Here is a 57,671-nt window from a genome sequence, read left to right on the forward strand (position 1 = left end):
TCCCTCATTGACGCGCAAAACAATATAATATGAGATTTGGCCTCAACTCTAGCAAGAAAGCATCTAGCTTATCGCATTTGATCCGCCATCAATAACTATTTCTTCCCCGTTAATGTAGCTAGACTCATCAGACGCTAAAAACAGCACCAAGTTGGAAACTTCTATTGGTTCCGCGCCACGTTTTAAAGGTGTTCCTTCTCTTAATGCTTTTAAGTCATTTGCGACACTCTCGTATTGCTCTGCAGCAGCTTTAACCATCTGTGTTTCAATCACACCTGGATGAACGGAATTTGCTCTAATGTTGAACTCTCCTAATTCAGCAGCAGCTACTTTGGTCATACCTCGAACAGCGAACTTCGTCCCAGTATAGGCAAGTCCACCTTTTTGACCAACAATCCCAGCTAAAGAAGAAATATTTACAATTGATCCAGCATCTGATTTTTTCATTGATGGAATCGCATATTTCATACCATAGTACACAGATTTTTGATTTATACCGTATACTTTTTCATAATCTTCTTCAGTAAATTCATCAATTGGGACCATCGCACCACTAATACCTGCATTATTTACGAGCACATTTACAGGGCCAAATTTTTCCTCAGTTTTTTTAACTACTTCTTCCCACTGACTAGCGTTGGCAACATCGTGCTCTAAGAACAAAGCGTTTTCTCCCAATTCTTCTTCTATCTTCTTTCCTAAATCTACCTGGATATCTGTAAAAACTACTTTTGCACCTTCTTTTACAAACAGTCGCGTATGAGATTCACCCATACCACTCGCACCGCCTGTAATAATTGCAACTTTACCATCAAGTCGTGCCATGTATAATTCCTCCTTATAATTTTAAAATCTTTTCGGCAAGTAACATGCCATCTACTCTTATTGTATTAATAGAAAACGCTTTCTTCAAACTTTATGATTATACAGTATGGCGTATAATAGTAATTCTTTCTTAGAAGGATAAAACAACACATAAATCTTTTTTTATTTCCCACAACTTCCTATTTGAAATCATCAAACGATTTTTATATACTACTTATTAGTACCAACTACTAAGACCAAGCACACAATTTTAAATGTGAGTATATAACAAAGCAATCATTTTCAAATATTACTAACAGGAGGCAAATATGGGTAAATATAAAAAGAGTACGAGGCAAGCTTTGCTTGTTGATAAGCTATCGACAAACCCGTTTATGACGGATGATCAACTTGCCCAGTATTTTGATGTGAGTATTCAGACGATACGGCTTGATCGTCTTGCACTTAATATTCCTGAGCTTCGCGAACGCATCAAGTCCGTTGCAAAGGAAGAAAAAAATAAAATTCGCAGTTTATCCCTACAAGAAGTGACTGGGGATATCACCGAGGTAGAGATGAACAAACGTGCAACGAGTGTGTTTGAAGTGGAAGAATCCCATACGTTTTTAAAGTATAATGTCGCACGCGGACAGTATTTGTTCGCTCAAGCCAATTCACTTTGTGTTGCGGTTATTGACCAGCCGGTTGTTCTGACGAAATCAGCGAAGATTAACTTTGTCCATCAAGTGAAGGTTCAAGACAAAGTTGTATCGAATGCGACGGTGCAATCGATGACATCAAAAATCGCGATTATAGATGTCGTTTCAAAAGTCGGTGATATTGTCGTATTCGACGGACTATTTGAGATGTATTTTAAAAAAGAGGATGATTGAGATGGTAAAAATAGCAATTGATTTAAATGGTGGTGACAATGCACCACAGTCTGTCATCGATGGTGTGAAACTTGCACTTGATGAGCATGATGATATTGAAATCGAGTTATATGGGACAAAGGGGTCTTATAACGAAAATCTAGACAGAGTCACATTTACCGAAGTTGCAGAGAAGATTGAATCGACGGACGATCCAGTTCGTGCAGTCAGACGTAAAAAGGATAGCGGTATGGTTCAAGCGTGTGTGGCTGTTAAAGAAGGTCGTGCAGATGCTTGTTTTTCAGCAGGTAATACGGGTGCGCTCATGAGTGCTGGTTTGTTTAATGTCGGACGCATTAAAGGAATTGATCGTCCCGCAATTGCATCGATGATTCCAAGCACGGACGGTAAAGGTATGCTGCTTTTAGATATGGGTGCGAATGTGGATAACAGAGCGAATCATCTATATCAGTTCGCAGTGATGGCAGATATTTATATGGAAGACATTTTGGATCGTAAGAACCCAAAAATTGGTCTTGTGAATATCGGTAGTGAAGATAATAAGGGTAGTGAACTGACGAAAGCAACGCATAAGTTGTTGAAAGAAAGTCATTTAAACTTCCAAGGTAACTTTGAAACACGCGATATTTTAAGCGGTGTTGTCGACGTTGCAGTAACCGACGGTTTTACTGGAAATATTATCCTTAAAACGATTGAAGGTACTGCGATGGGCATGATGGGTGAGATTAAAAAAGCATTGACAAGTTCTTTTAAGAATAAAGTCGGTGCGGTGCTCGTTAAGTCGGGATTACAAAACATTAAAGACTTACTTGATTATCGTCAGTACGGTGGCGCGCCACTTTTAGGTTTGAATGGACACGTGTTAAAAGCGCACGGTTCGAGTGATGCAGTTGCTATTGCTTCAGCAGTGAGACAAGCGAAACGTATGGCAATGAGTGATTCAATCGAAAAAATTTCTAACAAGGTAGGTTCTATCGATGAGTAAAGTCATTATGTTCCCGGGTCAAGGTTCTCAGTATCCAGGTATGGCACGAGATTTATATGAACAAAACGATAAAGCACGCGAAGTGCTTGATCAGATTTTTAATGCTGTTGATTTTGATTTAAAATCAATTATGTTTGAAGAAAATGAGCAATTGAACCAGACAGAATATACGCAACCCGCATTATTTGCACACGCGCTTGCAGCACATGCAGCGCTCGGTGTTGAAGCGGATTATTATATCGGTCACTCACTCGGTGAGTTGCCAGCACTTGTTGCTGCTGGTGTTTTATCGCTTGAAGATGGGCTGAAGGTTGTTGTGAAACGCGGTGAGTTGATGAGCCAAGCGAGTGAGGGTGGTATGGCTGCTGTCATCGGCATGGATATTGAAACGCTAACGAACCTTTGTGCTGAGTTTTCTACAGACGATAAACGAATCGCACCAGCGAATTTAAACGCACCGGATCAAGTGGTGATCTCTGGTGATTTAGAGTTGATTGAGCGCTTTAAAGAAGAAGGTAAGACACATGGCGCACGCCGTGTAATGCCACTCAATGTGTCGGGTGCGTTTCACTCACACTTAATGGCACCCGCTAAAGAAAAGTTTGCTGAGTTTTTAGATGATGTTGAATTCAATCATGCGACAACACCTGTCGTGCAAAATTTCAGTGCAAAAGACGAAGAGAGAATTTTGATTATTAAACAAAATTTAATCGAGCAACTTGTCTCTCCAGTCAGATTTGTTGAAAGTATCGAACACTTGAAAAAGCTCGGTGCGACAGAGTTTATTGAAGTTGGTCCGAAAAAAGTGTTGAGTGGTTTAATCAGAAAAATCGATCGTGATTTAGTGACGAAAAACGTAGATACATTAAGTGATTTGGAGGGGGTTGTTCATGAGTAAAGTTGCATTAGTTACTGGTGCATCGCGCGGAATTGGTGCGAGCATAGCACAAGCGCTAGGGAAAGATGGTTATCATGTTATCGTGAACTATTCAGGTTCACAAGATAAAGCCGAAGCCGTTGCTGCATCAATTAAAGAAGCTGGCGGCAGTGCTGAAGTTTATCAGTGTCATGTGCAAGATTTTGAAGCAGTGAAAGAAATGATTAAGCATATCACATCGACACATGATTCACTAGATCTTGTCGTTAACAATGCAGGTGTGACAAAAGATGGCTTGTTAATGCGCATGAAACCTGAAGATTTCGATAAGGTGATTGACATTAACTTAAAAGGTGCATTTAATGTCATTCAAAATGTGTCGCGTCCAATGTTGCGTCAAAAGCATGGTCGCATCATTAACATTTCTAGTATTGTCGGCAGTATCGGTAATGCGGGTCAAGCAAACTATGTTGCATCTAAAGCGGGAATCGATGGATTGACGCGTTCAGTGGCACGTGAACTGGCACCAAAAGGTGTGACAGTAAATGCAATTGCACCAGGTTTCATCGAAAGTGACATGACAGATGTGTTAAGCGATGAGATTAAAGATGCCATGCTGCAGCAAATTCCACTCGGACATTTCGGTGAAGTGAATGACATTTCAGAAGCTGTGAAGTATTTAGCTTCTGACAGTGCAAAATTCATCACTGGACAAACACTTCATGTCAACGGTGGTATGTACATGGGGTAGTGGAATATGTTAATATTAAAAGGAGGTGAAGTGTAATGGCAAACATTGATAAAGTAAAAGCAATCATCGTTGATAAATTAGGCATTGACGAAGATAAAGTAACAACAGACGCATCGTTCAAAGATGATTTAGGTGCAGACTCATTAGACATTGCGGAATTAGTTATGGAACTTGAAGACGAGTTCGATATGGAGATTCCAGATGAAGAGGCTGAGAAAATCGTTACAGTTGGAGATGCACTTGATTACATCGAAAAGCTTGAAAAAGCATAAAAACTAGAGTAAATCCACTTGTTGCAAGTGGATTTCTTTTTCTTTAAGGTGAGATAATTATGGAACGATTGAAAACGACAATTCGTGAACATCGTGTTGCGAATCAAAAACTATCACAGTTTTGGCAAGGATTCGATGTACTTGCAGAACAAATTCATTTAAAACCGAAAAACAAGTGGCTCTACGCACAAAGTTTTATGCACAGTTCATATATCAATGATTTGAGCTTAGATCGTATATATAACAATGAGCGGTTGGAGTTTCTCGGTGATGCTGTACTAGAATTGAATGTCTCAGATTACTTGTATCAACGCTACGTTGAATTGCCGGAAGGAGAATTAACAAAGCTCCGTGCAAATATAGTATGTGAACCTTCACTTGTAGTATTCAGTGAACATTTGAATATGTCCCGATTAATCATGTTGGGTAAAGGCGAGGAGAAAACTGGTGGTCGGGAGCGTCCATCGATTATATCCGATGCCTTTGAAGCATTTATCGGCGCGATGTATCTCGATCTTGGTAATGATGCAGTCATACAATTTTTAAAAGAGTATGTCTATATTCATTTAACAGATAAAAATTATACACAGCAAAAGGATTTCAAAACTGAATTGCAAGAACGCATTCATCAACTTAAACGCGGTCAAGTGACATATGAAATGCTAGATGAGTCAGGTCCGAGCCACAACAAAACGTTCACCTCAGGTGTTTACGTCGGAGAGCAATTAATTGCCAGTGGCACTGGTTCGTCTAAAAAAGTGGCAGAGCAACATGCTGCAGAAGCGGCACTTGAGATTATTACAAATTAGGTGAAGATAAATGGTTTATTTAAAAACAATTGAATCACATGGATTTAAATCTTTTGCCGATAAAGTAACGATTCAATTTGATCGTGGGGTGACAGGTGTTGTTGGACCAAATGGTAGTGGTAAGAGTAACATTACGGACGCAATCAGATGGGTGCTCGGTGAGCAATCAGCAAAAACGATACGTGGGACGACGATGCAAGACGTCATCTTTAGTGGGACTGATACGAGAAAACCGCTGAATTCAGCATATGTAAAATTAATTTTAAGCAATGAATCACGTGACTTAAAAGTGGACAAGGACGAAGTTCATATTTTAAGGAAACTCTATCGAAGTGGTGAGAGTGAGTATTATTTAAATAATGAGAAATGCAGATTAAAAGAGATTGCTGAACTGTTCATGGACTCGGGTCTCGGGAAAAATGCGTATAACATCATCTCTCAAGGTGAAGTGGATCAAGTATTAAAAGCAAAGCCAGAAGATCGCCGTCATTTAATTGAAGAGGCGGCCGGTGTGATGAAATACAAATCCCGCAAAAAAGAATCAGAGAAAAAGCTTGATGATACGATTGAAAATTTATCTCGTGTGAATGACATTATTAAGGAATTGTCTTCCCGTGTTGAACAACTGTCTCATGAGAGTGCTGTTGCAAAAGAATACAAAGCATTGTATGACGAAATGAAAGAGAGCGATATTGCAGTAACGGTATTCGATGTTGAATCGATTAATCAAAAGGTAAAAGACATTCAAGCAGAAATTGAATCAAGTGAATCTGAAGTTTCACGTACACAAGATAAAATCCTACAACACAATACAGAGATGCAACGACTCGAAGAAAATGAAATGCGTTTAAGTGAAGATCGTCGTGATGCACAGCAAGCATTGCTACAAGCGACACGACAATCTGAACAGTTGAGCGGTAATATCAGGCTGTATAAAGAACGAAAAGAAAATCAGTCAAAAGCTGCATCAGAGCTGCATGACGACAAAGAAAAACTAGTAAATAATATCAATAAATCTAAAGAAACGATTGCGTCGCTTGAAGACGAAATTAAAGCGTTAAAACAATCGATACAAGTGGACAGAAAAGAAAAGAAAAATTTAGGAAACACACTCGAATCGTACTTAGAAGATGATGCGTCTGAGACAGAGTCTTTGAGAGATGAATTCTTTGAACTGTCTGTTAAAAAGACGACTGCTGAAAATAAAGAAAAATCACGCATTGAAGCGTTAGAGCGCAGAGACTCGTTTATGAGTGCCCAGCGTGAAAAATTGAATCATGAAGAGCGAGAATTTGAATCGATTATAGATAATATTCAATCACTTGAAGAAGTGCTTGAAAAAGAATCTTCAACAATCGAAGCACTGAGTAATCAATTAATACAATCTGAAAAAGAACAAGAAGAAAAGAACTTAGCAATGACAGAAGCGAAAGATAAGGTCGAAGCTGCTGTGAGCTACATGGCGAAGCAACGTGACAGACTAGAAATGCTTGAGAACATTGCTGATTCATACCAAGGATTTTATCCGGGTGTGCGTGCTGTCTTATCTAAAAAAGATCAATTAAACGGTGTCACAGGTGCTGTGAGTGAATTATTTAGCGTAGCGAAACAGTATGTAACGGCACTGGATACAGCACTCGGTGCATCGGCGCAAAACATCGTTATGGATAGTGAAGAAGATGCGAAACAGGCAATACAATACTTGCGCAATGCAAGACAAGGATTTGCAACGTTTCTACCACTGAATACGATTAAGCCGCGCTTTTTATCTCAAGACATTGAACGCGCGTTAGGCACTGCGCCGGTACAGTTTCATCGGTTAATTGATATCGTTACTTTCGACGATAAAAACCGAGCGGTTGCAGAACACTTGCTAGCGAATACGCTCGTGACAGAGACGATTGAAGATGCGACAAAGCTCGCTCGAGCACTTAAATATCGTGTGAAAATCGTCACGACGAATGGTGATACGCTCATGCCTGGTGGTGCGATGAGTGGTGGATCTAAAGCGAAGGGGACATCTGTACTCGAAACGAAAAACGAGATTGAAACGATTCAGAACAACTTAAAGCGTTACGAAGCGGAAACGGAAGCATTTAAAGCGGATTATCAAAAGAAAGAAGAAGATTACGCGACTACAACAGAGAAGAACAATGAATTAGAATCAAAGCTTTCAGAAGCACGTATGAACCATGATGAAAATCGTCAATCATTGATGGCGAAAACAATGCGTAGAGATACACTTCAGGATTCAATAGAATCGTTAAAAGGCACGGTTCAACCGATTGAAGAAGATAATGAGGCAAGTGAAGATATCGATGAAATTGAACGCCAATTAGAAGCGATACGTTCACGTCTTTCTATGCTGAATGCTTCGGATGAAGAGAAGCGTCAAACGATTGAGAAGATGAACGAACAAATTCGTACGCTCGAGCGAAATGTTGATTCGACGACAATTCATTTAAATCATAAAGAAGAAGATTTGAGTGAGGCACTGGAATTACTGGAAGATCATCAAGTTCGTTTAGAACGCATCGACATTCAAATCGAAGCGCTGAGTCAGGACTTATCATCGATTGACATCGATGCTTTAAAGGCTGAGCAGCATTCACAAGATAAAGCGATTGAAACACTTGAACTTGAACTCAGTGATATCGATGTTGCACTCTCTGATATTAAGCGTCAGTTAAAGTCGTATGAACAGAGTAAAGAGGAAGCATCTCAAAAGATAGATGCACTCAATCAAAAGTTAAGAAGTAATACAGGTCAATTTGAAAAGTTAAATACGCAGCTTGAGACGAAATTGTCTTACTTAGAATCTGAGTACAAAACAACGTATGAGAAAGAAAAAGAAACGTTTGAAGTACCTACGGATATCGATGAGAAACGCAAGCGCATCCGTCTGCATAAACAGGCAATTGAAGAACTCGGTCCTGTTAATTTAAATGCCATTGAAGAATTTGAAACGGTTAATACACGGTACGAGTTTTTACGTGAACAAGAGAGTGACTTGCTCGAAGCACACAGCACGCTGACAGCGATTATTAAAGATATGGATGAAGAAGTATCGCGACGATTTAAAGAAGTATACGACGAAGTAAACATGCACTTTAAAGAAGTGTTTACAGAAATGTTCGGTGGTGGACGCGCAGAGTTACGTTTAACTGAGCCTGAGAATTATCTAGAGTCAGGTATTGAAATACTTGCAGAACCACCGGGTAAACGTCTGAGTTCATTGTCATTATTGTCAGGTGGAGAACGTGCATTGACGACAATCAGCTTGCTATTTAGTATATTAAAAGTACGCGTCAGTCCTTTTATCATTTTGGATGAGGTTGAAGCGGCGCTCGATGAAGCAAATGTCATCCGCTATGCACGATACTTAAAAGAACTGTCAAAAGACTCACAATTTATTGTGATTACACACAGAAAAGGTACAATGGAGTATAGCGATAGATTATTTGGTTTAACGATGGCAGAGCGTGGTGTAACGACGACGATTAGCGTGGATTTAAACAATTATGAAGAAGTGATCGGAGAGTAATCAGATGAGTTTTTTAAATCGATTAAAAAAGCGTTTTAGTTCAAATAAATCTGAGCAAGAACTCGAAAAATCGGGAGAAGACCAACAGGAAAAATTAGATGATGGTTTACTCAGTCTCGAAGAATTCGAGGAATGGGAACAAGAACAGATTGGTTATAAGTTTAAACAAGGTTTAGAAAAATCACGCGAGAGATTCCAGACGGAAATCAATGCTTTGATGGCACAGTACCGTACGGTCGATGAAGATTTCTTCGAAGCTTTGGAAGAAATTTTAATCGGTGCCGATGTTGGATTTAATACGGTGATGGAACTGACGGATGAATTACGCCGTGAAGCTCAGTTAAAAAACATTACAGAAACGACTGAATTAAGAGAAACAATCATTGAAAAAATGGTTGAAATCTATAACCGCAATGATGCATTAGATGATGAGATGAATATGCAGGACGATGGATTAACGGTTATTTTAGTCGTTGGTGTAAATGGTGTCGGTAAGACGACAAGTATCGGTAAACTGGCACATCGCTATGTCTCAGAAGGTAAATCTGTCATGCTTGCTGCTGGTGACACGTTCCGTGCAGGTGCAATTAATCAGCTTCAAATTTGGGGAGATCGTGTCGGTGCTGAAGTGATTAGGCAAGGTGAAGGAAGCGATCCAGCTGCAGTGATCTTTGATGCAGTTAATGCAGCGAAAAAACGCGGTGTTGACGTGTTGCTATGTGATACGGCAGGGCGTCTTCAAAATAAAGGAAACCTCATGAATGAGCTCTCTAAAATTAACAAGGTCATCTCACGTGTTATTCCTGATGCACCACATGAAACGTTGTTGACACTCGATGCGACGACGGGACAGAATGCATTGTCACAAGCGAAATCATTTAAAGAAGTGACGAATGTCAGTGGGATTATTCTGTCGAAACTCGATGGTACTGCTAAAGGTGGTATCGTGCTCGCAATTAAAAATGAGCTTGGTATTCCTGTGAAGTTTGTTGGACTCGGTGAAAAGATGGATGACCTTCAAGAATTCCATGCAGAAAACTATGTATATGGTCTATTTGCTGATATGGTTGACGCGGCAGAAGAAGAGGCTGAAACAGATTAAGGAGAGAGCATATGCGTGATGAACTCGAACGCACGATGCGCATGAATTATCTGTATGATTTTTATCATGAATTATTAACAGATAAACAACGCAATTATATAAAACTCTATTATTTAGAAGATTACGCACTGAGTGAAATTGCTGAAACGCTTGATGTAACACGTCAAGCCGTCTATGATAATTTAAAGCGCTCAAGGGACTCGCTCGAACATTACGAAGAGAACTTGGGTATGTATGAAGCTTTTGAAGCACGTACAGAAATTATCGAGCAGTTAAAATCAAAAGTGCATGACGAAGAAGTATTAAAACTGATTGAACAGTTAGAGAAACTCGACTAGGAGGAAATGTAAATGGCATTTGAAGGTTTAGGTGAACGCCTCCAAGCGACGATGGATCGCATCAAAGGTAAAGGTAAGGTCACTGAAGCAGATATTAAAGTGATGATGCGAGAAGTGCGCTTAGCATTGCTTGAAGCAGACGTTAACTTTAAAGTCGTAAAGTCATTTGTAAACGACGTTAAAGAACGTGCACTCGGTCAAGATGTCATGACATCGTTAACACCGGGGCAACAGGTTATTAAAATTGTTAGAGATGAATTGACTGCATTGATGGGTGGAGAAAACTCGCGTATCAATCTATCAAATAAACCACCGACAGTCATCATGATGGTCGGTTTACAAGGTGCGGGTAAAACGACGACGAGTGGTAAGCTTGCACTGCATTTAAGAAAAAAGCATAACAAGAAGCCATTGCTAGTTGCCGGGGACATTTATCGTCCTGCGGCGATTGATCAGCTTCAAACAGTCGGCAAACAAATCGATATTCCAGTATTTGATATGGGTGACAAAGTGTCGCCACAGGAGATCGTAACGAACGCATTGCAACATGCACGAGATGAGCATTTGGATACGGTTATCATCGATACAGCGGGTCGTTTACATATCGATGAAACACTGATGAATGAGTTAAAAGAAGTTAAGGGAATTGCAAAACCAGATGAAATCATGCTCGTTGTCGATGCGATGACTGGGCAAGATGCGGTGAACGTTGCAGAAAGCTTTAACGACTTGCTCGATATTACGGGTGTGACATTAACGAAGCTTGATGGGGATACACGTGGTGGTGCTGCACTATCAATTAGAAGTGTGACTGAAAAACCGATTAAGTTTGCCGGTATGAGTGAGAAGGTGGATGGACTTGAGCCGTTCCACCCTGATCGTATGGCACAGAGAATTTTAGGTATGGGTGATGTTTTATCTATAATCGAAAAAGCTCAGGAAAATGTTGTACTTGAAGACCAAAAAGCATTACAGAAGAAAATTAAAGATCAATCATTTACATTAGAAGATTTCTTAAGCCAGATGGATCAAGTAAAGACGCTCGGGCCACTTGATGAACTGATCAAAATGATGCCTGGTGCGAACAAAATCAAAGGTTTAGATAAGATGAAGATGAGTGGTAAAGAAATCGACCACGTCCAAGCAATCATCCGTTCCATGACGATGGAAGAGCGTGAGAATCCTGAAAAATTAAATGCCAGTCGCAAGAAAAGAATTGCTGCTGGTAGTGGACGCTCATTACAAGAAATCAATCGACTGTTAAAACAGTTTACTGAAATGAAGAAGATGATGAAGCAGATGACAGGCGGAAAAGGGAAGAAGAAAAATCCATTCGGTGGTATGGGATTACCATTTTAAAAATAATTGAACTTTGTAAAGGTAAAAGACTTTACAGAGTTCTTTTTCTTTGCTATAGTATTAAAAGTGAAAAAGATTAGAGAGGAGTTTTTATAAATGGCAGTTAAAATGAGATTAACACGTATGGGTTCTAAACGTAATCCGTTCTACCGTATCGTAGTTGCTGATTCAAGAAGTCCACGTGATGGTCGTATTATCGAACAAGTGGGTACTTACAATCCTGTTTCTAAGGAAGAAGAGAACGTTAAACTTGATGAAGAAAAGGTATTCGATTGGCTGAAAAAAGGCGCGAAGCCAAGTGATACAGTACGTAACATTCTTAGCAAACGTGGCATTATGGAAAAATACCATAATGACAAATACAGCAAATAGTTATGAAAGAATTATTACAAACAATTCTTGAACCGATGCTGGATTATCCAGATGCGCTTGACATCGACGTTCATGAAACAAAGCATCATACGACGCTTAAAGTAAATGTACATGAAGATGATATGGGACGTGTAATTGGTAAACGTGGTCGTGTAATTAAAGCAGTTCGCACAGTAATGTCGAATGCAAATCTCACGAACATCAAGAAAGTGTTTGTTGAATTAGATTAAGGCATACCGTTTTCGGTGTGTCTTTTTTCGATAGCACAAGGAGTTGAATGCGCATGACAATAGTCATTGGTAAAGTTGTGAATTTCCACGGTGTAAAAGGTGAAGTGAAAATTCATAGCAGCTCAGATTTTATAGAAGATAGACTCGAAGTCGGAAACAAAATCTCGATAGATGAAACAGAATATACGATTAAATCGTATCGTCAGCATAAAGGCATACACTTGGTAACATTTGATGGTGTTTCAAACTTAAATCAGGTGGAGCATTTAAAAGGTCATGATGTGTATCAAGAAGGCGATGCGATTGAAATGGCACTTGAAGAAGGTGAATATCATTTCAAAGATATCATCGGACTGCGTGTATTTACGATGGATGATCGAGAAATCGGTATGATAAGTGATATATTACAAACCGGTGCAAAAGATGTTTGGGTCATCACTGGAGATAAGGAATATATGATTCCGTACGTCGATGAATTTGTGAAAGATATTGATTTAGAAGCTGGAACAGTTCGCATATCACCAATCGAAGGGATGATCGAATGAACATCCACTTCTTAACGCTGTTTCCAGAGATGTACACAGGTGTACTGGGCAGTTCAATCTTGGCTAGAGCGAAAGAAAAAGAAATTGTGGACTACAACCTAATTAATTTTAGAGATTACTCAGGCAACAAACACAATAAGGTGGATGATTACCCTTATGGTGGTGGTGCAGGTATGGTATTAAAACCAGAGCCAATCTTTAATGCGATGGATGCACTAGAATTAAGTGACGATGCACGCGTTATATTGCTCTGTCCACAAGGTGCCCCTTTCAATCAGAAGAAGGCAGAAGAACTGAGTAAAGAACAAGAAATTGTCTTTATCTGTGGTCATTATGAAGGTTATGATGAGCGCATTAGAACACTTGTGACCGATGAAATTTCTATTGGGGATTACGTTCTAACAGGTGGAGAAGTCGCGAGCATGGCAATGACTGACGCAATTGTCCGTTTAATTCCTGGTGTTTTGAGCCGTGAAGAAAGTCATATCGAGGATTCATTTTCAACAGGTATGCTCGAGCATCCACATTATACACGCCCGAGAGAATTCCGTGGAATGAAAGTGCCAGAAGTGTTGTTAAATGGTAATCATAAAGACATCGACGCATGGCGTTTAGAGGAGTCACTTAAGCGCACGAAAGAACGTCGTCCAGATTTATTAGAATAAAGTAAAATAATCGTTATAGACTGGTTGTTTTATGCGTGGTATTATGCTATTATATTTAAATGTGTGAATACACAAATCACAATCATCCGCTGCTGTAAAAATGTTTGGCAAGAAGATTGAATGGGAGAAGATTATATGTCACAAGAACTATTAAGAAACTTAACGAAAGATCAGTTAAAAACTGATTTACCAGATTTCAAACCTGGTGACACTGTACGTGTTCACGTAAGAATCAACGAGGGTACGCGTGAGCGTATTCAGGTGTTCGAAGGTGTTGTAATCAAACGTCGTGGTGGCGGGATTTCAGAAACATTTACAGTTCGTAAGATCTCTTACGGTGTAGGTGTTGAACGTACATTCCCTGTACACTCACCGAAGCTAGAAAAAATCGATGTAACACGTCGTGGACGCGTACGTCGTGCGAAACTTTACTACTTACGTAACCTACGTGGTAAAGCTGCGCGTATTAGAGAAATTCGCTAATTTAGCAATTACTCAACAGAAAGGCCGAAGAATCAGAAGATTCTTTGGCCTTTTTTATTTTGAATAAAATTGTGACGTAATGTCATCGAGTAGCTTTGTTGTCGTTTCAAATGCATGTTTCTTGTGAAGACGTTCCGTGTACTTATGCGGATCTTTTCCAAATGGACCGATATTAATAAATGGTGTATTCAATTTCTTCATATCTTCATACGGAATATGATACGTTTTATCATAAACGGGTGTATTTTTCTTATAATCTGTAAATGATGCATCATCATCCTTATAATCCACATAACTTAAATCAGAAATTCCATTGAAATAGTGCATCACTTTAACATCATCAACATGTGTTTTTGTTAATTTAATCAACTGTTCTATCAATGGATGATCTGTGTTATTCACGGCAGGATAGTACGGTGGTGCAAACATTGTTACGACTGCTGGAGTTAGTTCTTTCATACGTTGTAACAGATTAGTGACGATATCAAATGACTGCTGACGCATATCTTTTAATTGTATTGATTCATGAAGAATCTCTTCTACAGTTGTTCTGCCTAGTTTTTCATATGCATGATTTAACAATGCTTCGTACGTCAGTTTTTGGATATTTAACGAAGGATCTACACTAGATGCACGACAAGCCGCATTGTATTTCTCCATCATATCTTTTATTGCATCATCTACAACTTGATTAAAAAGCGAAAATACTTCATTTGCTGAGCGTTTCATCGTGAATACATTGTAAACGGATGCAACGTGATGTGTCACTTGTGTATTGTAATCCAGCTTTAAATCATCTGATCGTAACGTAATTGGCAGTGGCGTTTGTTCACCAAATACCTCTTCATTAAAGTCTGTTTGATACTCCATATGTGCATTTAGTGTACTTGCCATAAACAATGCATTGAGACCTTTTAGTGGCTCACCAACGTGTGTTTCAACACCGTAACTTAATGCGGCTGGCATAATCTTTCCGATGGAACCTGTATAAATGTAATAGTTAGGATCATTTGGTGTTTGCATAAAGCTCGGTTCACTATTTAAGATTAACGCATAGTTTAAATTTCTCTCTTTGCGAATTTTATTCAACACTGTAGTTGCTACTCGCATGCCTTTAGAATCAACTTCTTCATCTGGTACTGTTAGAAGTAAAATGTTAACTGGTAATTGTTCAACCGATGCCTTTTCAATCATGCGAATGTGCTGCCCTAATCCCATCTTCATATCCATCACACCACGACCAAACATATATTCATCTGAGTCGATGTCTTGCTGAACTTCTTCTGGGAAATCATTAAGAGTTTTATAAGTTTCAGTCAACGCATCAACGTCACGTGCGATGTGTTCATAAATGCCGAAGTCATTCGTATGTACCGTATCGTAGTGGGACATGATGACAAGTGTTTGTGCATTAGGGATGTCTGAATCATACAGCGCAGTTAAAACGCTTAAATCATCTCCGGCATCATGTAATTCTATATTTTTATCGTTTTCTTTAAAGTATTTCATTTGTAATAGTAAGTCTTTGATCTTGTGTGGAAACTGAATTTCTCCTTGGGTTCCACTGCGTGAATCAAGCGAGACAATGTACTTAATGAGCTGTTCTAATCCTTCAGGTGTTTGATATTTCATTACGACCTCCAAATTGTATGTTTGTTAGAGCATTCGTTATCATTATATATAAAATAACTGTATAATCATAAGTCTGAGAAAGCTAAAATGCTATAATTTATACATTAAGTAATTAAGGAGGAACTCTAATGAGTATCAATTGGTTCCCAGGACATATGGCGAAAGCACGTCGCCAAATTGAAGAAATTTTAAAGAAAATAGATGTGGTGCTCGAAATTTTAGATGCACGTATTCCAGCATCCAGTCATAATCCAATGCTCGATGAGGTTGTTAAAAATAAGCCGCGTATTATTTTACTCAACAAGAAGGATCTCGCTGACCCGGATGAGACAAACAAGTGGATTTCTTATTTTAAAAATGAAGGTCACCAAGTGTTGGCGCTAAACGGACGTGAGAGTAATCTGATTAAAAAAATCGAACCGCTTGCTGAAATTGCAACTCAAGAATATTTTGATAAGCAGGCGGCAAAAGGTATTAATAAACGTGCCATTCGCGCAATGATTTTAGGTATTCCTAATGTCGGAAAATCAACGATTATCAATAACATCGCAGGTAAGAAACAGGCGATCACAGGTAACACGCCAGGCGTGACAAAAAAGCAGCAGTGGATCAAGGCTGGTCGTGATATGGAATTGTTAGATACGCCGGGTATACTTTGGCCAAAGTTTGAAGATGAAGAAACGGGTCAGAAATTGAGCTTGACGGGTGCGATTAAAGATGCGGTTGTACCGCTTGATGAAGTTGCTATTTATACGCTTAAGTTTTTACAAGCAAATGATCTTGAACGATTGAATAAGTTCTATAATATCGATGTCGATAAAGAGAGTGATCCGATTGAAATTTTCGATGCAATTGGTGCATCTCGAGGGCTGAAAATGCGTGGTAATTTAATCGATTATGAACAGGTGACGAACCGAGTCATCTATGATGTTAGAAATGGTAAAGTCGGCACGTATACGTTTGATCAGGTGAAGTTTCATGCGAACGATTAAAGCGATTGAACAGGATATTATACTCTGTGAAACTGTTGAAGATATAGAGGCGTTGAATCTTGATCAAGATACGCGTAAAGGTGTCTTGAAACTTGTTGATAGACAGCATAAGGTCATTGTTAAGAAGGCATTGCTAAGAGAAAAATTTGAAGCGATGCAAAGCTATGAGAGACAAACCGGCGTTTTGCAAGTGGCCGGTATTGATGAAGCTGGTCGCGGACCTATTGCGGGTGATGTGGTGGCTGCTGCGGTCATATTGAATCCTGGATTTGAATTACTTGGGCTCAATGACTCCAAACAGTTATCTGAAGTAAAGCGTTTTGAGTATCGTGAATACATCATGGAGAATTCCGTCTATGGTATCGGCAAATGTAGTGCAGCGGAAATTGATTCGTTCAATATATACGAAGCGACGAAGATTGCGATGCAGCGAGCGGTATTTGCACTTTCTGTTACACCTGAACATCTGTTGATCGATGCCATGGAAATAGAGAGTGATGTACGTCAAACGAAAATTATAAAAGGGGATGCGAATTCTATATCTATTGCAGCAGCGTCAGTTTTAGCTAAAACTGAACGTGATTTGGATATGTTGAAGATGCATGAATTATATCCTATGTATGGATTTGATCAGCATAAAGGCTATGGTACAAAGGATCATATTGCAGCCCTGGAGATGTATGGTGCATCGCCAATTCATCGAAAAACGTTTGAACCTGTCGCATCCATTATAAATTAAAACGATTACATGAAATGAACGGTCATAGATTGTTTACAATCAATCCAACCTTACATATAATTGGAATGTAGGATATAAAAATCTAGGAGGATGAACATGAATATCCATGAGTATCAAGGAAAAGAAATTTTTCGCTCAATGGGCGTTGCTGTGCCAAATGGTGGCGTAGCGAGAACACCAGAAGAAGCTGTTGAAGTGGCGAAAGGTTTGGATACAGATGTGTACGTCGTTAAAGCACAGATCCATGCTGGTGGTCGCGGTAAAGCTGGTGGTGTCAAAATCGTTAAAACAATTGATGAGGTAAGAGAGGCAGCCAAAGAATTACTTGGTAAAGTACTTGTTACACATCAGACAGGTCCTGAAGGTAAAGAAGTTCAGCGCTTGTTAGTAGAAGAAGGTAGTGATATTCAATCTGAGTATTACCTAGGTTTCGTTATTGACCGTGCGACGGACAAAGTTGTTTTAATGGGTTCTGAAGAAGGTGGAACTGAAATCGAAGAGGTTGCAGCTTCTAATCCTGAGAAAATTTTCCGTGAAACAGTTGACCCAGTATTAGGGTTAATGCCATACCAAGCACGTCGCTTAGCATTCAACATCAACATTCCGAAAGAATCAGTTGGTAAAGCTGTTAAATTAATGCTTGGTTTATACAACGTGTTTATTGAAAAAGATTGTTCTACAATCGAAATCAACCCACTTGTTTCTACTGGTGACGGTGGAATCATGGCATTAGATGCGAAAATTAACTTCGATTCAAACTCTTTATTTAGACAAAAAGAAGTTGTTGAATTACGTGACTTATCTGAAGAAGATCCAAAAGAAATTGAAGCGTCTAAATATGACTTAGCTTATGTTGCATTAGAAGGTAACATTGGATGTATGGTTAATGGTGCTGGTCTTGCGATGGCAACGATGGACACGATCAACCACTTCGGCGGAAAGCCTGCGAACTTCCTTGACGTAGGGGGCGGAGCGACGGCTGAGAAAGTAACTGAAGCATTCAAAATCATCTTAGGTGATGAAGGTGTTGAAGGTATTTTCGTAAACATTTTCGGTGGTATTATGAAATGTGATGTTATTGCTGAAGGTGTTGTTGAGGCAGTTAAAAACGTTGGCTTAAGAATTCCATTAGTCGTGCGTTTAGAAGGTACAAACGTAGACAAAGGTAAAGAAATCTTAAACAACTCAGAATTCGATATTATTCCTGCAACAACGATGGCAGAAGGTGCACAAAAAATTATTGATGCGGTGAATCAAAAATAAATAATAACGGAGGATGCAACTGTGAGTGTATTTATTGATAAAAATACGAAAGTTTTAGTTCAAGGTATCACTGGTTCTACAGCGTTGTTCCACACGAAACAAATGCTTGAGTACGGTACTCAAATCGTCGCTGGTGTAACACCAGGTAAAGGTGGACAAGAAGTAGAAGGCGTTCCAGTATTTAATACAGTTCAAGAAGCGAAAGAAGCAACAGGTGCAACAGTATCTGTTATATACGTGCCAGCTCCATTTGCAGCAGACGCAATTGTAGAATGTGCGGATGCTGACTTGGATATGGCAATCTGTATCACTGAGCATATCCCAGTATTAGATATGGTTAAAGTTAAGCGTTACTTAGAAGATAAAAAGACACGTCTTGTTGGACCAAACTGTCCAGGTGTTATTACAGCAGATGAGTGTAAAATTGGTATCATGCCAGGTTACATCCACAAAAAAGGTCACGTTGGTGTAGTTAGCCGTTCTGGTACATTAACGTATGAAGCGGTTCACCAATTAACACAAGAAGGTATCGGTCAAACGACTGCTGTTGGTATCGGTGGAGACCCAGTTAACGGGACAAACTTCATTGATGTATTAAAAGCATTCAATGAAGACCCTGAAACTTATGCGGTTGTAATGATCGGTGAAATCGGTGGTACTGCTGAAGAAGAAGCAGCGGCATGGGTGAAAGAAAATATGACGAAACCAGTTGTTGGATTCATCGGTGGTGTGACTGCACCTCCAGGTAAGCGTATGGGTCACGCTGGTGCGATCGTTTCAGGTGGAGAAGGTACTGCAGAATCTAAGATCGAAGCATTAAATGATGCGGGTATCGAAACTGCACCAACACCATCTGAAATTGGTGAAACTTTAATTAAACGTATTAAGCAAGAAGACGGATTATACGAAAAATGCTTAACTGTAAAATAATTGTAATCTAATTCAACAAGTGATAACGAAAAGACAAGAAATCGTGAGATTTCTTGTCTTTTTTTCTGTTTTTATAAGAAATTTTGACATGTATTTTTAATTTTTTACGATTACTTTCTACTATATAATAGACCTATCAAACGATAAAAAGAGGGATCAACATCAACCTGCTCAAGCTATCCTTTTTAAAAATTACTGCGAAAGAATACATCACTTTAAAACATGCGAAAACTTCGAAATCTATTCAGAAAAAACTTCAAACATATGATGCGTTAGATACATCACAGTTAGAATATTTGTTGAGACGTCATGACGTGAAATATATAACAATCAATGACCTGAATTATCCACCGCTGTTAAAAGAAATTTATGATCCCCCTTATATTTTATATTACAGGGGCAACATCGATTTGTTAAAAATCCACGCGCTCAGCATCGTTGGTAGTAGAAATTGTACACAGTACACGCGCGCATCATTATCTTCACTTCTCAGTGAACTGAGTAATGTCGTCATCGTCTCTGGACTCGCTTTTGGTGCGGATGAATATGCACATAAAATTGCCATCGACAATCAGTTGCCAACAATCGGTATCCTCGCTTTTGGTCATTCCATCCATTATCCAAAAACAACACAGCATATGAGAGATGTGTTAGACTGTCATTATTTGACGCTGAGTGAGTATCCACCTGAAACTGGTATAGAGAAATGGCGCTTTGTTGCACGAAACCGAATTATTGCGGGTTTATCTAAAGGGGTGTTGGTGACAGAGGCTGAAGAAAAAAGTGGCAGCTTGGTCACGTTAGAGATGGCGATGGATGAAAATAGGAGTGCGATGTGCTTGCCTGGTAACATGACTTCAAAGTATTCAAAAGGGACAAATTTACGTATACAAGAGGGTGCAAAAATGGTCCTTTCGGCTCAAGATATTTTAGAAGAGTTGTAGTCACTCCAGAATTTAATGATTGACAATGTTTAACCTTTGTATGTATTATTTGGTACTGAATAGAAAGATGAAGGAGGTAAGGCTCGTGGCTAACAATTTAGTGATTGTTGAATCACCTGCAAAAGCAAAGACGATTGAGAAGTATTTAGGTAAGCGATATAAAGTACTTGCATCAAACGGTCACGTTCGTGACTTACCAAGAAGTCAGACGGGAATTGACGTTGAGAACAACTATGAACCGAAGTACATCACGATACGTGGAAAAGGTCCATTATTAAAAGAATTAAAGAAAGAAGCAAAGAAAGCAGATAAAATTTTTCTAGCAAGTGACCCGGACCGTGAGGGTGAAGCAATTGCCTGGCATTTGTCTCACGCGCTTGGAGAAGATAATGATTATTATCGCGTCGTATTTAATGAGATTACGAAAGATGCAGTAAAAGACAGCTTTAAAGCACCAAGTGAGATTAATCAGCAACTCGTCGATGCACAACAAGCACGACGCATATTAGACCGTCTCGTCGGTTACAACATTTCTCCAATATTATGGAAGAAAGTGAAAAAGGGATTGTCTGCAGGTCGCGTTCAATCTGTTGCATTAAAATTGATTATTGATCGCGAAGAAGAAATTAAAAAGTTTAAACCAGAAGAGTATTGGACAATTACCAATACATTTAAAAAAGGTCGTCAATCTTTCACCGGAAAATTCAATTCGGTGAAAGGTAAGAAAGTTGACTTAAAACAAGAATCAGATGTGAAAGAAGTACTTGCTCAAATTAAAGGCGATGACTTTGAAGTTGGTAAAGTTGTTAAACAAGAGAAAAGAAGATTCCCTGCAAATCCATTTACGACTTCATCACTGCAACAAGAAGCCGCACGTAAATTAAACTTCAAAGCACGTAAAACGATGATGATTGCGCAGCAGTTATACGAAGGTATTGCACTAGGACGCAGTGGAACGGTCGGTTTGATCACGTACATGAGAACTGACTCAACGCGGATATCTCCTGTTGCACAAGCTGAAGCAGCAACGTTTATTGAAGGTAAATACGGTAAAGAATATTTGAAAGCTGACAGCAATAAAAAAGCAACAGCAGGTCAAGATGCTCACGAAGCGGTGCGACCGACTTCAAGTGATCGTTCACCTGACAATGTGAAACAATATTTAAGTCGCGATCAATATCGTCTATATAAACTCATTTGGGATCGTTTCATTGCATCTCAAATGGCGCCGGCAGTACTTGATACTGTGCGTGTTGATCTTTGGAACAATGATGTCATGTTCAGAAGTAATGGACAGACGATCAAGTTTAAAGGGTTTATGACGATTTATATTGAAGGTAAAGACGATGAGGAAGAAGAGCTAGAAAACGCGCTGCCTGAATTAAATGAAGGTGAAGTTGTGAAAGCGGAGAAAATTGATCCGAAGCAACACTTCACACAACCGCCACCGCGCTATACAGAAGCACGTCTCGTTAAGACACTTGAAGAGCTTGGTATTGGACGTCCTTCAACTTATGCACCGACACTCGATACGATTCAAAAGCGTAACTACGTGAGAATGGACCAAAAACGATTTATGCCGACAGAACTCGGTGAAGTCGTCAATGATTCTGTGACAGAGTACTTCCCAGATATTATCGACGTTCAGTTCACGAATGAGATGGAACGTTCACTGGATGATATTGCGGACGGAGAAGCTAACTGGGTCAGTGTCATCGATAAGTTTTACAAAGGATTCTCACCGCAAGTTGAGCGTGCGGAAGAAGAGATGGAAAAGATTGAAATCAAAGATGAACCTGCAGGGGAAGACTGTGAGAAATGTGGTTCGCCGATGGTATATAAAATGGGTCGGTACGGTAAATTTATGGCGTGTTCTAATTTCCCAGATTGCCGCAACACGAAAGCCATCGTCAAATCGATTGGTGTGAAGTGCCCGAAGTGTAATGAGGGCGACGTTGTCGAGCGCAAATCAAAACGCAATAGAATTTTCTATGGCTGTGATCGTTTCCCAGAATGTGATTTCGTATCTTGGGATAAGCCAATCGGCAGAGATTGTCCGAAATGTGAAAATTATCTTGTAGAATCGAAAAAAGGTAAAAATGTCACAGTGAAATGTACAGAATGTGATTACAGTGAAAAAGCAAGTTAGTCAATAAATAGAGATTGTAAAGACAAGTGGTAAATTGCTGCTTGTCTTTATCTATGCATAAATAGTTGGAATTGTGGTAAAATTCAGAATTAGGAGGTCGGTTTGATGCATATGGAACAATTTAAAGATCAACTCCTATATCAACGCAATTTATCACAAAATACGGTGAATAGTTATATGAGAGACTTGGAAAGCTTCCAGTCTTTTTTAGAGCGTGAAACTTTAACTTTCGAAACATTTCAATACCGGGATGCACGAAATTTTTTACATACGCTGTACAAAGATGGATTGAAAAAGTCGACGATCGCACGAAAGATCTCGGCGATACGTGCGTTTTACGTCTTTTTAATTCAGCGCGATTATGTGACACATAATCCGTTTGATCATTTGCCATTACCGAAACAAGATAAATATTTACCAACATTTTTTTATGAGAATGAAATCGAACAACTGTTTAGTTCGATTGACCAAAACAGTAAGATGTACACGCGAGATATAGCAATATTAGAATTGTTATATGGGACGGGGATGCGTGCCTCAGAGTTACTTGGTATATCAAAGCGTAGCATTGATTTTACGGGTCAAGTCATTCGCGTACTTGGTAAAGGTAATAAGGAGCGCATCATTCCGTTTAATGATCGTGCGCACTTTGCACTCGAAGAATATTTAGAAACATTTCACAATAAAATACCAAATCAAGGCAGCATTTGGTTAAACTTTAAAGGTGACGTGCTGACTGATCGTGGACTGCGCTATATTTTAAATCAGTTGGTAAAGAAAAGTGCACTTAACTTTCACTTACATCCACACAAATTGAGACATACATTCGCAACACATTTATTAAATAATGGTGCAGATTTAAGGGCTGTGCAGGAACTACTTGGGCACGAATCTTTATCGACGACACAAAAGTATACGCATGTGTCGCGTGAAAATTTAAGGAAAACATATTTGGAGTTTCATCCAGGAAATAAGAGGTGACATGATGGTAATCAAAGGTACAACGATATTTGCGATTCATCATAACGGAGTCGCTGCGATGAGTGGTGACGGACAGATGACGATGGGGAACCAAATCGTAATGAAACATAAAGCAAGAAAGGTAAGGCGTCTGTATCAAGATAAAGTACTCGCAGGATTTGCGGGTTCGGTGGCAGATGCATTTACATTGTTCGAGAAATTCGAGGAAAAGTTGAACACATATAACGGTCAGCTGGACCGTGCAGCAGTCGAATTAGCAAAGGAATGGCGCGGCGATAAGATGCTCCGTCAATTAGAAGCGATGCTCATCGTCATGAACAAGGAGACGTTGCTCGTCGTATCGGGTTCAGGTGAAGTGATTGAGCCAGATGATGGCATGATTGCAATCGGCAGCGGTGGAAGCTATGCACTGAGTGCTGGTCGTGCGATGAAAAAGCACGGTGATAATCTCGATGCGAAAACAATCGCAAAAGATGCATTAGAGATTGCAGCAGACATCTGTGTATTTACGAATGATCAAATTATCGTAGAAACGATCGAATAAGGAGAGTTACAGTATTGAGTATTCAATTAACGCCAAGAGAAATTACAGCTAGTCTTGATGAGAATATCATCGGTCAATCAGAGGCGAAAAAGAAAGTCGCGATTGCAATGCGCAACAGATATCGCCGCATGAGACTGGAGGATGACATCAAAGACGAAGTCATTCCAAAAAATATTTTGATGATTGGGCCGACTGGTGTCGGTAAGACTGAGATTGCACGCCGCATGGCGAAACTAACGGGTGCACCATTTACGAAAGTAGAAGCGACGAAGTTTACCGAGGTCGGTTATGTGGGCCGTGACGTAGAGAGCATGGTTCGTGATCTCGTCGAAGCGAGCATTCGCATTGTCAAGGATGAACAATTTAAACTGGTAGAAGAGGACGCCGTCGCACTGGCGAATGAGCGATTGGTTGGCTTGCTTGCACCGGGTGTGAAACGTCAATCGAATGATCAACAAAATCCATTTCAAATGTTTATGAACATGAATCAAAACGCTGAACCAAGTGAAGAAGTAACAGAAGAAGTAAAGGTGAAGCGTTCGAATTTAAGGGAACGTTTACGCGATGGTTATCTCGAAGATTATGAAGTGAAGATTGAAGTCGAACAAGAGCCTGAGATGCCTGGTGGATTTGGTCCTGGCGTTGATATGTCAGGCATGCAAGACATGTTTAAAAACTTAATGCCAAAGAAAAAACAGAAGCGCACGCTAAAGGTAAAAGATGCGCGTGAAATCTTAAAGCGCGAAGAAGCAGAGAAACTCATGGATATAAGCGAAGTTAATGATGCTGCGATTCGACTTGCTGAGACGATGGGGATAATCTTTATCGATGAGATGGATAAGATCGCGAAAGGCTCAACCAATTCTGGAGATGTCTCACGTGAAGGTGTGCAACGCGATATTTTACCAATTGTTGAAGGCAGTGCTGTCAATACGAAATATGGAACAATTCATACAGACCACATTCTATTCATCGGCGCTGGTGCATTTCACATGGCGAAACCTAGCGATTTAATTCCAGAGTTACAAGGACGTTTCCCAATCCGTGTAGAATTATCAAAGTTGACGGCAGATGATTTTGAGCGCATATTAAAAGAACCTAAAAATTCATTACTTGCACAATATCAAGCACTGCTCGGCACGGAGGATGTGACAATATCATTTACTGACGAGGCGATAAGAAAACTTGCAGAAATCGCATATGAAGTGAATAATGAAACGGATGATATCGGTGCGAGACGCTTGCATACAATATTAGAGACATTGCTTGAAGAGCTGCTCTATGAAGCGAGCAACATGATGGGGGCACACGTGGAGATTACGACACAATATGTCGATTCAAAACTGTCGCACATTAAGTCAGACAAAAATTTAAGTAAATATATTCTATAGGACAAAAGAGGGGAAGCAACTATGTCATTATTAGATAAGACAAGAGAAATCAGCCGCTTGATCCAGTCGCATGACAGTGTGAATGTGGATTATAAGAAGCTTGCAAAAAAACTGGGGGATGTAATATCGAGCAATGTATTCATTCTTTCAGATAAAGGTCGACTCGTCGGCTATAGTTTGAATCAAGATGGTGTCAATGAACGTGTACATGATATGTTAAACGATGAGCAATTCCCAGATGAATATGTAGAGCGCTTATTTGTTGTCACAGAGACAGAATCGAACATTCCGTTTGAGAATGACTTAACTGTATTCCCAAAAGAAGACTCGTTTCAAGATTCAAGCACGTGTATCGTTCCGATTTCGGGCGCTGCACAACGACTTGGTACACTTGTACTCGGTCGTGTAACTGATTCATTTACTGAGCACGATCTCGTGCTTGCAGAATATGCGGCGACGGTTGTTGCGATGGAAATGCTCAGAGAACAACATGATGAGATCGAGCAAAAAGCACGTGATAAGGCGAGCATTACAATGGCGATCAACTCATTATCTTATTCAGAACGTGAAGCAATCACTCATATTTTTGATGAGCTTGACGGACCACAAGGTCTGCTCGTTGCATCGAAAATTGCAGATAGAGTTGGCATCACGCGTTCGGTTATCGTCAATGCGCTAAGAAAGTTAGAAAGTGCGGGTGTAATCGATTCAAGATCACTCGGGATGAAGGGAACATTTATTAAGGTTAAGAAAGAATCATTCCCTGAAGAATTGCGAAATTTAATTTAATCATTATTTTATGGTGACTACGACTTGATGCGTAGTCACTTTTGTGTTAATATGTTTGATGGCGCTAAAAAGTGCTAATACACACAGTTTGTCCGAAGTTTCAGTCGGTGCCGCATGCGGTAGCTGAAATAAGATGAGCTGGAGGTAAAACCAAGGAGGAAATATTTATGTCAGTAATTAGTATGAAACAATTGCTTGAAGCGGGTGTACATTTCGGACACCAAACACGTCGTTGGAACCCTAAGATGAAGCGTTACATTTTCACAGAAAGAAATGGTATCTATATCATTGATTTACAAAAAACTGTGAAGAAAGTAGCAGAAGCTTATGATTTCATCAAGAGTGTTTCTGAAGACGGTGGTAAGGTTTTATTCGTCGGTACGAAAAAACAAGCACAAGATTCAATTAAAGAAGAAGCAGAGCGCGCAGGACAGTTATACGTTAACCAAAGATGGTTAGGTGGGATCTTAACGAACTACCAAACAATCAAAGGTCGTATCAACCGTATTTCAGAAATCGAGCGCATGGAAGCGGACGGTACTTTCGAAGTACTTCCAAAGAAAGAAGTTGTCGAGCTTCGCAAAGAATATGAGCGTCTTGAGAAATTCTTAGGTGGTATTCGTGAGATGAAAGAAATGCCTAAAGCATTATTCATCGTAGATCCACGTAAAGAAAGAAACGCAATTATGGAAGCAAAAAGATTGCGTATTCCTATCGTTGCAATGGTAGATACGAACTGTGACCCAGATGAAATCGACTACGTAATTCCAGCGAATGACGATGCGATTCGTGCCGTTAAATTGATGACATCTAAAATGGCAGATGCGATTTTAGAAGGTCAGCGTGGAATCAGTGACGAAGATGTTGCTGCAGAGCAAAACATTGACATGACTGAAGAAGATTCAGTTGAAGAAACTGAAGAAAACAACACGGTTGAATCTACTGAAGAATAATTATAAAGTAAACATTAGCGGTGATAAGTAGTAATTCTCTTATCACCATTTTTAAAAAATAGGTCCAGGAGGATTATAAACACATGGCAATTTCAGCTAAATTAGTTAAAGAACTTCGCGAAAAAACTGGCGCAGGAATGATGGATTGTAAAAAAGCACTGACAGCGACTGATGGCGACTTAGACAAAGCAATCGACTACTTAAGAGAAAAAGGGATTGCGAGTGCTGCTAAAAAAGCAGATCGTATTGCAGCAGAAGGTGCAGTTCACGTTGCATCTAAAGGAAATACTGGTGTAATCGTTGAAATTAACGCCGAAACAGACTTCGTTGCGCGCAACGAAATGTTCCAAGAATTAGTTTCAAACATTGCAAACCATATTTTAGAAGTGAAGCCTGCAGATTTAGATGAATTAAACAATTCAGAATTGGATGGTAAGCCAGTGTCTGACGTTATGACTGAAGCTGTTTCACGTATTGGTGAAAAGTTAACATTACGTCGCTTTGAGATTGTTGAAAAAACTGATGCAGATGCATTCGGTGAGTACTTACACATGGGTGGACGTATCGGTGTGTTAACTCTAGTTGAAGGTGTTACAGATGTAGAAGTTGCAAAAGACGTGGCAATGCATGCAGCTGCTTTAAATCCTAAATTCGTTTCAAAAGACCAAGTTTCTCAAGAGGAACTTGATCACGAACGTGAAATTTTAAAACAACAAGCATTGAATGAAGGTAAGCCAGCAAACATCGTTGATAAGATGGTTGAAGGTAGAATGAGAAAGTATTTAGAGGAAATTTGTATGGTAGATCAGCCGTTTGTTAAAGATTCAGATCAAACTGTTGGTGCTTATCTTAAATCTAAAGGTGGTACTTTAGCTAACTTCGTACGCTATGAAGTCGGAGAAGGTATCGAAAAAAGAGAAGAAAGCTTTGCTGACGAAGTACTTGGTCAAGTAAAGAAATAATTTAAAGACACTTCGGTGTCTTTTTTTCTAAATTACAGATAAGGGAATGAATAATATGTATGGAACCTCTAAATATAAACGAATCGTATTAAAATTAAGTGGTGAAGCACTTGCCGGTGACGATGGATTTGGTATTAATCCAGTCGTCATCAAAAATCTTGCTGCACAGGTGAAAGAAGCAAAAGAACTGGATGTTGAAATTGCGATTATCGTCGGCGGCGGTAATATCTGGCGTGGTAAAATTGGCAGTGACTTAGGAATGGATCGTGGAACAGCTGATTATATGGGCATGCTTGCAACAGTGATGAACTCGCTTGCATTGCAAGATAGCTTAGAACAAATCGGTTGTGAAACACGCGTGCTGACTTCTATCGAAATGAAAGAAGTTGCAGAACCTTATATTAGACGCCGTGCGATTCGTCACTTAGAAAAAGGTCGTATTGTAATATTTGCAGCAGGAAATGGTACCCCGTACTTCACGACAGATACGACAGCTGCACTGCGTGCAGCAGAGGTTAATGCAGATGTTATTCTCATGGGTAAAAACAATGTCGACGGTGTGTATTCTACAGATCCGAAAACAGATTCATCAGCAGTTAAATTTGATGAATTGACTTACTTGGAAATGATTCAAAAGAATCTTCAAGTGATGGACTCAACTGCATCATCGTTCTGTATGGACAACGATATACCACTTGTGGTATTTTCAATTACAGATGACGGTAATATTAAACGTGCTGTTCTTGGTGAAACAATCGGGACACTCATAAATAAATAATAAGGATGAATGGACATGTCAGACAGTATTATTAAAGATGCAACAAGCAAGATGCAAAAAGCAGTTGATAGCTTAACTCGTGAGCTAGCAAGTATTAGAACTGGTGCAGCGAATGCAAGTTTATTAGATCGAGTAAATGTTGATTATTACGGTGCACCAACGCCGGTTAACCAACTTGCAACTGTCAGTGTACCAGAAGCAAGAATGCTTACTGTGACACCTTACGATAAGAGTTCAGTAGATGATGTATTAAAAGCAATCCAACAAGCAGACCTCGGCGTGAATCCTACGAGTGATGGTACAATGATTCGTATTACAGTGCCTCAATTAACTGAAGAGCGCAGAAAAGAGTTTACGAAAGATGCGCGTAAAATTGGAGAGACTGCAAAAGTATCCGTTAGAAATGTAAGACGTGATGCAAATGATGATTTGAAAAAGTTACAAAAAAATGGAGAAATTTCTGAAGATGAGTTGAGAGGTTATAGTGATGACGTACAATCTTTAACAGATAAATTCATTAAAGAGATTGATACACTTTGTGACAAAAAAGAACAGGATATTATGTCAGTTTAAACTTTACCAGGTAGTATTTCTCTACCTGGTCTTTTTGTGTCATAATGTATGAAGTATGTTAAAATAAATGAATTAAAATTATACCTTAACTTGGATTAGTTTATAGGGGGCAAGTCATTTGGTTACAGATAATGATGAAGAAAAAAAGCCGTTGCCAGCACACATTGGTATTATTATGGACGGCAATGGCAGATATGCTAAACAGCGAAATTTACCCCGGATCAAGGGACACAGTGAAGGTATGGAAAACGTAAAACGCATCACGACATTTTGTTCGAATATAGGTATTAAGTATTTAACACTATATGCTTTTTCTACAGAAAACTGGACACGCCCAAGAAGTGAAGTCAACTTTCTCATGCGTTTACCAATAGATTTTTTAAGTCATTTCCTACCAGAGCTCATTCGAGAAAATGTACGGGTAAAAACGATAGGTGATGTTCAAGCATTACCTAAAAATACACAGCGGGCAGTAAACGAAGCGATTGATTCAACACAACAAAATACGGGGCTCACTTTAATCTTTGCCTTAAACTATGGTGGAAGAGATGAAGTCGTCCAAGCAATTAAAGACATTTATCAGGATATGAATGATAACAAGGTAGGCATAGAAGATATTGATACGCATTTAATCGATGGATATTTGATGACACGCGAGTATCCAGACCCGGATATGATTATCAGAACGAGCGGTGAGTATCGCTTGAGTAATTTTTTACTTTGGCAATCATCCTATAGTGAATTGTTTTTCACAGATACATTGTGGCCAGACTTTACGGCAGAGGAATTATCACAGATGATCGACGACTATAGAAAGCGTGAACGCCGTTTTGGGGGCTTGAAAAAAGGGGGGTAATTCTTTGTTCGTACGTACAATTTCAGCAATTGTATTTCTGATTCTTTTTATACCTATCGTTATTTACGGAGAATTACCTGTCCTTATTTTGGTTGGCTTTCTGGCGGCGGTTTGTTTATATGAAATCTTAAAGATGAACCGAATACATATATTTTCGATTCCTGGTATTATTTCGTTGATTGCTTTAGCGATTATTGTTCTGCCGAATAAGTACTTATTCGTTGTGAAAGACTTTCAGTTTGAGGCAATCGTCGTACTCGCAATACTCGCACTATCATTTACTGTACTGAGTAAAAATAGATTTACATTTGTAGATATGGGCTTCTGTGTGATCAGTGTCTTATATATCGGTTTTGGATTTATGTACTTTTATGAAATACGTGAAACAGGACTTGAATACATTGCATTTGCACTTCTCATTGTATGGGGGACAGATACCGGTGCTTATTTATTTGGCCGCTTGCTCGGTCGTCATAAATTATGGCCGCAGATTTCACCAAATAAAACGATAGAAGGTGCACTTGGTGGTATCATTACTGCCGTTGCAGTCGGTATAATATTTTTTGGAGCAGGTTGGATTGTCCATTTAGAATTATGGTTGCTCTTACTATATGCAATTATTTTAAGCATTTTTGGACAACTCGGTGATCTCGTTGAGTCTGCATTGAAACGGCACTTTGATGTTAAAGACTCTGGTTCGCTGATGCCAGGACACGGTGGGCTGCTTGATCGTTTTGATAGTTTGATCTTTGTTTTACCCATCATGAGTATTCTTCCATTTTTATTATAGGTGGTTTTTAAGTGAAAAAAATATCAATTATCGGTGTAACAGGATCAATCGGATTACAGACGATTGACGTTGTCGAAAAAAATAAATCACAATTTAAAGTCATCTCGATTGCTGCAGGTGAAAACGTCGATGTATTGCGTGGGATTTTATCGCGTATTGATGTGCACCGAGTTTGTATGAAAGATGAAACGCATATTGCGACATTAAAACTTGAGTATCCAAAAATTGAATTTTCATATGGTATGAATGGTTTGCTTGAGATTGCACACGACGAATCAGACATGTTAGTTACAGCGATATTAGGAAGTATTGGCATACGTCCAACGGTAGCTGCAATCAAACAGAAAAAAGAGATCGCACTTGCGAATAAAGAAACGCTCGTTGCAGCGGGTGCAATCGTTATGGATGCGGCAAAAGAAGCAGGTGTTCAAATTTTGCCCGTAGACTCTGAGCACTCCGCTATTTTTCAGTGCTTAAAAGGTGAAGATAAAAAAGCAATCAAACGCTTGATGATTACTGCAAGCGGTGGTTCATTTAGAGATTTAGAACGTCATGAGTTAGACAAAGTAACGCTGAAAGATGCGCTTAATCATCCGAACTGGTCGATGGGTAAGAAAATCACAATCGATTCAGCGACGATGTTAAATAAGGGACTCGAGGTCATAGAAGCAAAGTGGCTGTTTGATTTAGAAGTGGATCAAATTTCTACGATTCTTCATCATGAAAGCATCGTGCATTCAATGGTCGAATTTGTTGATAATAGTATCATTGCTCAACTGGGAAACTCAGATATGCGTCACCCAATCCAATTTGCACTCACTTATCCAGATCGCCTGCCGATGGATAATCCATTAGACTGGACTCAACTCACCCAGCTGAATTTTAAAGAAATGGATTTAAATAGATTTAAAATGTTGCAGTATGCATACGATGCAATTAAAATCGGAGGTACGATGCCTGCGGTTCTCAATGCAGCAAACGAACTTGCAGTCAATGAATTTTTACAAGAAAAGATTTCATTTTTAGAGATAGAACAGATTGTAGAAAATGCGATGAATCACCATCAAGTCATACAAAATCCTGACATTGATACGATCTTGCATGTGGATGAAGTTTATAAGAATAATAGATTTTAATGAGGTGGAAGTAACATGCTGTTAGGATTTTTAGCCTTTTTAGCGGTCTTTGGACTGCTCGTAACCGTACATGAACTTGGTCACTTAATATTTGCCAAACGCGCGGGCATCATGTGTCCTGAATTTGCAATTGGTATGGGTCCAAAAATATTTTCTTTCAAACATAACGATACGCTCTATACGATACGTCTTCTGCCTGTCGGTGGTTACGTCAGAATGGCAAGTCAAGATATGGAAATCAATCCATTGAATGCAGGCATGCGTATACAAGTAAAATTGAATGAGAACGAAGAGATTACACACGTATTGCTTGACGATAAACACAATTTTACACAAGTTGAAGAAGTCGAAATCGATAGTTCAGACATTCAACGTGAGATGTATATTACTGCCCATCGATTACATGATAACAGCTTCGTAAAATATCATATCGCCGAAGAAGCATATTTTGTAGAAAATGCGAATTTAGAACGTATTGCGCCCGCAGATATGCGTTTTGAAGGTAAATCGCCATGGCAAAAATTCCAGGCACTTTTTGCTGGACCGCTGTTTAATTTCCTACTTGCATTCGTCTTGTTCACGATTGTATTTTTCTTAACAGGTAAAAATGTCGATGAACCGGTCGTTGGATCTCTGTCTGAAGGACTGCCTGCTGAAGAGTCTGGATTAATTGTTGATGACCGAATCAATTCAATCAATGGTCGTTCGATTGAGACATGGACGGATATGACCGAAGTCATACAAGATGAAGGTGCAGTGCCACTAGAACTAGAAGTAGAACGTGCACATAGCGGTGAGGTTGAAACGTTAACGATGACACCGGAACTGATTACCGAAGAGCTCGCTGGTGAACAAGTCGATCGACTCGTCATTGGTATCGGTGCGAAATTTGAACGCGGTGTGTTTGAACCAATACTTTGGGGTGCCCAAGAAACCGTAGAAATGTCGACGCTCATTTTCACATTAGTGGTTGAACTATTTATCAGTATTTTTGAAGGTGAATTTAGTTTTGATATGTTAAATGGTCCGGTTGGTATTGCTGTAGTTACAAATGAAATGGCACAGCAAGGTTTTATCGTGTTGATGCGATTTACTGCAATGTTGAGTGTGAACTTAGGTATAATGAACTTATTGCCGATACCGGCACTTGATGGTGGGCGCATACTGTTTGTGCTTTATGAAGCTATATTTAGAAGGCCTGTAAACCGTCGTGTTGAAATTAACATTCAAGTATTCGGTGTGTTGTTTGTGCTGATGATTATGATTTTAGTGACATGGAACGATATTCAAAACTTTTTCTTTAGCTAGAGATATGGAGGAGACAAATCATGAGACAGACCAATTTATTTATTCCAACGCGTCGAGAAACACCAAGTGATGCTGTAAGTATTAGCCATCAGATCATGTTAAGGGCCGGCTTGATTTCTCAAGTTGCTGCGGGTATTTATAACTACTTACCGTTAGCACGTCGTTCATTATTAAAAATAGAAAACATCGTTAGAACTGAAATGAACAACATCGGTTCAGCAGAAGTCATGATGCCGGTTCTTTCTCCGAAAGAATTATGGGAGCAAAGTGGCAGGTGGCAGGCATACGGTGATGAGCTGATGCGTTTTACCGATCGTCACGACAACGGGTTTGCACTCGGACCAACGCATGAAGAAGTTGTCGTAGATATGTTGAAGGGTGAACTTAAAAGTTATAAGAAACTTCCGCTGACGATTTACCAAATTCAAACGAAGTTTAGAGATGAACGTCGACCACGCTTCGGATTGCTAAGAGGTCGAGAATTCATTATGAAAGATGCGTATTCATTTCATATTGATGATGCATCTTTAGATAAAACATATAACGATATGAAATCTGCATACATGAAAATTTTAGATGGCCTTAATTTAGATTACCGTGCGGTTGAAGCAGATTCTGGTTCGATCGGTGGGAAAGACAGTGAAGAATTTATGGTCCTATCAGATATCGGTGAAGACATCGTCGTTTACACAGAAGAGAGTGACTACTCTGCGAACATCGAAAAAGCAGCTTGTTTACCTGTTGATCAAGATCGTGCAGCACACAAGCCACTCGAAAAGGTAGAGACACCAAACGTTGCATCTTGTGAATCACTTGCAGAATTTTTAAGTATCGATCTTAAACAGACGACGAAGACGATGATTGCGGATGTCGATGGTGAATTTAAAATGTTCATTATTCGTGGTGATCAGGAACTAAACGATACAAAAATAAAATCATACTTTGATGCAAGCATCGTTGAACTTGCTGAGAAAGAAAGCGTTGCTGAGTTGATGGGAGCTAAACCGGGTTCACTTGGTCCGGTCGATACGAAACTTGAAGTGTATGTTGACTATCAGGTGGCTGGTATGTCGAACTATCCTGTCGGTGCCAACATCGATGATTATCATTTTCTCAATGTCAATGAAGGTCGTGATTTTACTGCAGCAGGTATCGGCGACTTTAGATTCATCAATGAAGGTGAAATGGTTGAAGATGGCAGTGGTAAAGCGAAGTTCATGAAAGGGATTGAACTCGGACATATTTTCAAGCTTGGTACATTGTACTCAGAGTCTATGGACTTTACAGTACTTGATGAAAACGGGCGCAGTCAGTTTGTGAAGATGGGTTGTTATGGCTTCGGTGTATCTCGTGCACTTAGTGCGGTTATTGAAGCACATCATGATGACGATGGCATCATCTGGCCGAAATCCGTTGCACCATTCGATATACATTTAGTCACAGCGAGCATGAAAGACGAAGGAATGGTCGATGCCTCTGAATCACTTTACGAGACACTCAGTAAATCATATGAAGTGTTGTATGACGATCGAGATGAGCGGGCAGGTGTTAAATTTAAAGATTCAGATTTAATCGGTATGCCAGTTCGTGTAGTCGTTGGTCGTGGTATTGCTGATGGAAATGTCGAAGTGAAATTTAGAAATCAAACAGACAAGGTTGAAGTACCTTTAACAGAATTAACGCAATATTTAGCTGAGAATTTATAATGACACGAGCGCACCTCGTGTCTTTTTAGTAAGGTGGGTATATCAATGGATAAGGAACAATCATATGAAACGTTATTAAAACAAATTGATTTACTAGATGACAATGAGTTATCGAATGGTCAATTTGAAAAGGTCGTCGTAAACGATAAAAAGCGTGTGTGGCATTTTTATCTGAAGTTTCCTGGCCTGTTAAACGTCAATACATATGAACGATTATATAGTCATCTTTCTCGAGGGTTTGAAAACATTGCACAAGTTGAACTCGTTATCTATGTGGAAACGTTAGAGCAGGAGAAAGTACTTGAATATGTTGCGCACTGCATAGAGCAAACATCGATCACTGTTCATTTGAAAGAACAGATGTTGCAAGCATTCAAAGAAGTTCAACATAACACACTTGTCATACATGTGTCAGATGAAATTCAAGGGAATTATTTTAGAAAATCGTTAAATGGTGAATTGATTCGTGCGTTAGGCAAATACGGTGTGCATTTAGATACCGTCGATTATGTTGTGGACACGAATAAATCCATTGCACAAGATGACGAAGTGAAACAAAACATATTGGCAGAAGCTGAACAAATTCGCGTTGCTCATTTAGAACAGCTTGAGAAAGCAAGCAAGGAACCAAAAGCTGAAGTTGTAGAAAAGCAACTTGGTAAATTTATTGATTTTGATGGCGTGCGACCTCTCAACAACGTTGTTGATGAAGAGTACAACGTTAAAATTGAAGGTTTGATTTTTAGCAAGAAAGTTATTGTCACGAAAACGAAAAAACATATTTTAAATATAAACATTACAGATTATACAGATTCCATTACATGTAAAGCATTTTCAAGAAATGGTAAGAATGATGAGGCAGTCTTTGAAAGTTTGTCTGAAGGAGACTGGGCTATTGTTGAAGGAAATGTTGAGTATGACACGTTCAGTAATGAGATAGTGTTAAACATTCGTAATCTGCGTGTTGTGAACCGTCAGAAAAAGACGGATAAGAGTGAAGTGAAACGTGTTGAGCTACATGCGCACACACAGATGAGCGCGATGGATGCAATTCCGAGTGCTGAAGAGTTAATCAATCGTGCCCGAGATTTTGGTCATACGGCCGTTGCAATCACCGACCACAACAATCTTCAGTCATTTCCTCAAGCATTTAATGCGCTGGACCGGGATAAGGTGAAGGACGGCACTGAAATTAAAGTGTTATATGGCATGGAAGGGTTACTTGTTAACGATGGTGCATCGATCACATATAATCCGAAAGATAAACCACTCGCTGATGAGACGTTTGTTGTATTTGACGTGGAGACGACAGGACTTTCATCTAAATATGACAAGATTATTGAATTGGCAGCGACAAAAGTCGTTAATGGAGAAATTATCGATGAATTCAGTACGTTCGTTAATCCACATCAAAAGTTATCACAAACAATTATTGATTTAACGAAAATTGAGGATAAGGATTTAGTCGATGCTGAGGATATCGACCCAGTAATCCGTCGGTTTAAAGATTGGGTTGGTGATGCGACATTCGTCGCGCATAATGCCAGCTTTGACATGGGGTTTATTCAGGCGGCATATCGTGGGTCGGATTTAGGTGAGTATAAAAATAGCGTCATCGATACGTTAGAGTTATCTCGAACTATCAATACGGATAGTAAAAAACATGGCTTAAACAACTTGGCTAAAAAGTATAATGTAGAACTCGAGCAGCATCATAGAGCAATCTATGATACGCGTGCAACATCATATATATTCATCAAGATGTTAAGACAGTTAAAAGAGCTCGGTATAGAAAACATTGCTGATATCGATGGTGATTTGTCGAATGACGATGCATATAAACGCGCGATGCCTACACATGTAAACCTGCTTGTGAAAAATCAGACGGGCCTAAAGAATTTATTCAAACTCGTGTCGTTATCATTGACGGATCATTTTTATCGTTCGCCACGTATTCGCAAAAAGATGCTGACGAAGTATAGGGAAGGGCTGCTCATTGGATCGTCATGTGACAATGGTGAACTCTTTACTGCTGCGATGCAAGGCACATACAGTGAGGCAAAAGAGATTGCTAAATTTTATGATTATATCGAAGTGTTCCCTAAAGATTTGTACATGAGATTGTTAGACCGTGAAATCATCCACGATGAATCGATGCTTGAAGATATAATTAATAACTTGATTAAAATTGGTGATGAATTAAATATTCCTGTCGTTGCGACCGGTAACGTCCACTACTTAGATAAGTGGGATAAAACGAGTCGTGAAATTTTAGTGAAGAGTAACCCAGGTAATCCACTCAGTCGCGGACGTTTACCGGATGCACACTTCCGCACGACAGATGAAATGCTAGAGAGTTTCGCATTTCTCGGTAAAGAACGTGCATATGAGATCGTTGTGGAAAACACAAATAAGATTGCGGATTCCATAGACTATATCGAAGTGATTAAAAACGGGTTATATCCACCGAAAATGGATGGTGCAGACGAGGAAGTTCGAGAACTTTGCTATATGAACGCCCACAAGCTATATGGACCGAATTTACCAGAGGAAGTCGTCGAGCGATTAGAGTTTGAGTTAAATAACATCATCTCAAACAACTTTTCAGTCATTTACTTAATCTCACAGAAACTTGTTCAAAAATCACTCGATGATGGTTATTTAGTTGGTTCACGTGGATCTGTCGGATCCAGTTTCGTTGCGACGATGTTGAATATTACAGAAGTGAATCCATTGCCGCCACATTACATCTGCTCAGAATGTCATCATGTAGAATTCTTTACTGATGGCTCTGTGTCTTCTGGATATGATTTAAAAGATTCGACGTGTGAGTCGTGTGGCATCGCATTGATTAAAGAAGGACAAGATATTCCATTTGAAACATTCCTTGGATTTAAAGGAGATAAAGTACCGGATATCGACTTGAACTTCAGTGGAGATTATCAAGCACTCGCACACCATTATACGAAAGAGTTATTCGGTGAAGAAAAAGTATATCGTGCGGGTACAATCGGTACGATTGCTGAAAAGACTGCGTTTGGTTATGTCAAAGGCTATATGAATGATCATGGATTACAAAAGCGCAATGCTGAAGTCGAGCGACTCGTGCTTGGTTGTTCTGGCGTGAAGCGAACGACTGGGCAGCACCCAGGTGGAATTATCGTCGTTCCTGAAGATTATGATATATATGATTTCACACCGGTCCAGTATCCTGCAGATGACATTGAAGCAGAGTGGAAGACGACGCATTTTGATTTCCATTCGATTGATGAGAACTTATTAAAACTCGATATACTTGGGCATGATGACCCGACGATGATTCGGATGTTACAAGATCTCTCGGGAATTGATCCGAAGACAATTCCTGTAGACGACAAAGATACGATGGCGTTGTTTAGTTCACCGAAAAGTCTCGGCGTCACTGCGGATGACATACTTTGTAAAACAGGAACACTCGGCGTTCCAGAATTTGGGACGAGCTTCGTCAGACAGATGTTAGAAGATACCCGTCCGAGTACATTTAGTGAACTCGTACAGATTTCAGGATTATCTCACGGTACGGATGTATGGTTAAACAACGCACAGGAGCTCGTGCGGAAAGGTATCGTTGAATTAAAAGACGTCATCGGTTGTCGTGACGATATTATGGTGCAGCTAATGTACGATGGGCTCGAACCAATTGAAGCGTTTAAAATTATGGAACGCGTGCGTAAAGGGCGTCAGTTGTTGCCCGAGCAAGAAGTATTGATGCGACAAAATAATGTGCCGGAATGGTACATTGATTCGTGTAATAAAATCAAGTATATGTTCCCGAAAGCACACGCTGCAGCTTATGTATTGATGGCGGTGCGTATCGCATACTTTAAAGTGCATTACCCATTGTTTTATTATGCGAGTTATTTTACGATCAGAGCTTCAGACTTTGATTTGCTGACGATGGTGCGAGACAAAGACGATATAAAAGCAGTCGTGCAAGATATGATTACGCGTGATCGCATGAACGACTTGTCGAAAAAAGAGAAAGATACACTGATTGTTTTAGAACTTGTCAATGAAATGGCACAGCGTGGCTATAAAATCCAGCCTGTGCATTTAGAAAAATCTAAAGCATTTGAATTCGTCATTGAAGATGATTCACTTATCCCACCGTTTATCTCTGTGCCTGGACTTGGTGCTTCGGTCGCCAAACGAATCGTTGAAGCACGCGATGATGAAATGTTTTTATCGAAAGAAGATATGCAAAAACGCGGTGGTGTGTCTCAAAAGATTATCGATTATTTAACGGAACTGAGAACACTCGATGGTCTACCTGATAAAGCACAGCTTTCGTTATTTGATTTATAAACATGAAAATGTGATAGAATCAACGATAAATTGCATAAAATAAGTATTTATGCTATTATATTAATGTTGAATAGCAAATTGTGTAGAGAAGAACGGGGGAATCCCGTTCTTCTCTTAGTTTTAGAGAGGTGATTTTTTGAATCAAATTGAACAAAACATTGCAGACCACGTCAAACCAGAGTTTGAAACGCTTGGTTATCTACTTGTCGATGTTGAATATAAAAAAGAAGGGAAAGATTTCTTTTTAAGACTATTCATTGACAAAAACGGTGGTGTGACAATTGAGGATTGTGTACGCGCAAGCGAAGCGATTAGTGAGAAGCTTGATGAGTGGGATTTAATTTCTGGTGCATATTTCTTAGATGTATCATCTCCTGGTGCTGAGAGACCAATCAAAACTGAAGAAGATTTACAGACAACATTGAACAATGGCATTTATGTCAAAACGTATCAACAAATCGGTAGCGAAAAAGAGTGGACAGGTGTGCTTACTGGCTATGATGAAGATACTGTAACGATTGAATACAAAGATAAAGCACGTAAAAAAACAATAACGATTGATAGAGATAAAATCGCAACTATCAGAAAAGCTGTTTTATTATAACGGAGGAATGGTTAAATTGAATCAAGAACTAATCAATGCGATTGATTTTATTCAGAAAGAAAAGAATATACCCAGAGAAGTACTCATTGAGGCTGTTGAAGCAGCACTCTTAACTGCATACAAAAAAAATTACACACAGCACAAAAATGTAACGGTTGAACTGAACACAGAAACGGGTGGTTACCGCGTTGTTTCACGTAAAGATGTTGTGGAAGAAGTGACGGATACGACGGCAGAAATCGACCTAGAAACGGCGAGAGAATTAAATCCAGCATATGAAGTCGGCGATCCATATGATGAAGATGTGACGCCGAAAGACTTTAACCGTGTTGGTGCTCAAGCTGCCAAACAAGCTGTGATGCAACGGTTAAGAGATGCTGAACGCGGTATTCTCTATGATGAGTTTATCGATAAGGAAGATGAGTTATTGAATGGAGTAGTCGATCGTGTGGATCACCGCTTTGTCTTCGTTCAACTCGGCAAAACAGATGCAGTATTAAGTGAACAAGAACAGATGCCGAATGAAAAATACACACCAGGTGACAAAATTAAAGTCTATGTAAACAAAGTTGAGCAGACAACAAAAGGACCGCAGATCTTTGTATCTCGTACACACCCGAATTTGTTAAAGCGTCTGTTTGAACGTGAAGTGCCTGAAATTTATGATGGTACTGTAGAAATTATGAGTGTTGCTCGCGAAGCAGGAGAACGTTCAAAAATAAGTGTCTACGCGGAAAATCCAGATGTCGACGCTGTCGGCTCATGTGTTGGTGCGCGTGGTGCGCGTGTTGAAGCGATTGTAAATGAACTGTCTGGTGAAAAAATTGATATTGTGCTATGGAATGAAGACCCAGAAATTTTTGTTAAAAATGCACTGAGTCCTTCTCAAGTAGTCAGTGTTGAAGTAGATGAAGAAAACAAATCTACAGTCGTCACTGTACCGAGCCATCAGCTATCGCTTGCAATCGGTAAACGTGGTCAAAATGCTAGATTAGCAGCAAAGCTAACTGGATGGAAAATTGATATTAAAAGTGAAAGTAGCGACTTGACAGAAGAATAGTATTTGGGAGTGATAACATGAAGAAGAAAATCCCGATGAGAAAATGTATATTGACGAATCAAATGTATCCAAAAAAAGATTTGATTCGGATCGTTGTCAATAAAGAGAATGAAGTATTTGCTGATGCAACTGGCAAGGTCAATGGACGTGGCAGTTATGTGGTCAAAAACCTAGATGCTGTTCAAGATGCACGCAATAAAAAGAAACTCGAATCCATGCTCGATTTTAGTACAGAACACCTGGATCCAGTATACGATGAGATCATACGTCTTATATATAGAGAGGATATTCCAAAGCGATGAAAGAAGTCATGTCTCTATTAGGACTTAGTAAGCGTGCTGGGAAACTCGTTCCAGGAGAGGCTCAGGCATTGGAAGCAGTAAGAAATAACAAGGCAAAATTAATCTTTGTTGCGCTTGACGCTGGTGTAAATACGAGCAAGCGCATGCACGATAAAGCAAAATATTATAACGTACCACTTGTCGACATTTTTTCAAAAGATGAGTTGAGTATTGCAACAGGAGATTGCAACCGCATTGTTTGTGCGGTGACAGATAAGGGTTTTAGCAAAAAAATGTTAGAACTTATCGAGAAAGGACAGTGATTCAATGACTAAAATTAGAATCTACGAATATGCAAAAGAAAATGATTTACAAAGTAAACAGGTGATTGATTTTCTAAACGAAATTGGTGTTGAAGCTGGTAGTCATATGAAATCATTAAGTGATGATGAAGTTGAATTACTGGATGCAGAATTTAAATTAGAAACAGATGATGTCGATCAGTATGGCGACGACTACGAAGATGCACCTAAGAAACAAAAATCTAAAAAGAACACACAGAAAAAAGAACGTGCGAAAGCAACCGAACAAAAACCTGTTGAACAGCCGACGACGACTGAAGATGGAGAAAAAATTCTCTATTACACAGCAGATACTACGGTAGGTGAACTTGCTCAAAAATTAGGTGTTGATGCATCTAAAATCATTAAAGATTTATTCATGGTTGGTGTCGTAACAAATATTAACCAAACGCTGGAAGAAGAATCAATTGAACTGATAGCGAGTGAACATGGATTTGTTGCACGTGAAGAGATCATTGTTGATGATATGGACTTAGATTCATTCTTCTTATTTGAAGAGGGAACTTTAACAGAACCAAGACCATCAATCGTAACGATCATGGGACACGTTGACCATGGTAAGACAACGTTGCTCGATTCTATCCGTAATACAAAAGTAACAGTGGGTGAAGCTGGTGGGATTACACAACATATTGGTGCCTATCAAATTGAAAACGATGGTAAGCCGATTACATTTTTAGATACACCAGGACACGCGGCATTTACGACGATGCGTGCACGCGGAGCACTTGTCACAGATATTACAGTACTTGTCGTTGCTGCAGATGATGGTGTCATGCCGCAAACAATTGAAGCGATTAACCATGCAAAAGCAGCAGAAGTTCCAATCATTGTTGCGGTAAACAAGATGGATAAGCCAACAGCGAATCCGGATCGTGTCATGACAGAGCTTGGTGAACATGGTCTTTATCCTGAAGATTGGGGTGGAGATACGATATTTGTTCAACTGTCAGCATTGTCTGGTGACGGGATTGATGATTTACTTGAAATGATCGGGCTTGTCAGTGAGATGGAAGAGTTTAAAACGGACTCTAAGCGTCCCGCAATCGGTACGGTCATTGAGGCTGAACTCGATAAGTCTCGTGGACCTGCAGCATCGCTGATCGTCCAACATGGTACTCTGCGTGTTGGTGATTCAATCGTAGTTGGTAATACGTATGGTAAAGTGCGTGCAATGGTCAATGACCTCGGAGAACGTATTAAAGAGGCACCACCTTCGTTGCCTGTAGAAATTACAGGTCTAAATGATGTACCACTTGCTGGTGACCGATTTGTTGTCTTTACAGACGACAGAAAAGCGCGTTCAATCGGTGAGGCACGCAGTAAAGAACAAGTGTTGAGGGACCGTGAAAAAACGTCTAAAGTAAGTTTAGAAAACTTATTTGATCACTTAAAGGAAGGCGAAACGAAAGACTTAAATGTCATCGTGAAAGGTGATGTTCAAGGTACGGTTGAAGCGCTCAGTGCATCGCTCATGAAGATTGATATCGAAGGTGTAAACGTTCGTATCATCCATACAGGTGTTGGGGCAATTAATGAATCAGATGTTACACTTGCAACAGCATCTTCTGCAATAATTATCGGTTTCAATGTTAGACCAGATGTCAATGCGAAACGTGCAGCGGATCGCGAAGATATCGATATGCGTTTACACAGCGTTATCTATAAAGTGATTGAAGAGATTGAGCAGGCGATGACTGGACTTCTTGATCCAGAGTATGAAGAGCAAGTCATCGGTAACGTAGAAGTACGTCAAACATTCAAAGTATCTAAAGTTGGGACAATCGCTGGTTCATACGTCACAGATGGTAAGATTACGAGAGATTCTGGCGTGCGTGTCATTCGCGATGGTGTTGTCATCTATGAAGGTGAACTCGATCAGTTGAAGCGCTTTAAGGATGATGCAAAAGAAGTCACAGCAGGATATGAATGTGGTATTACAATTAAAAACTTTAATGACGTAAAAGAAGGCGACATCTTCGAACCGTTCATTATGGTTGAGATTGAGAGGTAATATATATGAGTAACAATAGACGAGAAAGAGTTGCAGAAGAAATTAAAAAGATTGTCAGCGAAGCAGTACGTACAGAAATCAATGATCCAAAATTAGGTATGATGACTGTGACTGATGTTGAAATGACACAAGAGCTTGAGGTTGCAACGATTTACTTCACAACATTGAATGAAAACAAAGAAGATGCTGAAGAAGTATTAAATAAAGCGAAAGGTTTAATTCGCAGTGAAGTTGCAAAAGAAATTCGTTTAAGAAAAGCTCCAGAAATTGTTTTTAAACACGATAATTCAATTGAGTATGGCAGTCGCATTGAATCATTACTCAATGAAATTCGTGACAAATAAGCGTACACAACGCATTTTAATAGGCACGGTGTTCAATCAGTCAATTATCAACGACACTGATGCACCGTGCCTCAAATTTTACATAAAGTGGGGACATACAGATGAACGGCGTGCTGCTCATTAATAAGCCTAAAGGTATGACAAGTCATGATGTAATATATAAAGTGAGAAGAAGACTCGGGACAAAACGTGTTGGACATACGGGCACGCTTGATCCAGATGTTACTGGGCTGCTCGTCGTCGTTGTTGGCCAAGCAACAAAGCTCACTGAAATCTTACAACAGCGAGAGAAAGGGTATGAGGCGAGAGTGACATTAGGCGTTTCGACAGAAACAGAAGATGCGAGTGGTACAGTAACAAGCACTTCAACTGTTGACCATGTAACAGTAGAGGCAATTGATCAAGTCGTTCAATCCTTCGATGGTCCATACGAACAAATGGTGCCGCTATATTCATCAGTAAAAGTGAACGGTTGGAAACTCTATGAATATGCACGAAATAATTTGCCAGTTGAACGTCCGATTAAGACAGTTCATATCCATTCGATAGAACGCACATCTAAAGTCGAATTGAATGACGAACAGTTATCATTTAATATAGATGTCAGGTGTTCAAAAGGAACATATATACGAACTTTAGCAGTCGATATCGGTAAAAAACTTGGTGTGGATGCACATCTATCATCACTCGTGCGCACGATGAGTTGTGGTTTTCATATTGATGATGCAGTGACATTAGAAGAGATGAGTGCGGATGACATTATCCCGATTGGAACATTCTTAACGGATGATCCGATTGTAGACCTCGCTGAACATGAAGCGCTGCTTTTTAAAGTCAGGAATGGACAGAAAGTCTCATTGCAAGAAGTTCGAGATTTGGTGCCACATGGTGCATCTCGTGTGTTGTTTAAGAATCAAGGTGTGCCAATTGGTATTTATCAATTACAGGATGAAACATATAGAACGTTTAAAATGTTTAATTTGTAGGAGGAGATTACGTGGAAGTCATTAAATTGCATTACCCCAAAGTTGAATTAAGTCAATCACTCGAACCGTGCGCAGTTGCACTTGGTTTTTTTGATGGACTTCACCTTGGGCATCAAAAGGTCATTCAATCGATGATTGATATTGCAGAGAGACAAGGATTGAAAAAAGGTGTTGTGACATTCGATCCGCACCCGTCTGTCGTGCTGGATCCTACAAGAAAACGAACGTCATATATCACACCGATTGAAGTGAAGTTAAAGATGCTCGAAGAAATGGGCGTAGACTATGCATTCGTCATTCAGTTTTCAAGTGGTTTCCGTTCGATTAGCCCAGAGGATTTTGTCGAAGATTATTTGATCGACATTCAAGTGAAATCAGTGGTCACTGGCTTTGATTTTACATACGGTAAGTACGGTGAAGGCAATGTGGATACTTTGAATGAATATAGTGAATTTGACACGACGGTGATTGAACGCATGGATATCGATGGTGAGAAAATTTCAACGACACAAATTCTACAAGATTTAAAAGAGCGTCGTCTGGATGTGGCAAATGTCGCACTCGGTAGACCATTTGAGCTCGAAGGTCTCGTTGTACAAGGGGAGAAGATGGGGCGTACGATCGGTTTCCCGACAGCTAACATTGAGCTTAAGTATCGCTACCAAACACCTGCGAATGGTGTGTATGTCGTGAAATTAAAATTAAATGCACACGATAAAATTCTAAACGGTGTATGTAATGTCGGGATAAAACCGACGATCGAGCGTGAAAAACATACGAAAACCATCGAAGTGCATTTACTCGATTTTGATAAAGACATATACGGTGAAGAAGTCACAGTGTATTTCTTAGAGTATTTAAGAGACGAACAAAAATTTGATGGTTTAGATGCTTTAAAGGCGAAGATTAATGATGATGTCCTGCGTGCACGAGAATTACTTGAAGATCACTAATATTTACCTTGCATCATAGCTAATAATCTAGTATAATACATCAAGTACCCTTTCTTGACATTTTGAGACTCCGACGAATGTTCAGATTCGGGCGTATATTATTTTAAAGGAGGAAATAACTATGGCTATTTCACAAGAGCGTAAAAATGAAATCATCGCAGAATATCGTATTCACGAAACGGATACGGGATCTCCTGAAGTTCAGATTGCTGTTTTATCTGCAGAGATCAATGCGTTAAACGAACATTTACGTACGCACAAAAAAGACCACCATTCAAGAAGAGGATTATTGAAAATGGTTGGTCGTCGTAAGCACCTTCAAACGTACTTACGTGAAAAAGACATTCAAAGATACCGTGAATTAATCGGTAAGCTTGGATTAAGAAGATAATTATTAGGATGATAAATCGGCACTGTGTTTCTCTTAAAAGACACAGTGCTTTTTTGCGTTCATTGACACATCGCATTCAATATATATTTAGTCATTAAAAAATGATATAATTGCATAGAGTAGATACTAAGGAGAGAATATAATTATGAGTGGTACTTTAAAAAAAGTATTTGAAACGAAATGGGGCAATCACAAGCTGGTTGTCGAGTATGGTGAACTCGCGAAACAAGCGAATGGTGCGGTGTTAATCCGCTATGGCGACACAGTTGTTTTATCGACTGCTACAGCATCCAAAAAACCAAAAGATGTGGACTTTTTCCCATTGATGGTTGCTTATGAAGAAAAATTATATGCTGCTGGTAAAATTCCAGGAGGCTTTAACAAGAGAGAAGGGCGACCTAGCGAAGTTGCAACGTTGACATCACGCTTAATCGACAGACCGATTCGTCCACTATTTCCAGACGGATACCGCCATGACGTACAAGTGATTTCAACTGTACTATCAGTCGATAATGAAGCATCACCAGAGATGGCAGCAATGCTCGGCAGTTCACTTGCTTTAAGTGTAAGTGATATCCCATTCGAAGGACCTATTGCAGGTGTGAATATCGGTCTCACTCATGATGGCGAATTTTTGATCAATCCTTCAGCAGAAGCACTGCAGAATTCTTTACTTGATTTACAAGTTGCCGGAACGAAAGATGCAGTAAACATGGTTGAAGCGGGTGCAAAAGAAGTACCTGAAGACAAAATGCTCGAGGCAATTTTATTTGCGCATGAAAATATTAAAGAGATGGTTCAGTTCCAAGAAGATATTTTAAGTCAAATTGATGTGGTAAAAAATGAATTTGTCCCTGAGGAATCAGACGAATCATTAAACCAACTGATCTCTGAACGCGCGTTACAGTTTGGATTATACGAAGCGATTAAGAATCCAGATAAGTTAGAACGTGAAGCAGCAATCACAGCAGCAAAAGATGAAATTTTAAGTGTTTATGATGCAGATGATGCTGAAGTTGAAGATGAGTTAAAGCGTGCAGATAATATCGTTGACAAGCTAATTAAACAGGAAGTACGTCGTTTAATTACTGAAGAGAAAGTGCGTCCTGACGGCCGTCACCCAAGCGAAATTCGTCCGCTAAACTCACAGGTTGGTATACTACCGCGCACACACGGTTCTGGTTTATTTACACGTGGTCAAACACAAGTGCTATCTGTTGCAACATTGGGTGCACTTGGAGAACATCAAATTATCGATGGCCTTGGTGAAGAAGCAGAGAAACATTACATGCATCACTACAACTTCCCGAATTACTCAGTCGGTGAAACTGGCCCGTTGCGTGGACCTGGACGCCGTGAAATCGGTCATGGTGCACTCGGAGAACGTGCTTTATTCCAAGTGTTACCTGATATTAAAGATTTCCCTTACACAATTCGAGTCGTCAGTGAAGTGTTAGAATCTAACGGATCAAGTTCTCAGGCATCAATCTGTGGTTCAACACTTGCATTAATGGATGCTGGTGTACCAATCAAAAACCCAGTATCAGGTATTGCGATGGGTCTTGTACAACTTGGTGACGACTATACGATTCTTTCAGATATCCAAGGTATGGAAGATGCGCTCGGTGACATGGACTTTAAAGTAGCTGGTACTAAAAATGGTATTACAGCAATTCAAATGGATATTAAAATCGATGGACTTTCTGAAGATATTTTAAAAGAAGCATTGGAACAAGCACGTGTAGGACGTCAAGAGATTTTAGAAAACATGCTTGCGACACTTGAAGCACCAAGAGAAGAATTATCACCATACGCACCTAAAGTTGAAATCATGAACATCGATCCGAATAAGATTCGTGACGTCATTGGACCAGGTGGTAAGAAGATTAATGAAATCATCGATGCAACCGGTGTTAAATTAGACATCGAGCAAGATGGTACGGTCTTCATTGGTTCGAGTGATCAAGCGATGATCAATCAAGCGCGTAAGATGATTGAGGATATCGTACGTGTTGCAGAAGTTGGTGAAGTGTATATGGCAACGGTTAAACGTATCGAAAAATTCGGTGCATTCGTTGAACTCTTCCCAGGTAAAGATGCACTCGTCCACATTTCACAGCTTGCTAAAGAGCGTGTGAACAAAGTTGAAGATGTGGTTAAACTCGATGATCAGATGCTCGTAAAAGTAACGGAAATAGATAGACAAGGACGCGTCAATGCATCGCGCAAAGTGATGTTAGAAGAAAAAGGAGAATAGCAATGATTTTTACCAATGTACAATTAAATGATAAGGATTTTGATGTCGATGGACAATATCGCGTGACAGAGGACAAAGAGATTAAAGTATCGTTCAACTCACTCAGATTCGGGAATGCGCTGAAACAATATCATGAGACGAGAAAAGTTATCGGTGCACTCGTTTTTAAACACGAGGATGAAGAGAAAAACAAGTTTGAACAGTTGATATTGGATAATTTAACGATAGACAATAATGGTTATCGAGCAACATTTATAGAACAGTAGGTGAGTCGAAGTGAAATCAACTCGAAAGAAAGATGTCGATTTAAAAATTATACCGCTTGGCGGTGTAGGAGAAATCGCAAAAAACATGTATGTCATCAGTGTTGATAATGAAATGTTTATCTTTGATGCAGGACTGATGTTCCCCGAAGATGAAATGTTAGGTATAGATGTCGTCATTCCTGACATTACGTATATTAAAGAAAACAAAGATAAGTTAAAAGGAATCTTTTTGTCACATGGTCATGAGGATTCAATCGGCGCACTGCCGTATATCATTCAAGATATAGATGTGCCAATTTATGCGTCACGCTTAACGATTGCTCTCGTTAAAGATCGTTTTAAAGCACGCGGTGTGAACAAAAAAGTGAAGTTCCATACGATTGATAACAAGTCGATGCTTAAGTTTGATCAAGTCAGCATGGAATTCTTTGAAGTAAGCCATAGTATTGCAGATGCTTATGGAGCAGCAATCCACACACCGATGGGAACAGTCATTTACACCGGTGAGTTTAAAGTGGACCAAAGCTTGACTGGTGACTACGGCTACAATATGGCGAAGATGTATGATATCGCTGAAAAAAATGATATTTTAGTATTGATTAGTGATTCGACTGAAGCAGAGAAACGTGGCTATAATACGCCTGAGAATGTTGTTGAAAGTCATCTACTTGATGAGTTTTCAAAAACCAACGGTCGAATTATCGTGTCATGTTATGCATCAAACTTCGTAAGAATTCAGCAAGTGTTAACGAATGCTGCGAAAACGAAACGTAAAGTTTCATTCTTAGGTAAGACGCTTGAGTCGTCATTCAGCGTTGCTCGAAACTTAGGTTATTTTGATATTCCTGAAGGATTGCTCGTACCGAGTCAGTCGATTGGCGACTATCCAAAAAATGAAATCGTCATTATTGCAACGGGTTCTCAAGGTGAACCGATTGAAGCACTTAGTAAAATGAGCCGTGGCAAACATGATGTGACAAACATCATCGAGGGTGACCGTGTATTCGTCTTAACGACAGCATCATCGAATATGGAAGTCATTTTATATTCGACTTTAAACGAGCTTGTTAAAGCGGGTGCATCGATCATGTTACCGAAAGATGGTATGCACGCATCAGGTCATGGCTTAAGTGAAGAATTAAAGATGATTTTAAATATCTTTAAACCAGAATATTTTATTCCAGTACAAGGTGAGTTTAAAATGCAAATTGCGCATGCCAAACTCGCTGCTGAAACTGGCGTACTTCCCGAAAACATTTTCTTACTCGAAAAAGGGGATGTCGTGTCATCCGACAAAGGCATACTTTTATCGAACGATAAAGTAACTGCAGGCAATGTGTTAATCGATGGCAGTGGTGTTGGTGACGTCGGAAACATTGTGTTAAGGGATCGTCGCTTACTCAGTGATAATGGTATATTTATTGCTGTCGTATCGATTGATAAGAAAAACAAAAAAATTGTCGCAGGTCCTGAAATTCAATCACGTGGATTTGTCTACGTAAAAGAAAGCGAAGAATTGTTGAAGGAAGCAGAAGGTCGGATTCTTGAAATCGTAGAGAATCATTTGACGACTGGTAAGCTGGAATGGAACGATTTAAAACAAGAAATCAGAGATGATCTGAATAGATTTTTGTATGACAATACGAAACGAAATCCAATGATTATTCCAATCATTTCGGAAATTTAAATATGAGACTGTGAAAACAGTCTCATTCATCATATTGAGGTGTTTTTTTGTCTAAGAGAAAAAGTGCAACTAAAAAACAACAAGATAATCAAACAATACTCTCTATCATTGCCTTTGTGGTCATTGTTTTAATTATGGTGACCATTTTTCAATTGGGCGCTTTTGGTCAAGTCATCGACGGATTGTTTGCTTATCTTTTTGGTAGTACACGTTATTTAAGCTACTTATTAATCGTTATATTTTTTACTGTGTTAGCTTCTCGTAATAAGTTTGTTGTGTCACAACGCGCTGTTGGGTTTATTTTGTTACAAATCAGTCTAATATTTATTTTTCATTCTATTTTATACGTAACAAATCAAGCAGCCGTTGAGAACTTTTACACGTTTGATGACACAATCAACTATATTCAAACATACGGGATTGGACACTTCTTCGGCGGTGGCATCATCGGTCAATTCCTCTTTGAATTTTCCGCAACGGTTGTGTCGCTACTTGGTACTATTCTTCTCGGACTCATTTTCTTATATTTCAGTATATTGCTTATTTTTAAAGTGAATGTCGGTGAGGCATTGAGAACACATGGTTCATGGGCAATGCATGCTGTGAAGACCGTTTCAGTGTTTATTTGGGATATGTTAACACGTTTGTTTGAGACAGTTAAAGGCTGGATTGATTCTCTGATGGAAAAACGTGCAGAAAGCCAAGAAGAGAAGAAAGTCTCTCAAGATCATATTGTTGAAACTGACGAGAAAGAACCGACTAAAAAAGTAGAGAAACGTAAGCGTAAAAAACGTACATTTAATACAGAGCCTGAAAAAGAGGAACCATCATTTGCTATTCAGACGGGCGTAACAGATGTGCGTGATATTGAAATTGAATCACCACAAGAAGATGATGAAGTTATAGAAGATAGTAAAGATGAACCTATTGACTTTTCAAGCAAAGAAGATTCTACTAAATCTGCTTCTAATAACGTAGCATCTGACGATGTCATTGACGGTGAATCTCAAGATAAGCGGGAAATTGAATATGAATCAGAAGAGATACCAGATATGGTAACAGAAGAAACTGATTCTGAATCTGAAAAATTCGATAAGTTTCCGATGTATTCAGCTGAAGAAATGCGTCAGTTAAAACGCTACAAATTGCCAAGTATTACATTGCTTGAAGATGCTGTTGCGACTGAAAAAGTCAGCAATGATGAAGTGCTTGCTCAAGGTAAACTACTTGAAGAAACATTAGAGAACTTCGGCGTTAATGCGAAGGTGAATAAAATTAGAATCGGTCCTGCAGTGACTCAGTTTGAAATACAGCCGGATATCGGAGTAAAGGTAAGTAAAATTATTAACTTACAAAATGATATCGCTTTGAACTTGGCAGCGAAAGACATTCGTATTGAAGCACCTATTCCAGGTAAATCTGCTGTCGGAATTGAAGTGCCAAATTCTGTGATCAGTATGGTGACCTTGCGAGAAGTGCTGAAGAAACGAACGAGTTCCAACCCGCTTGAAGTAGCACTCGGTAAAGATATTTCCGGAACGCCAATCATGGCGGAACTCAACAAGATGCCACACTTACTTGTTGCGGGTTCAACAGGTAGTGGTAAATCCGTATGTATTAACGGCATTATCATCAGCATATTAATGAATGCTAAACCACACGAAGTGAAATTGATGATGGTCGATCCGAAAATGGTTGAGCTCAATGTTTATAACGGTATTCCGCATTTGCTTGCACCGGTGGTAACGAACCCACAAAAAGCAAGTGACGCATTAAATAAAATTGTATCTGAGATGGAGCGTCGCTATGATTTATTCTCACATACAAACACACGTAATATTGAAGCATATAATCAGTATTTAGAACGTGAGACAGACGGTCATAAAGCGGTTCAAAAACTGCCTTATATCGTAGTCATTATCGATGAGTTAGCCGACCTGATGATGGTCGCTTCTAAAGACGTCGAGGCCTCGATCACACGTATTGCACAGATGGCTCGTGCTGCTGGTATACATTTAATCATCGCAACACAGCGTCCGTCCGTTGACGTAATTACAGGAATCATTAAAGCGAATATACCGTCTCGAATCGCCTTTAGTGTGAGTTCACAAACAGACTCACGTACGATTATCGATGGTCAAGGTGCTGAGAAATTACTCGGCCGTGGTGATATGTTGTTCTTACCGTCCGGTCGAAGCAAACCGATTCGTGTACAAGGCGCATTTTTAAGCGATAATGAAGTGAATGATGTTGTGGAATCAATTACATCACAAATGAAAGCCAACTATGAAAAATCCATTATGAATCAACCGACAGAAACAAAAGAAGTAGAATCTGAGGATGAACTTTATCCGGATGCGAAATGGTTTGTCATAGAAGAACAGCGTGCGAGTGCTTCGTTGTTACAACGTCAATTTAGAATTGGTTACAACCGAGCAGCACGTCTTGTCGATGACTTAGAAGCAAATGGTGTGATCGGACCGAGCAGTGGCAGTAAGCCACGTGCTGTACTCATTCAAGAAAACGATTAAGGGGAAATTAGATGACAGACAAAGATACAAATCATATACCAACACGTGTGATCAGCACTAAAAAGTTTAAGACGGTGATGATCAGCGTGAATTTTAAATCAAAACTGGATGAATCACGTCTGGCTGCACGTAATTTATTATCAAAAATGATGATAAAAAGAACTAAAAATCATCCATCAGAAGTCGCCTTACTTGAATATCTAGCGAAACATTATGGCGCACATCTTTCGAGTTCCACATCAAAGCGAGGGATTGACCACGTCGTTCAAATTCGCATGGAATTTGTTAATGAAAAGTTCGTCTTAGAAGATGTTTCCCTGTTTGATGAAATGGTCGCATTATTAAAAGATATACTGCATTCACCATCATCGTATAATGAAGAGACACAAGGTTATTTTGATCAGGAGTATCGATTATACAAAAATAGACTCACAAGTTTACTCGATAATCGCAATCAGCGTGCATATACTTCACTCGTTAATACGATGTTTAAAGATCATCCGATGCGACTGCCAGCGCACGGATCTCTGGAGTTACTTGAAGACTTAACATTGGATGACGTCAAAGAAGAACATCATCGCATGATGATGGATGATGAAGTATCAATCGTTGTTGTCGGTGATGTTGACGCATCTGTACAGTCTAAGTTCGATGGATTATTCACACGACATGGTGCGGTTTACCTGTCGAATAAGTCATTTACGTTAGAGACGCCCGAAAAGGTGACACACACGACCGACACGATGGATATTGAGCAGTCGAAATTAATACTCGGGTTTACTGTCGCGGCTAAAGATAAAACAGAACGCATAAATCTTAACGCAATGAATCGAATATTAGGTGGCTCCACGAATAGTTACTTATTTACAAATGTTCGTGAACGCATGAGTCTATGCTACCAAATCGGTTCGAACATGGATGCGAAGAATGGATTTATGTACATTTTAGCTGGTGTAGATCATAACAATGTCGATGTTGCAAAAGAAGCAATTTTAAAAGAATTCGAACGCATTAGAAGTGGAGATATTACAGATGAGTATCTCGATGAAATTAAACTGATGATGCGTGTCAATCGTCAAGAAATTGAAGATCGACCAAGAGGATTAATGAGCATTGCATATACTGAGTTGATTACAGGCAAAAAATCGGATTATGAAGCATTGTTAAAACTCGTGACGAAGGAAAACATCGTAGCAGTGGCGAATCGCGTTACACTTGACACAATTCATGTATTGACTGGAGGTGCTGAAGATGCAAATTAAACACTATGAGACTTTGGATGAAACAGTTGTACATCATCAATGCGACAACGGTTTAGAAGTGATTTTCGTATTGAAACCAGGATTCAACAAAAAATTTGTGAGCTATACAACGAAGTACGGATCGCTGGATGATCACTTTATCGTCAATGGGGAAGAAGTGCGTGTGCCAGACGGAATTGCACACTTCCTCGAACATAAGATGTTTGAAAAAGAAGATGGTGACGTCTTCACACAATTTGGCCAAAATGGTGCCAATGCGAATGCATATACATCATATGACCGCACGTCCTACATTTTCAGTACGACGACTGAATTGTATGCCAATTTAAAAACGCTGATGAATATGGTTGAGCAACCATACTTTACTGCTGAAACTGTTGAAAAAGAAGTGGGTATCATCGATGAAGAGTTAAAGATGTATTTAGATGACCCAGACTATCGTTCGTATATGGAGTTACTCAAGTCAATGTATCAAGACTCTCCACTCCGAGTAGATATCGGCGGTACGTCTGAGTCGATTAAACAGATTACACATGAACATTTATACATGTGTCATGAGACGTTTTATCACCCGTCTAATATGGTCATTACAATCGTTGGAGATTTAGATTACGAAGAAGCGATTCAATTTATAGAAGAGCATCAGAATGCACGTGGAATAAATAATAATCATACGATTGAACGCATTGTGCCAACAGAGCAACGACAAATTGTGCGACCATATACTGAGTTACGACTTGATGTCAACACGACGAAAGTGAAAATTGGTTATAAGGGTGAAAGTGACAGTTTATCTCCGCGCGAGCGCATGAAAAAAGATTTAAGTATGTTGCTTGCACTAGATATCGTCTTCGGTGAACAATCAAATTACTTTTATGAATTACAAGATAAAGGACTTGTCGACGACTCGTTCGATTTCGCACATTCGGAAGAAGCTTCATTTTCGTTTACGATGTTTGCCGTTAATACAAATGATGATGAATTATTCGTACAAGCAATCGATGATATTATTACACGTGTAAAAGATACACAGTTCTTTACAGATGAGCAGTTGATGTTGAAAAAGCGTGAAATCATTGGCGATTACTTATCGAGCTTGAATTCACCTGAATATATTTCGAGTCAGTATACGAAGTATTATATTGATGGTATGAACTTATACGAATTACTTGATGTGATCGATGAGATTACTGTTGAAGACTTAGCAACACTGTTCGGTACAATGCTCGACAAACAATATCAATCCGTCAGTGTCGTAAAACCAAATGTCTAACATTCTCATCGTTGGTAGTACCGGTGTCATCGGTAAGGAAATCACCCGTTCACTCAGCGATCATACGTTGTATACTGTATCTAGAAACACGCGACCTGACAGCTTAGAGAATCATTTCTTTTTAGATTTGTCACGTGAGTTAAGTGATGACGAGATTGAAGACTTTGCTGCCAATATCGAATCACTTGATGCAATTGTTTGGTCACCGGGCGTACAGTTAGTTACGCTATTTGATGAGATGTCAGTAGAAGCGCTGGATATTCAGTATTATTTATCGGTTCGCAATTTAACAGTGATTACGCAAGCACTGTTACCTAAGTTAAAAAATAGTATGCACGGACGCATCATCGTTATCTCTTCAATATGGGGTGAAGCGGGTGCGTCATGCGAAGTCGGTTACGCATCCATGAAAGGTGCGCAAAATGTTTGGGTAAAGTCACTAGCAAAAGAACTTGCGACGACAAACATTACGGTCAATGCAATTGCACCAGGTGCTGTAGATAGCGACATGCTCGATCAATTTGATGATGAAGACAAGGAAGCCGTGCGCCAAGAAATTCCACAATTACGATTCGTCACACCGGAAGAAGTGGCCCATGCAGTTAATTATTTACTCAGTTCACATGCACAATCTGTCACAGGTGAAATCATGAGAATTAATGGAGGCTGGTATACATGAACGATGGTACAGGATCACACCCAGACCGTAACATAGAGATGTATTTAGAGTATGAGATTATTAACAATCGACCAGGTTTACTCGGTGATTTAACTTCGCTTCTTGGTAACCTGGGAATTAGTATTAATATTATCAACGGTGTTGCAGAATTAAGACGCGGTATCATTATTCGCACAGATGATGTTAAGAAACTCACGCGTTTTAAGTACATCGTCAATCATATTCCTGATATTAAAAATCTAATTATTCGTCCACCTGAAGTGCGTGACAGACTTGCAGTACAACACGGGAAATTTATTAAGCGCGATGTTGAAGATAAAAAAGTCTTCCGTTTTACGCGCGAAGAAATCGGTGTGCTCGTTGACTTTTTAGGTGAAATTTTCAGAATGCATCCCGATGCAGTCGTCGGTGTTCGCGGTATGCCGCGTGTGGGTAAAACAGAATCGATCGTTGCAGGGAGTGTCCATGCAAAAAAGAAATGGTTATTTTTATCTTCGACGTTGCTCAAACAAACTGAACGCACGAGCTTGATTAAAGGTGAGTATGACGAGAGCTATGTCTATATCATCGATGGTGCGGTAACGATGAATTCGACAAAACAGGGGCACCGTACTCTCGTGCGAGAAATCTTGAACTATCCAGCGGTAAAAGTAATCGAACATCCCGATTTATTTATAGAAGATATGCAGTTTAGTTTTGATGATTTTGATTATATAATTGAACTAAGGGAAAATGAGGATCAGGTGATTTCTTACGAAAAGCATAAGAAAAAGCATTGGTTCCAAAATGAAGATATCGGATTTTTTGAAGGAATGTAGGTGAGTGAAGTGAAGATAGGGCAATATCTTCAAAGCAAGCGTGAGGATTCAAGTACAACGATTAAAGTATTACATGAACGCTCTGGTTTAAGACGCGATATCATTCAGAAAATT

Annotated in this window: 55 protein-coding genes (1 of these 55 cut by a window edge); 53 read left to right on the forward strand and 2 right to left on the reverse strand. The window is 39.5% G+C overall.

The features are described from left to right. Positions 1 to 63: 63 nt before the first annotated feature. Positions 64 to 825 (reverse strand): SDR family NAD(P)-dependent oxidoreductase, encoded by a 762-nt coding sequence (locus tag BMW30_RS00760; RefSeq protein ID WP_091472862.1) that lies wholly within the window; start codon positions 823 to 825, stop codon positions 64 to 66. A 308-nt stretch (positions 826 to 1,133) separates the two neighbouring features. Here BMW30_RS00760 and fapR point away from each other — a divergent pair, with 308 nt between their 5' ends. The 15 genes from fapR (at position 1,134) to rplS (ending at position 14,029) form a co-directional block, all read left to right on the forward strand. Beyond that, positions 1,134 to 1,697: a transcription factor FapR gene (gene fapR, locus BMW30_RS00765; protein WP_091472865.1), complete on the forward strand. Its 564-nt coding sequence runs from the start codon at positions 1,134 to 1,136 to the stop codon at positions 1,695 to 1,697. Between the two features lies 1 nt (position 1,698). Then, positions 1,699 to 2,682 (forward strand): phosphate acyltransferase PlsX, encoded by a 984-nt coding sequence (plsX, locus tag BMW30_RS00770; protein ID WP_091472868.1) that lies wholly within the window; start codon positions 1,699 to 1,701, stop codon positions 2,680 to 2,682. Then, positions 2,675 to 3,580 carry an ACP S-malonyltransferase gene (fabD, locus tag BMW30_RS00775; RefSeq protein WP_091472873.1) on the forward strand — a complete coding sequence of 302 codons (906 nt, stop codon included), beginning with the start codon at positions 2,675 to 2,677 and terminating at the stop codon, positions 3,578 to 3,580. Before plsX ends, fabD begins: the two co-directional genes overlap by 8 nt. Continuing rightward, entirely contained in the window at positions 3,573 to 4,310 is a 738-nt protein-coding gene (gene fabG, locus BMW30_RS00780) for a 3-oxoacyl-[acyl-carrier-protein] reductase (protein WP_091472876.1), read from the forward strand. The genes fabD and fabG overlap by 8 nt, the downstream gene beginning before the upstream one ends. A 35-nt stretch (positions 4,311 to 4,345) precedes the next feature. Continuing rightward, on the forward strand, positions 4,346 to 4,582 hold the full coding sequence (locus BMW30_RS00785) for an acyl carrier protein (protein ID WP_091472879.1): 237 nt from the start codon (positions 4,346 to 4,348) through the stop codon (positions 4,580 to 4,582). Between the two features lie 59 nt (positions 4,583 to 4,641). Next, on the forward strand, positions 4,642 to 5,391 hold the full coding sequence (gene rnc, locus BMW30_RS00790; RefSeq protein WP_091472882.1) for a ribonuclease III: 750 nt from the start codon (positions 4,642 to 4,644) through the stop codon (positions 5,389 to 5,391). A gap of 10 nt (positions 5,392 to 5,401) precedes the next feature. After that, positions 5,402 to 8,935, forward strand: a complete 3,534-nt coding sequence (smc, locus tag BMW30_RS00795) for a chromosome segregation protein SMC (protein ID WP_091472884.1) — start codon at positions 5,402 to 5,404, stop codon at positions 8,933 to 8,935. Between the two features lie 4 nt (positions 8,936 to 8,939). After that, the gene (gene ftsY, locus BMW30_RS00800) at positions 8,940 to 10,037 is read left to right on the forward strand and encodes a signal recognition particle-docking protein FtsY (RefSeq protein ID WP_091472886.1); all 1,098 of its coding nucleotides are present in this window, start codon (positions 8,940 to 8,942) and stop codon (positions 10,035 to 10,037) included. Between the two features lie 11 nt (positions 10,038 to 10,048). Beyond that, complete coding sequence (locus tag BMW30_RS00805; RefSeq protein ID WP_091472889.1) at positions 10,049 to 10,375, forward strand: putative DNA-binding protein; 327 nt, start codon at positions 10,049 to 10,051, stop codon at positions 10,373 to 10,375. Between the two features lie 12 nt (positions 10,376 to 10,387). Then, positions 10,388 to 11,734 (forward strand): signal recognition particle protein, encoded by a 1,347-nt coding sequence (ffh, locus tag BMW30_RS00810; RefSeq protein ID WP_091472890.1) that lies wholly within the window; start codon positions 10,388 to 10,390, stop codon positions 11,732 to 11,734. 96 nt (positions 11,735 to 11,830) lie between these two features. After that, positions 11,831 to 12,106, forward strand: coding sequence for a 30S ribosomal protein S16 (rpsP, locus tag BMW30_RS00815; RefSeq protein WP_091472893.1), 276 nt, complete (start codon positions 11,831 to 11,833; stop codon positions 12,104 to 12,106). A 2-nt stretch (positions 12,107 to 12,108) separates the two neighbouring features. Next, a complete protein-coding gene (locus tag BMW30_RS00820) occupies positions 12,109 to 12,336 on the forward strand; it encodes a KH domain-containing protein (protein WP_091472895.1) in 228 nt (75 codons plus the stop codon). A gap of 53 nt (positions 12,337 to 12,389) precedes the next feature. Further along, positions 12,390 to 12,881, forward strand: a complete 492-nt coding sequence (rimM, locus tag BMW30_RS00825; RefSeq protein ID WP_091472899.1) for a ribosome maturation factor RimM — start codon at positions 12,390 to 12,392, stop codon at positions 12,879 to 12,881. Further along, positions 12,878 to 13,546 (forward strand): tRNA (guanosine(37)-N1)-methyltransferase TrmD, encoded by a 669-nt coding sequence (gene trmD / locus BMW30_RS00830; protein ID WP_091472902.1) that lies wholly within the window; start codon positions 12,878 to 12,880, stop codon positions 13,544 to 13,546. Before rimM ends, trmD begins: the two co-directional genes overlap by 4 nt. Positions 13,547 to 13,681: 135 nt before the next feature. Further along, on the forward strand, positions 13,682 to 14,029 hold the full coding sequence (gene rplS, locus BMW30_RS00835) for a 50S ribosomal protein L19 (protein WP_091472906.1): 348 nt from the start codon (positions 13,682 to 13,684) through the stop codon (positions 14,027 to 14,029). A gap of 54 nt (positions 14,030 to 14,083) precedes the next feature. Here rplS and BMW30_RS00840 read toward each other — a convergent pair whose 3' ends face one another. Further along, positions 14,084 to 15,661 carry a M20/M25/M40 family metallo-hydrolase gene (locus tag BMW30_RS00840; RefSeq protein WP_091472909.1) on the reverse strand — a complete coding sequence of 526 codons (1,578 nt, stop codon included), beginning with the start codon at positions 15,659 to 15,661 and terminating at the stop codon, positions 14,084 to 14,086. Between the two features lie 128 nt (positions 15,662 to 15,789). Between BMW30_RS00840 and ylqF the strand changes: the two genes are divergently transcribed. The 38 genes from ylqF to BMW30_RS01030 form a co-directional block, all read left to right on the forward strand. Next, positions 15,790 to 16,653, forward strand: a complete 864-nt coding sequence (ylqF, locus tag BMW30_RS00845) for a ribosome biogenesis GTPase YlqF (RefSeq protein ID WP_091472912.1) — start codon at positions 15,790 to 15,792, stop codon at positions 16,651 to 16,653. After that, positions 16,640 to 17,392 carry a ribonuclease HII gene (locus tag BMW30_RS00850; RefSeq protein ID WP_091472915.1) on the forward strand — a complete coding sequence of 251 codons (753 nt, stop codon included), beginning with the start codon at positions 16,640 to 16,642 and terminating at the stop codon, positions 17,390 to 17,392. The genes ylqF and BMW30_RS00850 overlap by 14 nt, the downstream gene beginning before the upstream one ends. A gap of 96 nt (positions 17,393 to 17,488) precedes the next feature. Next, positions 17,489 to 18,655, forward strand: coding sequence for an ADP-forming succinate--CoA ligase subunit beta (gene sucC / locus BMW30_RS00855; RefSeq protein WP_091472918.1), 1,167 nt, complete (start codon positions 17,489 to 17,491; stop codon positions 18,653 to 18,655). 21 nt (positions 18,656 to 18,676) lie between these two features. Next, complete coding sequence (gene sucD / locus BMW30_RS00860; protein ID WP_091472921.1) at positions 18,677 to 19,585, forward strand: succinate--CoA ligase subunit alpha; 909 nt, start codon at positions 18,677 to 18,679, stop codon at positions 19,583 to 19,585. A 209-nt stretch (positions 19,586 to 19,794) separates the two neighbouring features. Next, positions 19,795 to 20,529: a DNA-processing protein DprA gene (gene dprA / locus BMW30_RS00865; protein ID WP_281242135.1), complete on the forward strand. Its 735-nt coding sequence runs from the start codon at positions 19,795 to 19,797 to the stop codon at positions 20,527 to 20,529. Positions 20,530 to 20,614: 85 nt separating this feature from the next. Continuing rightward, a complete protein-coding gene (topA, locus tag BMW30_RS00870; RefSeq protein ID WP_091472926.1) occupies positions 20,615 to 22,678 on the forward strand; it encodes a type I DNA topoisomerase in 2,064 nt (687 codons plus the stop codon). 102 nt (positions 22,679 to 22,780) lie between these two features. Then, positions 22,781 to 23,659, forward strand: coding sequence for a site-specific tyrosine recombinase/integron integrase (gene xerA / locus BMW30_RS00875; RefSeq protein ID WP_377910781.1), 879 nt, complete (start codon positions 22,781 to 22,783; stop codon positions 23,657 to 23,659). A gap of 4 nt (positions 23,660 to 23,663) precedes the next feature. Then, positions 23,664 to 24,203: an ATP-dependent protease subunit HslV gene (gene hslV, locus BMW30_RS00880; protein ID WP_091472928.1), complete on the forward strand. Its 540-nt coding sequence runs from the start codon at positions 23,664 to 23,666 to the stop codon at positions 24,201 to 24,203. A gap of 14 nt (positions 24,204 to 24,217) precedes the next feature. Continuing rightward, positions 24,218 to 25,594, forward strand: coding sequence for an ATP-dependent protease ATPase subunit HslU (gene hslU, locus BMW30_RS00885; RefSeq protein ID WP_091472931.1), 1,377 nt, complete (start codon positions 24,218 to 24,220; stop codon positions 25,592 to 25,594). 21 nt (positions 25,595 to 25,615) lie between these two features. Then, entirely contained in the window at positions 25,616 to 26,383 is a 768-nt protein-coding gene (codY, locus tag BMW30_RS00890) for a GTP-sensing pleiotropic transcriptional regulator CodY (RefSeq protein WP_091472936.1), read from the forward strand. 167 nt (positions 26,384 to 26,550) lie between these two features. Continuing rightward, complete coding sequence (gene rpsB / locus BMW30_RS00895) at positions 26,551 to 27,336, forward strand: 30S ribosomal protein S2 (protein ID WP_091472939.1); 786 nt, start codon at positions 26,551 to 26,553, stop codon at positions 27,334 to 27,336. Between the two features lie 83 nt (positions 27,337 to 27,419). Next, positions 27,420 to 28,298, forward strand: a complete 879-nt coding sequence (tsf, locus tag BMW30_RS00900; protein ID WP_091472943.1) for a translation elongation factor Ts — start codon at positions 27,420 to 27,422, stop codon at positions 28,296 to 28,298. Between the two features lie 55 nt (positions 28,299 to 28,353). Continuing rightward, positions 28,354 to 29,076: a UMP kinase gene (gene pyrH / locus BMW30_RS00905; RefSeq protein WP_091472947.1), complete on the forward strand. Its 723-nt coding sequence runs from the start codon at positions 28,354 to 28,356 to the stop codon at positions 29,074 to 29,076. A 15-nt stretch (positions 29,077 to 29,091) separates the two neighbouring features. Further along, a complete protein-coding gene (gene frr, locus BMW30_RS00910) occupies positions 29,092 to 29,649 on the forward strand; it encodes a ribosome recycling factor (protein ID WP_091472951.1) in 558 nt (185 codons plus the stop codon). Between the two features lie 118 nt (positions 29,650 to 29,767). Further along, positions 29,768 to 30,505, forward strand: coding sequence for an undecaprenyl pyrophosphate synthase (locus BMW30_RS00915; RefSeq protein ID WP_091472956.1), 738 nt, complete (start codon positions 29,768 to 29,770; stop codon positions 30,503 to 30,505). A 4-nt stretch (positions 30,506 to 30,509) separates the two neighbouring features. Next, complete coding sequence (locus BMW30_RS00920) at positions 30,510 to 31,295, forward strand: phosphatidate cytidylyltransferase (RefSeq protein ID WP_091472959.1); 786 nt, start codon at positions 30,510 to 30,512, stop codon at positions 31,293 to 31,295. Between the two features lie 11 nt (positions 31,296 to 31,306). Continuing rightward, entirely contained in the window at positions 31,307 to 32,431 is a 1,125-nt protein-coding gene (locus tag BMW30_RS00925) for a 1-deoxy-D-xylulose-5-phosphate reductoisomerase (protein WP_091472962.1), read from the forward strand. Positions 32,432 to 32,446: 15 nt separating this feature from the next. Continuing rightward, the gene (gene rseP, locus BMW30_RS00930) at positions 32,447 to 33,739 is read left to right on the forward strand and encodes an RIP metalloprotease RseP (RefSeq protein ID WP_091472966.1); all 1,293 of its coding nucleotides are present in this window, start codon (positions 32,447 to 32,449) and stop codon (positions 33,737 to 33,739) included. Positions 33,740 to 33,759: 20 nt separating this feature from the next. After that, on the forward strand, positions 33,760 to 35,445 hold the full coding sequence (locus tag BMW30_RS00935) for a proline--tRNA ligase (RefSeq protein WP_091472968.1): 1,686 nt from the start codon (positions 33,760 to 33,762) through the stop codon (positions 35,443 to 35,445). Between the two features lie 45 nt (positions 35,446 to 35,490). After that, on the forward strand, positions 35,491 to 39,789 hold the full coding sequence (locus BMW30_RS00940) for a PolC-type DNA polymerase III (protein WP_091472970.1): 4,299 nt from the start codon (positions 35,491 to 35,493) through the stop codon (positions 39,787 to 39,789). A gap of 136 nt (positions 39,790 to 39,925) precedes the next feature. Continuing rightward, a complete protein-coding gene (gene rimP, locus BMW30_RS00945) occupies positions 39,926 to 40,393 on the forward strand; it encodes a ribosome maturation factor RimP (protein WP_091472972.1) in 468 nt (155 codons plus the stop codon). A 16-nt stretch (positions 40,394 to 40,409) separates the two neighbouring features. After that, positions 40,410 to 41,453 carry a transcription termination factor NusA gene (gene nusA / locus BMW30_RS00950; RefSeq protein ID WP_377910787.1) on the forward strand — a complete coding sequence of 348 codons (1,044 nt, stop codon included), beginning with the start codon at positions 40,410 to 40,412 and terminating at the stop codon, positions 41,451 to 41,453. Between the two features lie 17 nt (positions 41,454 to 41,470). Continuing rightward, complete coding sequence (gene rnpM / locus BMW30_RS00955) at positions 41,471 to 41,755, forward strand: RNase P modulator RnpM (protein ID WP_091472976.1); 285 nt, start codon at positions 41,471 to 41,473, stop codon at positions 41,753 to 41,755. After that, positions 41,752 to 42,057, forward strand: a complete 306-nt coding sequence (locus tag BMW30_RS00960; RefSeq protein WP_091472979.1) for a L7Ae/L30e/S12e/Gadd45 family ribosomal protein — start codon at positions 41,752 to 41,754, stop codon at positions 42,055 to 42,057. The genes rnpM and BMW30_RS00960 overlap by 4 nt, the downstream gene beginning before the upstream one ends. Before the next feature lie 4 nt (positions 42,058 to 42,061). Further along, complete coding sequence (gene infB / locus BMW30_RS00965; protein WP_091472982.1) at positions 42,062 to 44,110, forward strand: translation initiation factor IF-2; 2,049 nt, start codon at positions 42,062 to 42,064, stop codon at positions 44,108 to 44,110. Positions 44,111 to 44,115: 5 nt separating this feature from the next. Next, positions 44,116 to 44,454: a 30S ribosome-binding factor RbfA gene (gene rbfA / locus BMW30_RS00970; RefSeq protein WP_091472985.1), complete on the forward strand. Its 339-nt coding sequence runs from the start codon at positions 44,116 to 44,118 to the stop codon at positions 44,452 to 44,454. 101 nt (positions 44,455 to 44,555) lie between these two features. Then, complete coding sequence (truB, locus tag BMW30_RS00975) at positions 44,556 to 45,440, forward strand: tRNA pseudouridine(55) synthase TruB (RefSeq protein ID WP_091472987.1); 885 nt, start codon at positions 44,556 to 44,558, stop codon at positions 45,438 to 45,440. 11 nt (positions 45,441 to 45,451) lie between these two features. Continuing rightward, the gene (locus BMW30_RS00980) at positions 45,452 to 46,393 is read left to right on the forward strand and encodes a bifunctional riboflavin kinase/FAD synthetase (protein ID WP_091472990.1); all 942 of its coding nucleotides are present in this window, start codon (positions 45,452 to 45,454) and stop codon (positions 46,391 to 46,393) included. A 121-nt stretch (positions 46,394 to 46,514) separates the two neighbouring features. Continuing rightward, a complete protein-coding gene (gene rpsO / locus BMW30_RS00985; protein ID WP_091472993.1) occupies positions 46,515 to 46,784 on the forward strand; it encodes a 30S ribosomal protein S15 in 270 nt (89 codons plus the stop codon). 145 nt (positions 46,785 to 46,929) lie between these two features. Continuing rightward, positions 46,930 to 49,041: a polyribonucleotide nucleotidyltransferase gene (pnp, locus tag BMW30_RS00990; RefSeq protein WP_091472995.1), complete on the forward strand. Its 2,112-nt coding sequence runs from the start codon at positions 46,930 to 46,932 to the stop codon at positions 49,039 to 49,041. Between the two features lie 2 nt (positions 49,042 to 49,043). Continuing rightward, positions 49,044 to 49,307, forward strand: coding sequence for a hypothetical protein (locus BMW30_RS00995; RefSeq protein WP_091472999.1), 264 nt, complete (start codon positions 49,044 to 49,046; stop codon positions 49,305 to 49,307). Positions 49,308 to 49,317: 10 nt separating this feature from the next. Continuing rightward, on the forward strand, positions 49,318 to 50,994 hold the full coding sequence (locus BMW30_RS01000) for a ribonuclease J (protein WP_091473001.1): 1,677 nt from the start codon (positions 49,318 to 49,320) through the stop codon (positions 50,992 to 50,994). A 47-nt stretch (positions 50,995 to 51,041) separates the two neighbouring features. Further along, positions 51,042 to 53,525, forward strand: coding sequence for a DNA translocase FtsK (locus BMW30_RS01005; protein WP_245705603.1), 2,484 nt, complete (start codon positions 51,042 to 51,044; stop codon positions 53,523 to 53,525). Between the two features lie 11 nt (positions 53,526 to 53,536). Further along, the gene (gene yfmF / locus BMW30_RS01010) at positions 53,537 to 54,787 is read left to right on the forward strand and encodes an EF-P 5-aminopentanol modification-associated protein YfmF (RefSeq protein WP_091473004.1); all 1,251 of its coding nucleotides are present in this window, start codon (positions 53,537 to 53,539) and stop codon (positions 54,785 to 54,787) included. Then, positions 54,777 to 56,060 carry an EF-P 5-aminopentanol modification-associated protein YfmH gene (gene yfmH, locus BMW30_RS01015; protein ID WP_091473007.1) on the forward strand — a complete coding sequence of 428 codons (1,284 nt, stop codon included), beginning with the start codon at positions 54,777 to 54,779 and terminating at the stop codon, positions 56,058 to 56,060. The genes yfmF and yfmH overlap by 11 nt, the downstream gene beginning before the upstream one ends. Next, positions 56,053 to 56,739 carry an SDR family NAD(P)-dependent oxidoreductase gene (locus BMW30_RS01020; protein ID WP_091473010.1) on the forward strand — a complete coding sequence of 229 codons (687 nt, stop codon included), beginning with the start codon at positions 56,053 to 56,055 and terminating at the stop codon, positions 56,737 to 56,739. Before yfmH ends, BMW30_RS01020 begins: the two co-directional genes overlap by 8 nt. Then, complete coding sequence (locus tag BMW30_RS01025) at positions 56,736 to 57,557, forward strand: DUF3388 domain-containing protein (protein WP_091473013.1); 822 nt, start codon at positions 56,736 to 56,738, stop codon at positions 57,555 to 57,557. Before BMW30_RS01020 ends, BMW30_RS01025 begins: the two co-directional genes overlap by 4 nt. After that, positions 57,558 to 57,671 carry the beginning of a helix-turn-helix domain-containing protein gene (locus BMW30_RS01030; protein ID WP_091473016.1) on the forward strand. Its footprint extends 339 nt past the window's final position, so 114 of the gene's 453 nt are visible here — the first part of the coding sequence; its start codon is at positions 57,558 to 57,560; its stop codon lies off the right edge, out of view.

The organism is Aliicoccus persicus, from assembly GCF_900110815.1.
Lineage (GTDB): Bacteria > Bacillota > Bacilli > Staphylococcales > Salinicoccaceae > Aliicoccus > Aliicoccus persicus.

Excerpts from the sequence above, each read along its gene's own strand:
- BMW30_RS00805 (WP_091472889.1), top strand. The coding sequence starts at position 10,049 with ATGCGTGATGAACTCGAACGCACGATGCGCATGAATTATCTGTATGAT.
- BMW30_RS00960 (WP_091472979.1), top strand. The coding sequence starts at position 41,752 with ATGAAAGAAGTCATGTCTCTATTAGGACTTAGTAAGCGTGCTGGGAAA.
- smc (WP_091472884.1), top strand. The coding sequence starts at position 5,402 with ATGGTTTATTTAAAAACAATTGAATCACATGGATTTAAATCTTTTGCC.
- BMW30_RS00850 (WP_091472915.1), top strand. The coding sequence starts at position 16,640 with ATGCGAACGATTAAAGCGATTGAACAGGATATTATACTCTGTGAAACT.
- sucC (WP_091472918.1), top strand. The coding sequence starts at position 17,489 with ATGAATATCCATGAGTATCAAGGAAAAGAAATTTTTCGCTCAATGGGC.
- rplS (WP_091472906.1), top strand. The coding sequence starts at position 13,682 with ATGTCACAAGAACTATTAAGAAACTTAACGAAAGATCAGTTAAAAACT.
- rnpM (WP_091472976.1), top strand. The coding sequence starts at position 41,471 with ATGAAGAAGAAAATCCCGATGAGAAAATGTATATTGACGAATCAAATG.
- rseP (WP_091472966.1), top strand. The coding sequence starts at position 32,447 with ATGCTGTTAGGATTTTTAGCCTTTTTAGCGGTCTTTGGACTGCTCGTA.
- tsf (WP_091472943.1), top strand. The coding sequence starts at position 27,420 with ATGGCAATTTCAGCTAAATTAGTTAAAGAACTTCGCGAAAAAACTGGC.
- rimM (WP_091472899.1), top strand. The coding sequence starts at position 12,390 with ATGACAATAGTCATTGGTAAAGTTGTGAATTTCCACGGTGTAAAAGGT.
- BMW30_RS00940 (WP_091472970.1), top strand. The coding sequence starts at position 35,491 with ATGGATAAGGAACAATCATATGAAACGTTATTAAAACAAATTGATTTA.
- BMW30_RS00760 (WP_091472862.1), bottom strand. The coding sequence starts at position 825 with ATGGCACGACTTGATGGTAAAGTTGCAATTATTACAGGCGGTGCGAGT.
- frr (WP_091472951.1), top strand. The coding sequence starts at position 29,092 with ATGTCAGACAGTATTATTAAAGATGCAACAAGCAAGATGCAAAAAGCA.
- fabD (WP_091472873.1), top strand. The coding sequence starts at position 2,675 with ATGAGTAAAGTCATTATGTTCCCGGGTCAAGGTTCTCAGTATCCAGGT.
- BMW30_RS00840 (WP_091472909.1), bottom strand. The coding sequence starts at position 15,661 with ATGAAATATCAAACACCTGAAGGATTAGAACAGCTCATTAAGTACATT.
- rnc (WP_091472882.1), top strand. The coding sequence starts at position 4,642 with ATGGAACGATTGAAAACGACAATTCGTGAACATCGTGTTGCGAATCAA.
- BMW30_RS00820 (WP_091472895.1), top strand. The coding sequence starts at position 12,109 with ATGAAAGAATTATTACAAACAATTCTTGAACCGATGCTGGATTATCCA.
- fapR (WP_091472865.1), top strand. The coding sequence starts at position 1,134 with ATGGGTAAATATAAAAAGAGTACGAGGCAAGCTTTGCTTGTTGATAAG.
- yfmH (WP_091473007.1), top strand. The coding sequence starts at position 54,777 with ATGCAAATTAAACACTATGAGACTTTGGATGAAACAGTTGTACATCAT.
- rpsO (WP_091472993.1), top strand. The coding sequence starts at position 46,515 with ATGGCTATTTCACAAGAGCGTAAAAATGAAATCATCGCAGAATATCGT.
- infB (WP_091472982.1), top strand. The coding sequence starts at position 42,062 with ATGACTAAAATTAGAATCTACGAATATGCAAAAGAAAATGATTTACAA.
- pnp (WP_091472995.1), top strand. The coding sequence starts at position 46,930 with ATGAGTGGTACTTTAAAAAAAGTATTTGAAACGAAATGGGGCAATCAC.
- BMW30_RS01025 (WP_091473013.1), top strand. The coding sequence starts at position 56,736 with ATGAACGATGGTACAGGATCACACCCAGACCGTAACATAGAGATGTAT.
- rpsB (WP_091472939.1), top strand. The coding sequence starts at position 26,551 with ATGTCAGTAATTAGTATGAAACAATTGCTTGAAGCGGGTGTACATTTC.
- codY (WP_091472936.1), top strand. The coding sequence starts at position 25,616 with ATGTCATTATTAGATAAGACAAGAGAAATCAGCCGCTTGATCCAGTCG.
- truB (WP_091472987.1), top strand. The coding sequence starts at position 44,556 with ATGAACGGCGTGCTGCTCATTAATAAGCCTAAAGGTATGACAAGTCAT.
- BMW30_RS01020 (WP_091473010.1), top strand. The coding sequence starts at position 56,053 with ATGTCTAACATTCTCATCGTTGGTAGTACCGGTGTCATCGGTAAGGAA.
- ftsY (WP_091472886.1), top strand. The coding sequence starts at position 8,940 with ATGAGTTTTTTAAATCGATTAAAAAAGCGTTTTAGTTCAAATAAATCT.
- BMW30_RS00785 (WP_091472879.1), top strand. The coding sequence starts at position 4,346 with ATGGCAAACATTGATAAAGTAAAAGCAATCATCGTTGATAAATTAGGC.
- yfmF (WP_091473004.1), top strand. The coding sequence starts at position 53,537 with ATGACAGACAAAGATACAAATCATATACCAACACGTGTGATCAGCACT.
- BMW30_RS00995 (WP_091472999.1), top strand. The coding sequence starts at position 49,044 with ATGATTTTTACCAATGTACAATTAAATGATAAGGATTTTGATGTCGAT.
- ylqF (WP_091472912.1), top strand. The coding sequence starts at position 15,790 with ATGAGTATCAATTGGTTCCCAGGACATATGGCGAAAGCACGTCGCCAA.
- hslV (WP_091472928.1), top strand. The coding sequence starts at position 23,664 with ATGGTAATCAAAGGTACAACGATATTTGCGATTCATCATAACGGAGTC.
- pyrH (WP_091472947.1), top strand. The coding sequence starts at position 28,354 with ATGTATGGAACCTCTAAATATAAACGAATCGTATTAAAATTAAGTGGT.
- trmD (WP_091472902.1), top strand. The coding sequence starts at position 12,878 with ATGAACATCCACTTCTTAACGCTGTTTCCAGAGATGTACACAGGTGTA.
- BMW30_RS00935 (WP_091472968.1), top strand. The coding sequence starts at position 33,760 with ATGAGACAGACCAATTTATTTATTCCAACGCGTCGAGAAACACCAAGT.
- fabG (WP_091472876.1), top strand. The coding sequence starts at position 3,573 with ATGAGTAAAGTTGCATTAGTTACTGGTGCATCGCGCGGAATTGGTGCG.
- rpsP (WP_091472893.1), top strand. The coding sequence starts at position 11,831 with ATGGCAGTTAAAATGAGATTAACACGTATGGGTTCTAAACGTAATCCG.
- ffh (WP_091472890.1), top strand. The coding sequence starts at position 10,388 with ATGGCATTTGAAGGTTTAGGTGAACGCCTCCAAGCGACGATGGATCGC.
- plsX (WP_091472868.1), top strand. The coding sequence starts at position 1,699 with ATGGTAAAAATAGCAATTGATTTAAATGGTGGTGACAATGCACCACAG.
- rbfA (WP_091472985.1), top strand. The coding sequence starts at position 44,116 with ATGAGTAACAATAGACGAGAAAGAGTTGCAGAAGAAATTAAAAAGATT.